A 57671-nucleotide genomic window follows, 5' to 3' on the forward strand; every position below is an offset into this window, starting at 1 on the left:
ATCTCGAACTATGCCGCCAACGCCGGCAAATCGGGCGGCGAATTTTTCACGCCGCAAAATGTGTCTAAGTTGATTGCGCAACTGGCCATGCATAAGCAAACCAGCGTCAACAAGATTTATGACCCAGCCTGTGGCTCGGGATCGCTGCTACTTCAAGCCAAAAAGCATTTAGATTGTTGCCGCCGACCGAAAATTGACCCACTTTGAGGGCTGATGCCGACTGAAAATTGACCCAGGTGTTCTACTACTCCCGCCTATTTTTTGGGCAGGAGATAATAAGGTGATCACCATGGAAATGTTAGGTAAAGTTCGACGGATGTACCTGCGCGACAAGCTGTCGCTGCACGAGATCGCGAAGCGCACGGGCCTGTCCCGCAACACGCTGCGCAAATGGCTACGCAAGCCGGAAGACGCGCCACCGCCGCGCTATCGGCGAGAATCGGCACCCACCAAGCTGAGCGAGTTCCACGCCACACTGGAGCAGGCGCTCAAAGCTGACACCCACCGCAACAAGCAGAACCGGCGTACCGGGAAAGCGCTGTTCGCCCAACTCAGGGCCGAAGGCTACGTCGGCAGTTACAGCCGGGTTACCGACTTCATCCGGGAATGGCGTGGCCGCGAAGGCAAGGCGGCAGAGGCTTTCGTCCCGCTCAGCTTCGAGCTGGGCGAAGCGTTTCAGTTCGACTGGAGCGAGGAAGGCATGGTGGTCGGCGGCATCTACCGGCGTCTGCAGGTGTCGCACATGAAGCTGTGCGCCAGCCGCGCCTTCTGGCTGGTGGCCTACCCCAGTCAGGGACACGAGATGCTCTTCGACGCCCACACCCGCTCGTTCACAGCGCTGGGCGGCGTGGCCCGGCGCGGCATCTACGACAACATGAAGACGGCGGTCGACAAGGTCCAGAAAGGCAAGGGCCGCGTGGTCAACACGCGCTTCACCGTCATGTGCGCGCACTACCTGTTTGAGCCCGATTTCTGCAACGTGGCCTCAGGCTGGGAAAAGGGCGTAGTGGAGAAGAACGTGCAGGATAGCCGGCGCCGGATCTGGATCGAAGCCCAAGACCGCCAGTTCGCTTCCCTCGCTGAATTGAACGCTTGGCTCGGAGAGCGCTGCCGGACGCTGTGGGGAGAATTGCAGCACCCGGAGTACGAGGCGCTGAGCGTGGCCGACATGCTGGAACAGGAGCAGGCCCACCTGATGCCCATGCCCACGCCGTTCGACGGCTACGTGGAAAAGGCGGCGCGGGTGTCGTCCACCTGCCTGGTCACCGTGCACCGCAACCGTTATTCAGTGCCGTGCGAGCTGGCCGGGCAGATGGTGAGCACAAGGCTGTACCCGACCCGCGTGTGCGTGGTGGCCGGCGATGCGCTGGTCGCCACCCATGAACGCATCGTCGATCGCAAGCAGGTGTGCTACGACTGGCAGCACTACATCCCGCTAGTGCAGCGCAAGCCCGGTGCGTTGCGCAACGGCGCCCCCTTTGCCGACATGCCCGCGCCGCTGCAGCGGCTGCGGCAAGGCTTGCTGCGCCACGCCGGCGGCGACCGGCTCATGGCGCAGGTGCTGGCGGCCGTGCCCGGCGCCGGCCTGCCGGCAGTGCTGGTGGCGGTGGAGCTGGTGATCGAGTCCGGCGTGCTCAGTGTCGAGCACGTCGAGAATGTGCTGGCCCGCCTGAGTGCCGCCCCGCCGCCGGCACATGCCGAGACCAGCCTGGTATTGAAGGAGGCGCCGGTAGCCAACACCAGCCGCTATGACAGCCTGCGCGAGACGGCTGGCAGCAGCGCGGAGGTGAACCATGCGTGACCTGATCAAGGAATTGAAGGGCCTGCGCCTGCACGGCATGGCCGACGCTTGGACCGATCTGGTGGCGCAAGGAGAGCACGCCGTGTCGTCGTCCAAATGGCTGATTGAGCACCTGCTGCGCGCCGAGCACACGGACCGCGCCATGCGTTCGGTGAACCATCAGATGAACGCCGCCAAATTCCCCGTGCACCGCGACTTGGCCGGCTTCGACTTCGCGGCATCCAGGGTCGATGAGGCCCTGGTGCGGCAACTGGCCACGCTGGCCTTCACCGATACGGCGCAGAACGCAGTGTTCATCGGTGGCCCCGGCACCGGCAAGACGCATTTGGCGACGGCCATCGCGGTGGCGGGCATTGCCTCAATGGGCAAGCGGGTGCGCTTCTACTCGACGGTCGATCTGGTCAATGCGTTGGAGCGCGAGAAGCGGGAAGGCAAGGCCGGTCGGCTGACACAGTCGTTGATGCGGATCGACCTGGTCATCCTCGACGAACTGGGGTATCTGCCGTTCAGCCAGGCCGGCGGCGCGCTGCTGTTCCACCTGCTCTCGAAGCTGTACGAACATACCAGCGTGGCCATCACGACGAATCTGAGCTTTGCTGAATGGTCCGCCGTGTTCGGCGACGCTAAGATGACCACGGCGCTGCTAGACCGGCTGACGCACCACTGCCACATCGTGGAGACTGGCAACGACTCCTACCGCTTCCAGCACAGCAGTATGGCGGCCAAGGGGCGGATCAAGGCGCGGGAGCAAAAACAGAAGGCCGGGAAGGCGGACTTTCCGGTGTAGCTTTGAAGACAGGATGTATAACGATATAAATCGTTTACTCCGTTAATTAACTATTGAACTGACTAAGGGGGGATTCACGGCGGGCTGCGCCCACCGCGAATCCCCCCTGTCTTTGGTACACTTATCCACAGACGCCGGCTCCCAAAGCAGCGTCCCGCCCTGGGTCAAAATTCAATCGGCAGGGTGGGTCAAAATTCAGTCGGCGCCAACACCTTTGCCTACAGCAAGCGCGGCGAGCTGCTCAGCGAAACCGGCCATATGGGCAAACTTTCGCATAGCTACGACGAACTCGGCAACCGTCTTAGTACGACACTGCCTGACGGACGGGTCATCCAGTCACTTTACTACGGCTCTGGACATGTCCACCAGATCAATCTGGATGGTGAGCTCATTTGCGATCTTGAGCGCGACGACTTACACCGCGAAGTCGGACGCAGCCAGGGCGCGCTGAGTACCATATTCAATTACGACGGCATGGGAAGGCGTACCCGCGCCCAGTCCATGCGCGATGGCCTTGCTTTGCTGGCTAAGGAATGGGCTTATGATCTGGCGGGCGAGATGGTTCGGAAAGATCATTCGCTCAATGGACGGACCTCCCACACGTACGATCCATTGGGAAGGATCTGCTACGCGGACCAGAACGCGCAGCGCGAGATGTTCCATTGGGACGCTGCGGCCAACTTGGTTGACTCCGTTCAGCCAGGCGGCTATGTTCGGCACAACCGTATCCTCGTTTTCCAGGACCGGCGTTTTGAATACGACGTGCACGGCCGACTTGAATCCAAGCGTACAGGCGCGCACACCGAGCAACGATTCAGTTATGACGGCGAGCACCGGCTCACTGAGGTCGAGACGCGTCGCAATGGCGTAACGCAGCAGGTTCGCTTCGACTATGATGCGCTGGGACGCCGCATTCGCAAGCACGATGAGTTCGGTACCACGCTATTCCTGTGGAGTGGCATGCGCCTGTTGCAGGAGCTGCGGGGAACGCAAGCGGCTACCTACCTCTATGAAGCGAACAGTTACGTACCTGTCGCCCGGATCGACAGTGCGGCTGGCGGCAAAGTGTTGGCTGAAGGCGGCGCGACTCACGCAAACAGGAAGGCGTCAACGTATTATTTCCATTGCGATGTTTCAGGTTTGCCGGAGGAACTGACCGCAGCGTCTGGAGAGCTTGCGTGGCGCGCGCAGTACACAGTGTGGGGCAACACGGTTGCCGAAAGCTGGACTGCCGGGACCACAGATGCGCAAGCGCTGCACGAGCAACCGCTGCCGCAGAACCTACGCCTCCAGGGGCAATACCTGGACAGGGAGTGCGGGCTCCATTACAACACCTTCCGGTATTACGATCCGGATATCGGACATTTCACCACGCCCGATCCGATCGGACTTGCCGGTGGGCTTAACCTGTATCAATATGCACCGAATCCGATTTCGTGGATTGATCCATGGGGATGGAACAGCCACGGCGTTTATGACGTCCATGGCGAAGCTAAACTGCCGTCAGACATGTATCGCATGTCCGATGGTCGGCATTTCCAAGAGGCGAACAGGCAGCTTTACTATCAGATGAAAAATGATCCTCAATTTAAGGCTGCCATTGAGGCAAAATATCCCGGAACTTTTGATAAGGTTTCACCAGGCAGGCGAGGGGCCTTCCCGAGAACCGCTCCGCCTGATTTAACGTGGCATCACCATGAAAAAGTTGGCGGATTATTACAACTCGTCGATCAAGCTGACCACAACGCGAGACATAAAGACTATCACCCAACAGGTAGAGGAGGTCGAAATACGTGGGGTGGTGGCAGTAAGTGTCGATGACTTCGCATTTTTGAAAAGGATAAGGTTATGGAGTACTTCAAATCTATTTCGGATTTGGTTGCAGGCTTAAAGAAGCTGCAACAGGAAGCATGGATTCATACGGATATGCAGGTTTGGCTGTCAAGTCCGGAAAAGGCCGATTTTTACTATTTGCCATGGGATTACATGCAAAGTCTGGAGGACGATGAAGTCTATGAGGACGATGATGGTGTTGAGCTACCACTTGCTTTGAAAGATAAGAACTTGAAGGAGTGGATGCTAGTTAATGTACTTGCTCATATTGCGAAGTCTATTGATTGGAACACGGAAGGCGCAAAAGAATTCATTGCCCAAGTCGACTATTACCGTGAGTTTGACACCTTTAAGCGGTGAGGAAAGGATGACCTCGGGAGCCTTTCGCAGTGATGCCATTCTGAAGCCAAGATGCGCTTGTGCTCCGCTTTCGGCACGACCGCATGGGCCACAAGCGTTGGGATCAATTTGGCCATGACGTGGTGCTGGCGCCGACGGTTCGTAACGAGTGAGCGTACGATATCGCCAGTGAACTTGCCGAGGAACGCCACTCGCACCGGGGCCCCAGCACATTTGCGTATGATGCGCTTGGCCGCCTTACATGTGTCCCACATAATGCCCCAGTGTGAACTGTTTCGATGGGACTCTACTGCCAATACGTGAGCCAGGGGACGAGTACTGTCTTTAAGTTTGGATAGAAATGATTGTGAGTGATGTTTCGACATTGGTCGAGGAGCAGGAAAACAAGCAGCAGTCGCTGTGGGCAAAGATAGAAGGAAGCCGATGGTATGCTATTCCTCCGGCACTGGCTGAATCGTTTCTCAAGGCCGGCGCGCAAGTGTGCCAGGCGGAAGAATTGCCACACTGATGGCGATCACACTGAAGGCAGAATTCACCCTTCTCTTGGATCATGATGGCTATTGGCTTGTCGAGAAGTCGATAGCTCCAGAGGTCATGGCTGCACTAGAGAAGTTCCGAAATGGCGTGGTAAAAACGCATTCGAAGATCGCTTCGTGCCGGCTCGCATTGGAGAAAGCGGTTGCAATGGGGGCTAACGAGTTGCACATTTATGGCTTAGGGACGGCCGCCGCAGCCAAAGAGATTCGTGCTCGTGGGATTAAACCGTTCATCTATCATTGGGATGCGTCAGCAGACCTGACCAGGCATAGGCCCTAGCAGGCTGCTGAAATACCGCCTCGGCACCGCGCCCGAGGCGGCCCGTCCAATGTTATCCTGACGCCCCCATTCCCGACCTGGAAATCAATGCGCGGCGCCGATACCTTTACCGAAAGCCTGTTCACGATGCGCAAGCTGGAGGACTTTATTCCGGCAGACCACCCGCTGCGTGTCATTCGCAAGATGGCCAATACAGCGCTGGAAAAGATGGACGACTTGTTCGCTAAGATGTACGAGGCCGACATGAAGGGCGGTCGTCCGAGTATCGCTCCCGAAAAGCTACTGCGCGCGATGTTGCTGCAAGTGCTGTACAGCATCCGTTCGGAGCGCCAGTTGATGGAGCAGGTCCAATACAATCTGCTGTTCCGTTGGTTTGTCGGCCTGTCGATGGACGATACCGTTTGGGTGCCGACTGTCTTCACCAAAAACCGCGAACGCCTGATCAAGCATGATGCCGTCATCGAATTCTTCAACGAAGTGCTGGTCATCGCAGAAAAAGAGGCGTGGCTTTCGTGTGAGCATTTCAGCGTGGACGGTACCCTGATTCAAGCCTGGGCCGGCCACAAAAGCTTTGTGCGCAAGGAGGACGATGGCCAAGGCAACGGCGACGGCGGCGATTTCAAAGGCGAGAAGCGCAGCAACGATACCCACCAGTCCAAAACCGATCCCGACTCCCGCCTATACCGCAAGGGCAACAACACCGGTAGTGAGCTGCGCTATATCGGCCATACCCTCAGCGACAACCGCCACGGCCTGATCGCCAATGCGATGGTCACAATGGCCGATGGTTATGCCGAACGGGAAGCAGCCAAGGCCATGATCGGCGATGCGCGTCAGGCGCTGGTTGATCCAAAGCGCGAGATCACGCTGGGCGCGGACAAGGGCTACGATGCCGCGGAATTCGTGCAAGCTTGCCAGGCCATGAACGTCACGCCCCATGTGGCGCAGAACAAGTCCGGCCGCAACTCGGCGGTGCCCGAGTCGATTGCACAGAGCGATGGCTACGCGATCTCGCAGCAAAAACGAAAACTCATCGAACAAGGCTTCGGTTGGGCCAAGTCCGTCGGCGGCATGCGCCAGGTGATGGTGCGTGGCTTGAAGAAAGTCGACCAGATGTTCGTGCTGACCATGGCCGCATACAACCTGGTGCGCATGCGCTCCTTGGGACAAGTCCGTCCCGCGGCGGCAGCATGATGGAAAATCGGTGGAAAACCTCGTGCAAACTGGGGAAACGATGGAATTTTCTTCCGAAAATCCCATCTTATGAAATTAATTAATCGACCAGCACCCGGAATCACGCGCCACGACCGATTCCAGCCGAGTGGTATTTCAGCAGCCTGCTAGGGCAAGCCGTTGGTGACGTGGTACTTGCGTACGGCTAGACTTGCATACAGTTTAAAACATCCCGGCTGTGAATGCCGCCAAACCAACGTTTGAAGGAGTGAAATGACGGATCTCGCACATGCGCTGAAAACCGAAATCTCCCGACTCGCCCGCAAAGAATTGAGGGCGCAGTTGGAACCGCTAAAGAAATCGGCAGCTCAATCCAAGGCCCAGGTGGCGGTTCTTCGCGAAGAGGTTGGCGCGCTCAAAAGGCAGATACGAGCCCTAGCAAAGCAAGCACTCCATCCGGCTGAAAAATCATCTGAAGTGCAGCAAAAATCGAGGCAACGCTTCACCGCCAGAGGGTTCGCTACGATGCGGAGTCGTTTGGGGCTCTCACACGCAGAATTGGGGCGGCTCATCGGGGCGTCCGACCAGTCTGTCCGTAAGTGGGAAGACGGAGAGGCCATCCCGCGCAGGAAATTTCAGCAGGCGATCTTTGCTTTGCGTGGTATCGGAAAGCGAGCGATTGCTGAGCGTCTTGGCGCAGGCGCCAACTGACAGTGGTCGGCCAAAAGGAGACGAGACGTGCGAGGACAATCCGCTTCCAATGATAATTTGGACTACGAACGAATCGGACGATTCATTTATTCATTCCATCGAATTTGCGGATCAGCGGGTAAATTGACTGACACTGAGCTGGCCACCGATGCGCCTCCTGAGCTTGCTAAGCGCGCAGCGAGTCTCGCTCAAAAGTTCCATCACATTATGGAGAACCCTGGATCTACTGCCGAAAGTGAGCTTGCATCAACGCTCCATGAAGCAGCTGAGGTACAGCGCGGAATTGATGAATGGCGCTCCAAGGGTTCCCGGCGGTAGTCGGCCAAAAACAGACACTACAGGGCGCGGTTCGTATGCAAACATTGACGGGAAAGATACCTAACGTTGTAGCAAGTTGCGCTGTTTTGGGCGGGCTTCCATTATTAGCTTTCATAGTTCTATTTCTTCAGTTGACGGCGGCACGAAACGCAGGGCACCCACTAACCGGGGATGCAATCGGCCTAGCGGTGATGTCAGCATTTTCATACGGACTTGCTTTACTGAGCTTTGGCATTGGCGCTGTGTATTTTGGATATAAGCGAGTACGGTATCATCTGTTGCCCAAACGCTGGCACCTAATAGCTTTAGCTTGTGGCGCTGTTGAAGTTGCCGCACCAGTTCTGTACTTTGTATTCTTTTGAGTCTGATGGCTAACGGCCAGGAGCGGACGAGCGGTCGGCCACTATTTCATTGCACGCCATTGCAGGTCCATTAAACGATTGAATCTAACCAGCGCCTGCGCCTAGCGGCGCAAAGACGCTGATCGCGTGAGCGCGGGGAGGTTAGTCACTTAGCTAGGGCTTCTAGGAGATTGCCATTCATTTACGTGCCGGGGAGAGCGTTAGCGTTGACTTTTCGTTGGCAATAGGCTGCCCAAGCGTCCATAAATCGCGGCGCTTCTCGTATAGGTCGCTGCGAAAGTAAGCGGCTTCGGTGGCGTCACGTACTGTATGTGCCCGTGCGGCCTCACGGACTTCGGCTGGAAAAGCGGTTTGCTCCGCCGCCCAGTCCCTGACGGTCGAGCGAAAGTCGTGCATGGTGTAGGCCAGGTCCAGCCGTCGCAACAGCATGTCGTCGGTCATGCCACTGTGTGGCTTGCCGACTTGGCTTGGAAAGAACAGGCTTTTCGTTTCCGCTGTACCCATGGCCAGTTCGCGCGAGACGGCCGGCGCACGACGTGCAAGTGGGAGGTGGGGCTCAACGCCTGTCGTCATGTGGGAGGCACGAGTGATCCGGCGCAGTAGTTGAAATGGAACTAGCTCTATATGCTACAACGCTAGCCGCGCCAGCGCGCTCATGGCAATGTCTCCCCTCAAGTGTCCATAATGTTTCTCAATCATCGCGACAGAAGTACCACTTATTTGTGCGACAGTTAGCAAATCAAGCCCGCCGTGTACAAGATCCGTGATAACGCTGTGGCGTATCGTATATGCAGTGGTGCTCTCTGGCAGGTCCGCCTTTCTTGCTGCCTCCTTGATCGGTTTTTTCCAAGAATCCCTCGACCATCTCACTCCGTCCTGCCTTGAAAAGAGAGGCTCGTTTTGTTTTTTGGTCCCGATGGCGGTCAGCAAGATTGGTTCGATTTCTGACGGTAACGTAATTATGCGGCTGTGTCCGCCTTTATCTTTTCCAATAATGAGAGAGCGGAGGCGCACGACATAGTCATCTACATTCAGAGCGGCCATCGCTCCAGGGCGCAATGGTAACATCGCCATGCATTTCAAAAACAACGCGATGTCCAGGCCAGCCGCCTGCACCAGTGCGCGCCTCTGCTCCCTATCGAGATACAGCCGCCGGCGTTGCGTCGCATTTCCTATTGCCTTCAAGGCGACTTTCCATGCGACGTCCGTTGCGACATATCCTTCTGCCAGTGAAAAGTTGAGCGCTGCGCGAATTGCCGCGAGATCACGGTTGACCGTGCTCTTTGCCCTTGGCCGGGTGCCGCCAGAATAGTCGGTGCGCGCCGGCTTCGCGCTCAGTTGTTGCCGGAACGCCTTGACTTGTTCGCGTGTCAGTTCAGTCAGTGGTACGGTTTCAATGTCACTGCCTGAGATCCACCTGCGGTAGCGGTCTTTGAGGTCTTCGGCCGCGTCGGCGCCACGGACCTCCAGTGTACGTTTAACATAATCCAAACAGGCGTCATTAACGGTATAGGGAGGTGAAATGTCCGTGGGTGGCGAGGCCCCATCGGGAGCCCCAATATCGATGATTGGCGGGGGAGGTGAGGACGCTGGATGCTCTTGAACTATTGCTGCCTGTGCGGCAAGGACCGCTTGGGCGAATCTGTCGCTTGGCCGAAACTCTTCGAGCCGTCCTAGCGACACTTCGCGTTTCTCGCCATTTTCGAGCACGCGAACTTGCCAAGTGCCGGCAGAGTCGGACGTCATTTTTCGGAAGCCAACGTGCAAGCCGCGGTTCAATCTATGCCAGTATGGTTCGCGTCGTGGCTTCAGTCGATCACGGCCAGAGACAGTGTCGATCCTCTCACCCATAATGCATACCTACAGTGCAAAGCCTTAAAATAGCACTATTCGAAAAGACGGCCAATCCGGTATTTCTTGCTGACGCAAAAGAATGTTTGGGAGGTGAGTACGGAGTGGGTACGGAGTACAGTCGGAAATTCTGGGATCTGTTGGGAGACGCCAGATGCGCGCTTCTCCTATGAGAGGGGTCTCAAGACAGCTCGTACTGACTCTCATCTGAGCGTTCACACTGCAGGGGTCGCAAGTTCGAAACTTGCACTTCCCACCAAAATGCACATGAAATCAAGCACTTACAGCGTCAATTCAAGAGTTTGTAATGTGCAGGGGTCGCAGGAAGGAAAACCTGTGCTGATCTCTTGAAATGACCAATCAAATCAACGGCTTGCGAACTTTTGTCGCTGGCCGTTTTTGTTTGGTACGGAAAAAGTACGGAAAAGTTCTCCGCACAGCAGGGCGTGAGGGGCATTCCGGCAAGGCGCTGGCCCCCTGGAATGGCATTGAATTGGAAGACCTCTGCACTCCAACTGCAAGGGGTTACCATCGTCGGCGTGTCCTGGACTTTTCTGCAGGGTTCTTCTTCAACTCAGGAAGTTGCACCTCAACGTATGCACCGGAATCTGTTCAGGATTCGTTCAGTCCGGTGCATTGATATTGCGGGGCAGGATGCCAAATGTAATCACAACAGCGAGCTTTTGTGATGACACCGGGCCATGCCACTCGGTCGCGCAGCGCCGATCGCAGCCTGGCCCTTCTGGTTGAACTCATGCTGGCTCAGTACTGCGCGTTGGATAACAGTGTGCGCTCGCCGGGTAGCTTGTGGACTACCAACGTGATGCCGAGTCGCCGATAGGCTTCTCGCATAATTCTCTCGGCATTGTCAGTAGCAGGGTCGTCTCCGACTAAATTGGAGATATTGATTTCACGCAAAGGATCACTTGTCACTGTCGGCAGCGCCACCGCAAGTGTCAATCCAAAAAGTGTGCGGCGTCGCATTAGCTAGCCTCCCTTAACGCTCCCGGTTAAGGCCGGGATATCATGATGCTACCGCATTGAACTGGACTCGGGTTCTGGCCGACCAATTTTCCCTTGTTCCAGGGAATGCGCAGGTGCGATGGCATTTGGAATATGTCCATGGTGTAAGGAGTTCTGCTATGCTCCGGTCGTCTATTGATTTGAGTGCACTGCTTCCGAGTGAAGCGTGAGAATTCGCGAATTTTTCGTGCGGGCAAGAATGTTATGCTGTGCTATTGGCTCCCGTGCGGCCACGAGCAGACAAAGAGCAACGTGAATGGATCGATATGAGACCAGGCGCCCATTACAGAATTGAGTACGAAAGCTTCGGGAATGCCCGTGTTCGATTGACGTTGCGGTTGGAAGAAGTCCATCAAGTGCTTAAGTTTGCGAAGGAAAACCTGAAACCAGGTTCGGAACTCTTTGTCGCCTGTCTTGGTGACGGAGTTGACTTTGGAAACTTTAATTGCGAAGTTGACCCGGAAGGGCAAGCTACAATTACGGCCCATGAGCATCGAGGGTTTATTTCCACCGGCTTAAGATTAGAACAGGCGCTGAACGTCCTGGCGTATTGGTTGCCGGCGCAGGCAAGAGCACGCGATATTCGCTGGACCGCGCAATGATGTCGTGGCGGCGCCCGTTCCCGGCCAAGAGCCCCCCCCCCGGAATAAGCCGTCGTATCTATGTAGGACTTGAAGCACGCCATGCCAGAATATATTCCAATGCTAGAGCGTGTGCTTCAAGGATCGCAGCTCGCGCATTGCGAAGCGTGGGCGTACGTACGGTTTCATCAGGATGGCGTTGTCGCTCTTTGGGCGCACTGATCCAAACCAACTTTGCCTGAAACCCACCAAGCACTGCTTCCGTGGACACTCTATAGGAATAGCCATCGATCGTGCTGGTATGGTCTGCCAGTGCAAGAGGGCATTGGTTTTTCATTGGATCTTCTTCATCGAAGGATGACTCTACATACTTTCATCTTAGCGGGCTCGCGATTGATTGCTGTAATTATTTAATCCAAGCCATAACTGCTGAAATGAATGTTCATTGACCTCGCAACAAGAGGGCTCGAAGTGACGATGCTTCGAGAGAAGGCATGATCTGAATGCGGAACAGTGTAAGCCGGCTTTGCGCGCGGACTTCCTGAGCGCAGAAGCGATGGCGATGCGGGTGCCAAATATATCCAGCCGGAGAGCTTGCTACCACCAGCGCGCATTTTGCCTGGTGTTTGCAACACCGCGCGTACGCCGTTCGTTTGCGACGGTTGCGCGGGCCAATTACTATCACCACTTCAATCGTACTCGGAGCAGTTCGCACTGGCGCGGGAGGCGCAGGGCGCCCCCCTGCGCTCACAAGCGTCGACCAACTGTCGCTGGCGTAGAGAATCGAATAGATTCGTCATATTATCGGCGTCGCGCCCCTTCCATGAGGGGGCGCTATCTCGGGGCATTGTGGAGTGGCGCCTGACGTGACCGTCTCCAGAGAGGAGCCGCTGGATAATGGGGGAAGGGACTTTTTCACTGATCAGATAGGCGATGGCATAGCGCCATCCACACTGTTCAGCCAGGTCAAGCGCACCATCAATGACGCTTGCTAGGTGAACGCTCATGCGGCGTTCCTGATTATCAAGTGACACGGTTGTCTCCATTTCCATTCTTTGGCTTGGCTACGAGTGGCCCGGCGATGGTTTAGGCGGTTTCCACACCTTACCACGTCGGAATTACCTGTTGGATACAGGGGCTCAATAAGAAGGGGAAATGTTGGTGCCGGGCGACAGCTACTGGGTACTTTATGTGGGACCTGTCAGGAATTTTGTGTGCCGGGGTCGCGGTTCGTAGTTAGTTAATCGCGTTGGTGAAGCGTTCACCAAACAGAATGGCAAACTGGTTGGCGGCCATCTTCCAGGTCCGTTGCGGCATCTTCCAATCTTTTTCGATATTGCGCAAGGCCAGGTACAGCAATTTGGTCGCTGCCTCGTCGCTCGGGAAGTGGCCACGGTTCTTCACGATCTTCCGCAACCGCATGTGCAGGCTCTCAATGGCATTCGTGGTGTAGATAATCGAACGTACTTCCGGTGGGTACGAGAAGAACGGAATCACCTGCTCCCATTGGCGCCGCCACATCGCCGGCACGGTCGGGAAGCGCTGCCCCCACGGGCCGTCTGCAAACGCATCTAGCGCCGCTGCTGCCGCGTCGGCGTTCGCTGCCTGGTAGATCGGCTTGAGCGCAGCTGCAAGCTCCTTGCGATCCTTCCAGGACGCCAGCGTCATCGAGTTGCGAATCAGGTGCACGATGCAGGTCTGGATTTGCGCCTGCGGATACACGGCCTCAATCGCTTCAGGGAAGCCGCGCAGGCCATCGACGACCGCAATCAGAATGTCTTCCAATCCACGGTTGCGCAGCTCGTTGAAGACCTTCAGCCAGAACTTGGCGCCTTCGGTTTGTTCGATCCATAGTCCCAGCACTTCCTTGCGGCCATCGGCGCGGATACCCAGCGCCAAATATACGGCCTTGTTCTTGACGGTGCCTTCATCGCGGATCTTCAGCCGCAGTGCATCGAAGTAGACGATCGGGTACATCGTCTCCAGCGGCCGCTGCTGCCATTGCGCCACTTCATCCATGACCTCGTCGGTGATGGTCGAAATCAGGTCTGGCGACACTTCGGTGCCGTACAGTTCCAACAAATGCGCCTGAATCTCGCGCACGGTCATGCCGCGAGCATACATGCCGATGACGTGGTCATCGAAGCCCGGCATGCGGCGCTGGTGCTTGCCGACGAGCTTTGGCTCAAAGCTGGAAAGACGGTCACGTGGGATCTCCAATTCCAGCTCGCCGCCCGGTGCCAAAACGGTTTTGCGGCTCTTGCCGTTACGGTGGTTCTTGGCGTCGCCTTCGGTGGCGAGGTGGTGGGTCAATTCGGCTGTCAGCATGCGCTCGGCCAGCATCTTTTTGAGCTGGCCGGCCAAGCCTGACTCCCCGAGAATCGATTCGGCATCCTTGTTCTCGACCTGGGCCAGCAACTGGTCAATCAGTTCAACAGGAAACGGGTACTGCTTCTTGGTTTTTGGTTTTTTAGTGGTCATTACGTCGGTCATGGACAATCCCTTTCGGTATTATTTCATGACCCCAGATTCACACTAAAATTCTGACAGGCTCTTTATGTGCGTTTGCTCGCCGAATTGCCCCATTCCGATCGACCCGCCTACCCACGCAACCTCGGACCAAAATGGACCTTGGATAACGGCCACTACTGGGAGCACCAGCGCTTACAAACGCTGGGTTGACTTGTGGTCCGCCAACGCTGCACGAAGCGGCTTTGCCATGACATCTGAATCCGCTCGCCAAATCTGGTAACAACCACAGTACATTTCTTGGCGAGCGCTGCCCATCCCACCAAATAAGGGTTCTCACCGGGATACGGGGCATCGCCATGTCCAAGCCAAGCCGGGAGTGTCATCACTTCGGCCGCTCAGTATGGGAGCGCACGGACAACGACGGAATGAAGGCGTACGCTGCGTGCAGACCGTCAGTCTCAGCCCCTCTCCCGTTCGAGTCATCCAGGATGGCAGCACCGGCCGCCTGACCATCGTCTCGTTCTTCACGCCGCGCAGCGGAACTCCCGTCTCGCGCCGTCGAGCCGTTCCGTATGCAGCAATGCACTCATTACCGGAGGATTCATCATGAAACATACCTTGATTTCGTTCGCGCTCATCGCGCCCCTTGCGTTGACCGCCTGCATACGCGAAACGCCACCGGCGGTGCAAGTAGCGGCCGGTCCAGCCGGCACGCCAGGGCCTACCGGAGCCACCGGCGCCACAGGGGCCGAGGCTCGTCCTGGTGCCACTGGCCGGACCGGCGAAAGCGGAGCACAGGGCTACGATGGCGCCAAGGGGGCCACCGGCGACAGCGGAGCACAGGGCTACGATGGTGCCAAGGGTGCCACCGGCGCAACCGGTGCGTCAGGCAGCACTGGTGCCCAGGGCGACACCGGGCCTAAGGGCAAAGAAGGCGACACAGTGATTGTGGTTCCATCGCGCTGATACTGACAGGTAGTCGCAACGAAATTGCCAAGCATGGGATTGACGCCGGCGACACGCCGAAAAGGCAAATGGAATGCCTGGCGCGGGAGCGAGTAAAGAGCCAAAATATCATAGCTCGCTTCAACGAGCGAGTAATCGGCCTGACAAACGATCTCATCACCTTTGCGCCAAGTCTGCAGGCCAACAAGGCGACGGCCGGCAGCATTCGTCCCCCAGTGATCGACAGGGTATTTCCCTTTGCACAGGCACAGGGGGCACTTGCGTACCTTGAAAAGGGCAGGGCAAAGGGGAAAGTGGTGGTGCAGATTGTAATGACCTGATTGCCATCGGAGCGGATCTTCTCCGAAAGCAAGCCGGCTAATGTCGGCTGCACAAGCGCGCGCCGCGGTGGCCTTGCTGCCCGTCGTTCTTATGACGCCCGGCGACTTCATTGCGGGCCGCCTTCTGCTGTTGCTTATTGATGTCGCCAGTCTTGTCGGGGGCTGCCTTATGGTGGACAGGTTCCGGGCTCTTCGTTATGTGGCTCATGATTTCCTCCGTTGGAATTGAAGATGCAGTCGTATGCAAAGACCAACGTATATCTCGCCAGTGAAATAGCCAGTGCCTAGCGATAGGGCTCCTCTTCATCAATCGCTGCAACAGGCTGTTAGTTCGCAGTCGAACGGAGAACGCGACAGGATGGAAGGCAAGTGGTACGCTCAAGAGACCGGAGGGGGCAATGAAAAGCTGTCTGATCGGGCTTTGGCTGACGATGTTACTTACGGGGGCACTTGCCGCCTGTGGGGCGCTACCCAACGTTTCCTTGCCTAACGCCAAAGTGGCCGCAGAACAGGCAGCCAAGGTAAGGGATCCAGAAGGCAATTTTCCTGGCCCCGGCTCTGAAGTCCTTCTCAAGAAGCGTTGGTCTACGTCGACGCTGAATGCCAAAGCACTTTCCATTCTGGAAGAAGCTGCCACGGGCGTTCCTTTGATTGCCGGCAACAGAGTTCAGTTGCTGTTCGACGGTCCCCGGACCATGGCAGAAATGGCCAAGTCCATAGCTGCCGCGACAAACAGCGTCAACTTCGAAACCTATGTCTTTGACCAGGATGAGCAGGGTGAACAATTTGCCGACTTATTGATACAGAAACAGCATGAAGGCGTCGTGGTCAACGTGATCTATGACAGTGTCGGCACGCTCAATGTACCGCAGGCGTTCTTTGAGCGCATGCGCTCCAGCGGCATTCGCCTGGTGGCGTTCAATCCAGTCAACCCTGCCAAACTGCGCGGCAACGGATGGATGTTGAATAACCGCGACCACCGGAAGCTACTGATCGTTGACGGCAAGGTTGCATTCACTGGCGGGGTGAATATCAGCGATACTTATGCGAATAGCTCGCCTTTTCGTGGACGCGCCGATAAACGTGCAAAAAACAAAGGCGATTCAGGCTGGCGCGATACCCATCTGAAGATCGAGGGACCTGCCGTCGCCGCCATGCAGTGGGCGTTTATTCAAGCCTGGCTGGAACAGGATGCCGACGACCTCAGGAGTGCGGAGTACTTTCCGGCACAGGCTGTCTTGGGTGATAAGGTGCTGCGCGTACTCGCCAGCAAGCCGCATGGCCATTTTGAGATTTACAAGGCGTTCCTGCTGGCGCTCCAGGAATCGAAGAAGACAATCAACATTACCTGTGCTTACTTTGTGCCGGATGACCAAACCCTGATGGCACTGATAGCCGGCGCGAAGCGCGGCGTGCAAGTGCAACTCGTGCTCCCCAGCATATCGGACGCGGGCATCGTCCAACTGGCTAGCAGAGCCTATTACACACGACTCTTAGAAGCTGGGGTCAGAATCCATGAGTTGAACCATTCTGTGCTGCATGCTAAGGCTGCAGTGATCGACGGGGTATGGTCGACGGTCGGCTCGACTAATATCGATAAACGCAGCTTCTTGCATAACTCCGAATTGAACGTGATCGTGATTGGCGACAGTTTCGGTGCGGAAATGGACAGCGCCTTCCAAGAAGACCTGCGTAATTCGACCGAAGTGACGCTCAGCGAATGGCTGCGACGCCCCCTGTTAGATCGGGCCCGGGAATGGTTGGCTGATCTGCTGAGCTACTGGCTGTAGGCATGTGGAACGCCAACCTTGCTGGGTTGGCGAGTCCTGATGCCGGCCCGACCGTTCGTACAAGGGGCTTCAACGGAATATTGCTACTCACGCTTTCCCGAATCGTGGTCGCCTCGTTTTTCTGCTTTCTTTTCCGCCTTGTTGGCCGCTTTGGTTTCGGCGCGATTATCCTTGTCAGGCGGACCGCCATGTTCCGCCCTGGGTTTAGCATCCCGTCCTCGATCCTCGCCCTCCGGCCGACCCGCATTGGGGACAGCATGCGGGGGGGCTTGTATTTGCGGTTGCTCTGGCGGACGTGCGGGAGCAGCCCGAGGTGCTTCGCTTCCTTTGGTGGGGGAGCGCTCTCGCACGGAGGGCCGCAGAGCGTTGATGCGGTCTTCATGCGATCGAGCGGTTGGCGCCTGAGACTGCTCAGGCGAGCTTGGTCTTTCCATAGGGCGTTTCGAGGTGTCGCCAATCATTGTTTGCCATTGCTGGCGTACTTGCGCATCCCGCGGCGCATAGCCGTAATGTTGCTGCACCAATTCCCTGCGCCGGGATTCATCAGGATAATTCGAACGCGTATACTGCCTCTGGTAGCTTGGTAGCGGCGCAGGGGCGGGGGCCGCTCGCCGGTCCCATCGCCTCCACTCTTCATGGCGGCGCGCCCAATCCGGACCCCACACAGCATCCCAGCGCGGTGGCTCGTTCGGTCCCCACGTCCGGAACGTCACTGGTGGAGATCCGTAATAGCGCAGCGGAATACGCAACAAGGCCAGAGGCACATTGTCGTACGAAGCCGATTCCCAAGGTCCGTCATACCAGGGGCTGGCGTACCATCCTTGCGGCACATAGACCCAATACAGACCATCGTAAAAGAAGTAGTTGGCTTGCAGCCGCGGCACGTAATACACAGGATAGTCGGGAATTCGCTGCAGGTCCGGGTATTGCGGCACATTAAAACCTATGCTGATGCTGTTCTGGGCCGTTGCCGGCGCGAATGTCAGCACCATCAGCGTCAACACTATCAATAATTTGCGCATGTTATTTGCTCCTTTGAACGGTGGCCCGTGGTGGCTCTGATCTGGTCAAAGTGCTGCGCTGTGAGTTAGTCAGGGAACATGCTGCGATCAGCGTCAGATGCGGTTGGGCGACATCTTCAGCCTAGTTGGCGTCAACCTGGTCGTCCACCAGGGAATGCAGCAGTTCCCAGAATCTCGGACCATTTTTTGATCTGAGTCATTTTTGCCCGCGGCCCGTTCTATGCTACAGGTCCGAACTGTATGCCGATCCCGACAGTTGCCGCCATTGAAAGCGCGCTCCAGAACGCCACACGGGCTACTCCTTTTACAACATTAGCGCCACCAAACTTCGCGGCCAGTCCACCCAAGATGGCCAGAAAGGTCAGTGAAGTGGCGACAGTAAGCGGAATGAGCATATTGTGCGGCGCCAGCAAGACCACCAATATCGGCAGCGCTGCACCGACAGCAAAGCTGGCCGCTGATGATGCTGCGGCCAGCAGCAGAAACACCACCATGCGCCGGCTACCGTAAAATGGTCGATTGGTGTATTCCTCATCGATCAGCGCCCGCAGTTGGCCATCCTCCTCGTCCACCAATGGCTGGCGCGCTACCGCTTCCAGCCGCCGGTAGACCGTGGAGCGCGGTACGGCTGCCAACTCGCACTGCACCGCCAACGGCACCTCGTCGCCTCGGTCAATCCATTGCGCCCGTTCGGCCGGGCTCATTCCCCGAGCTTTTTTTTGAGCCAATCCACCTGCATCTTCAGCCGACCAATCTCGCCATACAGCTTATCTTCTGGACTGCTTTCATCGACCGGCTTGGGGCCGCGCTTCACGTCGAACAGCGCCCCGGCGTTTTCCAGAATCTCCTTTTTCCACTGGCCGACCAGCACCGGATGCACGCCGTACTCCTGCGCGATCTCCGTCACCGTCTTCACCCCGCGTACCGCTTCCAAGCCGACCTTGGCCTTGAACTCCGCCGTGTGCACCCTGCGTTTTTTGCCTTCACTCATGCGCTATCATCCTTTCACGGACGACAGCTTAAACCACCGTCTCAAATTCGGGGTCCACTATACAAAGCGGTCATAACAGCGCGGTTCGTCCGACAGTTCGCGGTGGTCCTTTTCCATCAGCGCCAGCTTGCCGTTGAATCCGCGCCTGTTCATCACTTGTAGCATGCCATCGTTTTGATTCTTAACAAGCCCATAGCATGTGACGTCGGCGCGATATTTCTCTGCCGCGAGCATTGCCAGGTAGCCCCAGCCGGGGCCAACTTCAATCAATCTATCGCCCGGATTGATACGCAGCTTTTTGCAAATCGCATCAAAGTTGTTATGTTGTGCCTCGTCCAGCGTCGATGTGTCGTTTTCCCAGCATCCTTCGCTATATCCATAGGTATCGCCCAGGACGAGGCGAAAGAATTCCGTCGGTAGGCCGTAATGGAAAGTTGCGTTGCGTTTGGCCTGGGCAAAGTTCAGATTGTTCTGGCGCCGCTCCAAGGACTGGCGCTTGATCCAGGTTAGTGGGTGCTCGACTCGTCCGAATGGCTTTCGATAGCCGATATTGACGAGCCGGCGCAGTGCATGTTCGCCGATGATATCGATCTCGCCTTCAAAATATGCCTCCAGGAATTCGAACATTCCACCCAACACCATGCGCCATTCTGCAGCGCGATTGCGGAAAATGATTGTGATATCGGCGCTGCCAAGCTGCGTGCTCTGATACGCGCTCCCGTCTGAAAAGATCACTTGAAGATGGTATTTTTGCCCTTGAGCAACGCTCTTCACGGTGCGGCGAATGATTGCTTTGATGAAGCCGCGTTCTTGATATTCGCGCTCTGAGCCGATGGAAGGCCCCTCTTGCATGATGCCTCCACGAGATCTTGACATCGTTGGCGCTCTTTAACGTCAGCGTTGTATTGAGATGGCGGCGACGTGGCGCAGGTGGATTGCAACACCGTTGTGAGCAACGGTCTTCCAAGTCATATTAGCTTGCGTTATAAGGTCACGCAAATCCGGCTGCCATACTTTTAGCGCTCACATTCTGTCGCAGGCCTCCGCGCCCCATTGAAGAACGCCAGCATTTCCTTCGATGCGCATGGCCCGCTTGGATCGGTATGCGAGCCGGCCGGCTGGCCTCCCTGCCACGCGTGTCCTGCTCCATGGACGAGCCAATGCTCCGCAATGCAACCGCCATCTGCGTGCCGCCAGCTCGTTTTGGTATAAGCCCGGCCCGCCGTATGGCCATGTTCGGTGCGTTCCTGCAATGCCGAGCCGCGGGCCGTGTCCTGTGCCGCGATGAATTGGCGCAAGACGATGGTGCCGTTCTCAGGATGCACTACACCGTCGGCGTCGCCATGGAAAACGATGATCGGCACACTCTTGCGCAAGTTTGATTTGCGCTTTGGACGCTTCATGGCGTGGAGGCCCGTAATCATGTCCTTGCCGCTGCCAGCGGCCAGTCCGGAGTGGATGCCAACGGCGGCAAATAGGTCGGGGTAGGTGGCGCCGAGGATGGCAGCCATCGCGCCGCCGGCGGAAAGGCCCGCGACGAATACGCGGCTCTCGTCAACCGCGTGGTCGGCCATGATCTGGCGCGTCATGGCGGCCAGTATCGCCGGTTCTCCGGCGTCGCGCGACTGTTGTGCCGCGTCGAACCAGTTCCAGCATCCGGACGGATTGGCAGTGCGGTCCTGCTCGGGATAGAGCACGATGCATGCATCGTCATCGGCGAATAAATTCATCGAGGTTCCCAGCGCGAAGTCGTCGGCATTCTGGGTGCAGCCGTGCAACATCACGAGCAGGGGGCGGTTCGCGAGCGAGGCGCCAGGCGGCAAGTAAAGCTTGTAGCGGCGTCTGCCGGCTGCACACCTGAATACCCCACTCATGAACTGGCCGCGGCCTTGGTGTTCGATAGTGTCCTGTGCGTTGGGCGTTGATCCGGTGTCGACGGGCGGGCGCCCCATGCGCAGTGGACGCCCAGTGCAGGCAGCGCCCGACCACGTTGGAACGCTGTTCAGGTCGACGAAGCTTGATGGCTCATCTTGGGCGGCTTCCCTGTCGGCGGCAGGCGCTTCCATCAGCCCAGCTTGGCGCAAGGCACGCTGGATGATCTTGGTTGCGCCGGCGGCGTCGTTGGCGCTGGCCAGCTTGGTCGACGCCATCATCTGTTTGAGGAACTGATCGAGAGGTTTCATGTTTTCCCCTAGCGGGTCTGAATGCGGTCTGCCAGCACTTGGCGGACAGCTGGACTAGCGATAAATGCGCCAAGCACTTCGACGCTGGCGATGGCTGCGTCGGCCAGCTCAGGGGCTACCTCCTCTTCGATGACAGCCAGCCCCAGCACCTGGATGGCAAGCCTGTTCCCGCTTGTGACTATCTGTTCCAGTTCCTTACGGGAATATCGGTAGTGGCCGAGGACATAGCTTTTGCGCAGCATGGCCTGCTGGATGGCGTCCGCGTGTACTTGCAGCTGGTTGCGAATCGCCGTGCGTACGAAGTCGGTTCGGTTCGAATAGAACCCTTGGTTGACCAGGAGGTCGAGCTGCGCCAGGTCGACCAGGCCGACATTGACGGTCACCTTGTCACTGTCGGGAATGCGTTGTGGTGCTGTAACGATCTTCATGAAGCCTCCTCGCTGTATTCTATACTCCAATTGGAGGACATGTGGAGTATTTCGAGGGGCGCGCACGGTTGAAAATACCGGCTGGCGGGTCGCTGCTGCATGCGTCTCGAAGGGGGGCGGCGTCACCGGCGAAGGCATATTGCGGCCGGCGTGCAGGGGCATTCAAGCGCCCACGCCCCCGGAGTGCAGGGGCCTAGGCTTTTCCGCGCGCCGGGAACAGCGCCCCGGCGACACGGTAATGCAGGCAGCGCTATCGGCGGCGCCTGGTCCAGCTGACTGCGATTAGCCCAGGTATTGGGTCAGTCCCACCCCGGGCGGTCGCTGCCTGCGGTGTCCAGCCCTACGCCGCCATTCTGGCCCAGCTGACCTGCGAAATAGGCGCACTTCCCCCGGCAACAGCAGCGCCGACACGGCGCTGGCGGCATGGCCTGCCGTAGCGCGCCGGTCCGTCTGCATGGGCGGTGGCGCTATAGAGCGCTGCACCATCGACGTGGTGGAAGGTGGTGACAAAGAGCCGTTGCGGCGGCGCGCTGTCGATGCCGGCCAGGCTGTCGCTGAAGCACAGCCGGAATTGCAGATCGTGCAGGGGCCGCTCGCAGGTGTTGCGGAACTCGATTGTCATGCGCAGGACGTGGAGGCCGTTCTCCAGCCGGGCCGCGCAATGCCAGCGGATATGCAGGCCCAGAGCCTGCTGTAATCCGCTGGCGATCAGCAGACGGGAAGGTGGGCCGCAGTAATTACTGACCCCCGCGACCAGCCAGTGGCCCCGGGGACGTCGGCGCGCCAGCGATATGCGGGGTCGCTGCCCTCCTGCTTCTATGGCGCGCCGGCCGCAACCAGCAGCAGGGCGGTTACAGATGGCGGCACGCCGGCTTCCAGCGCGAGTGCAGGGGCGCTGCCGGTGTCGAAGCGCAGCCAAAAAGGGCCTGGCGATCCAGTGCAGGTGGACTTTTCCGCGGGCGGCGTCTTGGCTGACTCGACGATCTTTCCTATAACAATGGCCCGCGACTACCATGTCTATCGCCGTTCACCTGGCGGAGGCATTTATTGCGACAGGGTGCGGCGGGGGAGTGTGACGGTGAATACGCAGCCAACGTTTGGAACATCGCGCACACTGAGGCGGCCGCCATTGTCCTCCACGAATTGCTTCGAGATCGTCAAGCCTAAGCCCAAGCCACTGCCTTCCCGGTCGCCCTGTTCAAATGGCTGGAACATGCGTTGCGCAAGGTCCGCGCCAATGCCGCCACAATGGTCTGCCACTTCGATCAGGATGTTGTCGCCATCGGCGCGGCAAGCCAACGTTACTTCGGTGTGGGGATGGGTATATTTGAAGGCGTTCTGCAGCAGGTTGATGACCGCGGCAAGCAGCATCGGCCGGTTTCCGCGGATCGCGAGATCCCGGTTCACCGCTGCGACACGCAAGTGGCAATCCTTGGCGATTGCAGCCAAGGACGCAGTTGCATCGACCTCCGCGATGAAATCGGCCAGCGAGAAGGAGGTTTGCACGCCGTGCAGGTGCTCGTCTCGTACCAGTGCGATGGTGCCGTTGATCAGCACTTCCATGCCATCGACACTACGCGCGAGAATGCTGCCGGTTGCGCCACTCAGGGGGAGGTTGCCGGCATTACAGGCGGCGAAAGCAAGCTTGGCTGTGCCAAGAAGATTGCGCAGCTCATGGACGAAGAAGCCCATGCGCTGGTTTTCTTCGGCATCGTGGCGCTCCGCCTGGATTGTCTCGCGTTGCTGGCTAAATGCAGTGACGGCGTGCGCAATGGCGACGTCAAGACAGCTATTCAGTGTGCGGAACTCGTCGACGGAGAACGGGGTATCACGTTCCACTGCGAGGTCGGTAATGGCTTGGCACAGGTCGCCGTAATTGTGCACCACCTCGTCAACGCGGAACTCCAGGCCTAACATATCCTTACCATGCTGCATGGCCGAAGCCCCAATGGCTGCGTGTTTGCCGTCGGGCGCAAGCAGGCAGGGATCCGTGAGGCTGAGCGTGGCCTCGGCTTGTACCCTACGCAGTGTCGCGACCAACTGTTCCAGGAACAGCGGTACGCCGTGCAGGAGCTGCTCCGGGGTGGCGGAATGTTCGCGCAAAGCCACTTTGGCGCGGCAACGCGCGATCAGTTCGCTGCGATTGTTCTGGAGGAAATCGTGTAGCATGGCGCCCCTTCAAATTGATGACGTTGGCTCACGCGTCGGATGCGGCATACCTGCCTTCGTCCAATGACTGCACGCTGATCCCGGTGATATGGTTCAGCACAAAAAACCTTGCCGGTGCGGGCTGGTCTGCTTCTCCAGCGGGCCCACAGCTAAAGCAACTGGTCGCACCTGCATTCATTATATGCAGTGAGTGGCTGCGCGCTCGTGCCAATCGAACTCGTCGCCAACGGGCGCTATTTACTGGGCCTGATTCTTATCGCGATGGATGCTGGTCGGGACGCTGATGACCTAGGAAATACCCGGTCCGGATGGTCTCGTGGCGCCGAAACGGTGGACCAGGTCGAGCAATTGCTGCACCTCGAACGGCTTTGCCAAACAGTGCACTATTCTGGCGGCGACCAATGCGGCATTGTTGTGGCTGCTGTCCCATGCGGTCCAGGCGATGATCGGCAGTTCGGCGCAGCCGGGCAGCGCATGCATGGCTTTGGCCGTTTCATAGCCATTCAGGCCGGGCATTTGGATGTCCACGAGCACGACGTCAGCCTGCCACGCAGTGAGCAAGGCCAGTGCCGACTGGCCATCATAGGCGACCCTCGTCTCGATTGCATGGTGGTTGAGAAGCTGTGAAACCATGTCCACCGCATCCCTGTTATCGTCGACAAGCAGCACGCGTGGGTGGCTTTCTTCCATTTTCAAGTCCTAGAGAGTCATTCGACCCCTGCCAGACGGGCTGGAGTGAATGCCCAAGAGATCAGCATAGCGATGCTTGCCAGGGGCGGGCGCACGATAGCATGCCGGTGGCAGCGCCTGCTGTGATGCAGCAGGAGGCGACGGCATTGTTTGTTGACGATTCACGATACCAGGCGCGACTGCTAATGCTATAACGCAATGCGGTGATGGCCTGGGCACAATGGATCAAAATTTGACCTGGATCATGGTTGGGGGAGATCCCGCGGCGCACTATCTGCTCATTCGACGCGACAGGAGACGTCCATGCGCACGCTCGTACCTATGCTGCTGGCAAGCTTGCTGGCCACCCATGCTTATTCCGACGACAAACACCATCCTCTCGAGGCGGCGGCCAAGGCGGCGCCGGGCAATGCTCTCGAAGCCCGTTCAGCTTACTACGTCCGACCTCATGAAGCGACCTGGTGGAAGGGGCGAGGATATCTGTGACAGTTGAAATGCCATACCTACAGCGCAAAGCCGTAAAATAGTACTATTCGAAACGACGGCCAATCCGGTATTTCTTGCGGACGCAAAAGAATGTTTGGGAGGCGAGTACGGAGTCGGTACGGAGTACGGTCGGATTTTCTGGGATCGGCTGGGAGACGCGAGATGAGTGCTTCTCCTATGAGAGGGGTCTCAAGACAGCTCGCACAGACTCTCATTTGAGCGTTCACACTGCAGGGGTCGCAAGTTCGAAACTTGCACTTCCCACCAAAATACCCATAAAATCAAGCACTTACAGCATCAATTCAAGAGTTTGTAATGTGCAGGGGTCGCAGGAAGGAAAACCTGTTCTGACCTCTTGAAATGATCATCAAATCAACGGCTTGCGAACTTTGTCGCAGGCCGTTTTTGTTTGGTACGGAAAAAGTACGGAAAAGTCTTCCGCACAGCAGGGCGTGAGGGGCATTCCGGCAAGGCGCTGGCCCCTGGAATGGCATTGAATTGGAAGACCTCTGCACTTCTACTGCAGGGGCTACTCGTGTCGTTGGTGTATTGACGGGGAGTTTTAACAATTAAATCAAAGATCTGCGCCTTTGAGAGAAAATGCTGTTGAGCTCAGTATGCAAGAAGCATGAAAGCTCCTTGTGGCGGAAAGGCAGAATACGTTGGGTCGCGATCGGGGATCTAGGTGAGGCAGGCTGGTTAGCGTTGCAGGTATTCGAGCGGTTCACTGGACAGAGAGTCATAGGCTCAGCGCCAGCGCAACCCATCTAGTGGGCAGAATGGTTGCTGTTCATTGTGCGACGAATACCGGAACTACTTCCCTAGTCGAGATCCAAGTGAGTCAGATTTCAATGCAACTCAGCACCATTCCGCTGCCGAAAGCCTGATGCAGGATGCGTTGCACGACGGCAATGTTGCGCCGATTTCGCGATCAGGTGCTTATTTGCCGAGCAAACGAAGGGACTCTTCCCAATCGCTTTCCCAAGCGTAGAGAAAGTCGTGCGATTTGAATGCGCGCTTTAAAGGGCCGAGCGGGACACGGTAGACGTCGTGCAGGCCCAGGGCGAGCGTGACAGGATTCCACACCGCGTTGCGTTTCGATTTTCGGGCGCTTGCTTTGAGGCGAGCGCCATCGTCGCCGAAGATGCCCACCGCCGCATCCAGTTCGCGCGCCAGGTCCAGGCGCACGAAACCGGAAAACACCGCCAACACCTCGGCCTTGCCGATCCCGAACTGCGACTCGCTGGCTCCCGGGGCTGGCGCTTGCTGCTGCGCTGGGCGCGCCTCGTGTTTGAGTTTTCCGGCGAGCCGCTCCAGGTCCTTTTTGAGAAAGCGCAATTCATCGAGCGAGCGACGAAATCCCGGCGCAGGTAACCGCGCCGGCAGTTTGTAGGCATCTTTTGTGAACGTGATCAGGACATCTTCGCTACCGGCCACCAGGCGGGCAATATCGTCCTGGAAGAAAATCGGCGCTGCATAACCGCCATTGGCATCGCCGAACAGTTCGGGATATGTCGCATCGTAGTCAAGCCAGATGACAGGCGTTAGCCCGTTCTCGAGAAGTCGGGCCAGGGTCCAAGGAGACTCGGTCTGCTGCGTCAGCCAGGCGCAGGCTTCATTGGCGGTGGCCCGGAAAGGCAGTTCGATATCGCTCATTCGCGTTTCTAAAGGTTTTGCTGCAAGCCAGTCATTATATCTGCAGTATCCGCCGAGTCTTTGTGCACGTTTCGGAAAACTGGTATATGATGGTCATCATGCCAAAGAAAACCACCAAGCAGCAGTTGCCAAATCGCAAAGAGGAAACGCACGAGCGTATCGTGGAAGTCGCCGCGCGCGCGATTCGGCGCACCGGCTATAGCGGTACTGGCGTCGCTGACATCATGAAGGAGGCTGGCCTGACGCACGGCGGTTTCTACGCACACTTCAATTCGCGCGATGCGCTGCTCGCTGAAGCGGGGGATCGTGCTGGTGCCGAATCGGTGGCGCTGGCGGCACGCGTGGCGGCTACAGCTCCACCAGGGCAAGCATTGCAGGCAATGATGCAGGCATACCTGTCCCCGGAACACATCGCGGCCATTGAAACCGGTTGTCCGGTCTCGGCACTAGGCTCGGAAATGCCAAGGCAAGCGCCGGAGGTGCGGCGCGCGGCGACCATCCACATCAAGGAGATGATCGACTTGTTTGCGCGTCAATTGCCGGACTGGGGGCAGCCCCAGGCGCATGAGCAGGCAATGGCACTGGTATGCGGTTTGATTGGTACAACGATGGTGGCTCGCGCGGTCGACGACCCCAAGTTGTCGCAAGCACTTTGTGCAGCAGCTCTAAAGCAATTTTCACCGGCAGCAGGGTGATGTGGGCGCTAAGGCCGCGCCTTTTTTGCTTCAGAATATGATGGGCATCATATGCCTTGTTCGATTTGAGAGGATACCGACGTTATGAAAAAGATTGCATTGGTTACCGGCGCTTCGTCCGGCATTGGCGAGGCGACGGCAACGCGCCTGTCAGAGGCTGGCTTCACGGTGTACGGCACCAGCCGCCGCGGCGCCCAAGGGGAGAAACGGGCATACGAAATGCTGCCTCTCGATGTGACCAGCGACGATTCGGTGCAAACCGCTGTCGCGGCAGTGATTTCCATCGAAGGGCGTATCGATTTGCTCGTCAATAATGCGGGATTCGGCGTCGCTCCAGCGGGTGCCGAAGAAAGTTCGATCGAGCAGGCGCAAGCGATTTTCGACACGAACTTCTTTGGCGTGGTTCGCATGACGCGCGCCGTGCTGCCGCATATGCGGAGCAGGGGGCAGGGGCGCATCGTCCACATCGGTTCCGTGCTGGGCTTCCTTCCGATGCCATACGGCGCCTTGTATGCGGCCACCAAGCATGCCATCGAAGGTTACTCGGAATCGCTGGACCACGAATTGCGCAACTGGGGTATTCGCTCAATCGTCATCGAACCGGCGTACACCAAGACACCATTCGATGCCAACCTGCTGGAGCCTGATGCCAAGCTGGATGCTTACAGCGAAGTGCGGGACACCGTGACCCGCCGGGTGCAGGAAGCGATGGCTGGCGCTGAAGGGCCGGTTGTGGTTGCGGAAACTGTATTGAAAGCAGCGCTGGCAAGCAAACCAAAGCTGCGCTACACGGCTGGTGGCCTGGCAAAGCGCCTGCGCCTGTTGCGCTCGTTCGCGCCAGCGGGCCTGGTTGATGCCGGCTTGCGCAAGGATTTAAGCCTGGTCTAGGAGAGACTCCGATGAAAGCATTGATTTTAAGGCGCTACGGCGGCGCAAAGAACGTCGAATTCGCGGACCTTCCGCAGCCCACGATTAAACCGGATGAGATCCTGGTCCAGGTGTACGCGGCCGGACTTAATCCCATCGATAACATGATTCCCACCGGGAGCTTTAAACCCATCGTCAAACTTCAATTGCCTGCGACCATGGGCAGCGACCTCGCCGGCGTTGTCGTTGAAGTCGGGAGCCGGGTGACCCGGTTTAAAGTCGGTGACGCGGTATTTGCCAGCACCTTTGACCTCGGCGTCGGTGCGCTCGCCGAATACGCCGCAGTGCCGGAGCACGCGGCGGCGCTGAAACCAGAGAACCTGGACTTTGTGCAGGCAGCGTCAATTCCAATGGTGGGGCTAACTTCGTGGCAGGCGTTCGTAGAACGAACCAAACTTCAGTCAGGCCAAAAGGTCTTTATTCCGGCAGGTGCTGGTGGTATCGGCACCTTTGCCATCCAGTTGGCGAAACTACTGGGAGCCAAGGTCGCAACGACGACAAGCGCCGCCAACGTTGAATTTGTGCGCAAGCTCGGCGCGGATGAAGTGATCGACTATAAAAAGCAGCGATTCGAAGAGCAACTGCGCGACTACGACGTCGTGCTTGGCACATTGCGCGGCGGCGAACTGGAAAAGTCGCTGCAGGTCGTCAGGCCCGGCAGCCAGATTGTTTCGTTGATCGGGCCGCCCGATGCGGCATTCGCTCAGCAACGCGGAATGAACGTCCTGATGAAGCTCGTGTTCGGCCTGCTGAGCGGGAAAATCATTCGAAAGGCGAAGCAGCGTGAGGCCAGCTATTCTTTTCTTTTCGTGCATCCGGATGGACAGCAATTGGCAAAAATCGGCGCGCACCTTGCTGCATCGCGCCTGCACCCGGTGGTTGATCGGGTATTTCCCTTTGCCCAGGCAAAGGACGGGCTCGCGTACCTTGAGCAAGGCAGGGCGAAAGGCAAGGTAGTTGTGCAACTGGTGAAGCCGCTCTTAAAGGGGTAGCCTTCTTGCTGTTTGCGCAGGTGCCAATAGACGGAATATCGTTGATGATGCAGGTCCAACAACGGATGAAGGACAATCCAGTTTACCGGCCCAGTATCCCTTATCCTGACGGCGGACGGATTGCCGCAGAGTGACGCGGGCCAATCGGCGAGATTGCTGGACGTGCTGACAAAATCCAGCATCACGGCACCAGAGAGCCCAGCACAAGATTGGCGCATAGATGAACGCACGCGCACTGACTGAGCTGATTGTCCTGAAAATCGGCTTTGGGCACTGACATAGTCGAGTTTCGGGTGCTCATCCGCCGAGCGCCTTGAACGCCGCGACGGCGGCACGGGCGGATTCGGTTTGAGCTTGTGCTTGCGCGTCGGCGGCATGCAGCAGATTTTCATCGGCTAGCAGCACTTCGACCAAGCTCACGATTCCTTGCTGGTATGCCGCAAACGAGGCCGCGCGCGCCCGTCCAAGCGAATTCACGCCGTCATTGAGGATGCTGACTTGCTGTTCGCGGTTGACCAGGGCGGACATTGCATTCTCCACGTCTTCCATAGCATGCAGGGCTGATAGACGGTAGGCTGCCAGAGCTTCGGACTCCCTGCCTTTGGCCACTTCAATTTGCGCGTTGATGCGTGCAAAATCGAACAGTCGCCAGCGCAAGCCCAGCACCCCCGCAGCTTGGTTTGCACTGCTGGAGAAAAGGTTACCGGCCGAAATGGCCGTTGTGCTGCCAAGCAGCCCGCTCAGCGACAGCTTTGGATAGTATTCAGCCGTTGCCGCGCCAATGCGGGCATTCGATGCCGCAAGGCGGCGTTCGGCAACGATCAGGTCGGGCCGGCGCCGGAGCAGATCACGCGGCGATCCGACGGACGCGACCTTGGGAATGGACGGAAGCACCGCTGGTGCCTCCGCCAGATCCTTTCGGTACGTTCCTGGAGCACTGCCAAGCATCACGTCCAATGCATTCATGGCCGCATCCAATCCTGCCTGCAGCACAGGCACCGTTGCCCGTACCTGCGCCAGGGCGCCTTCGGTTTGCCGCACTTGTAGCTCGGCTGCCAGGCCCTGGTCGTAAAGCTGCTTGATCTTGGCCAACAGTTCTTGCTGGGTCTGTATTTGCCTGCCTGCGACGTCGAGGCGAATTTGCAGGCCACGGATGGTCATGTAAAGGTCGGCAGTCTGAGCCGCCACAGCCAATCGCACGGCCGCTGCGCCAGCTTCGGAAGCCTGATATTCGGCAAGTGCTGCCTCTCGGTCGCGCTGCAAGCCGCCAAACAAATCCAATTCCCATGACGCTGCGAGATTGACTTCATAGGCGTTGCCATTTCGGTCATAGCCTGGCGTCGAACTCAAAACTTGCCCCAAAGGTGTTTCCAGCGACTGGTGGGCACGCGCGCCCTGGGCGCCGATGCTGGCCGACGGCAGCAGTGCCGCATTGGTTGAAGTCAGTCCGGCCCTGACTTGGGTGATGCGGGCCGCGGCCTGGGCGATGTCAAGGTTCCGCTGCAGTGCGAGCGTAATCAGGCGATTCAGTTGCGGGTCGTCAAAGCCTTCCCACCAAGCGACGGGTGGCGCTGTATCACGGGTGCCTCGCGGTTCGATGGCTTCCTGGCGGAGAAACTGGCCGGGGAGGGGAGTCTCGGGACGAACATAGTCGGGGCCGACCGCGCAACCGGCTGTCAGGCTGGCTATTACTGAAATGAGAAGGCTGGTTTTTACCATGGCTGTCTTTCGAGAGAGGTGGATTTTACTGTGACTGTATCACGAAATGGTCACTAGTTGTGCGAACTGGAGCCAGGCGGTAAGCTGTCGGTCATGAATACAGCAACCGTTACCCCCAGCCCAACCCGCGGACCGGTCGACCATGAGGTGCGCGACCAGATCGTCGCCGCGGCGAGTGAGCATTTCCGTTTGTATGGCTATGAAAAGACCACCGTTTCCGACTTGGCTAAGTCGATCGGCTTTTCCAAGGCGTATATCTACAAATTCTTTGATTCCAAGCAGGCGATTGGCGAGCAGATTTGTGCGAACTGCCTGGCTGAAATCGAGTCGGATGTCAGGGCAGCTATCGACGCGGTCGAGAAGCCGCCCGAGAAACTACGCCGTATGTTCAAGGCGATTGTCGAATCGAGCCTCCGTTTGTTCTTCGAAAATCGCAAACTTTACGATATCGCAGCAGCGGCGGCCACGGGAAACTGGGAAGCCACCAACATGTATGAGCGGCGTATCCAGGCCATCTTGCAGGACATCTTGCGGCAAGGCCGCGAGACGGAAGATTTCGAGCGAAAGACGCCACTCGACGAGGCCGTGAACTCGATTTACCTGGTGATGCGCCCGTACCTGAACCCGGTCCTGTTGCAGTACGGCCTCGACTCCGCGCACGAGGCTCCGCTTCAATTGTCGAGCCTGGTGCTCCGGAGTTTGTCGCCTTAAACGAGCACGTCCGGCAAAAAAACACGGCGGTGACCATTGACTTAAATGGTCACTGGTCGCAAAATGGAATCCTGTCTGTTTGCTTTTCGGGATTCCTATGCGCCGCCGCAACCTCGCTTTTTCGTCTGTTATTGCCGTCCTGCCCCTTGCGTTAGCCGCTTGCGGCGAGAAACTGCCGTCCGATCCCCGTACTGCGGCTCCATTGGTGCGGGCGGTCGAGGTCGAGGGCGATGCCGCAGACGCACGCTCATTCACTGGTACGGTCGCTGCCCGCGTGCAAAGCGACCTGGGTTTTCGTGTCGCCGGCAAGGTGTTGGAGCGGCTGGTGGATACAGGTCAAGCCGTCAAGCGTGGCCAGGCGCTGATGCGTATCGATCCCGCCGACCTGAAGCTCGCGGTGAACGCCCAGCAGGAAGTCGTTGCTGCCGCACGGGCGCGTGCTCAGCAAACAGCCGACGATGAAGCGCGCTACCGCGGCTTGCGCGGTACCGGCGCCATCTCGGCATCGGCCTACGACCAGTCCAAGGCTGCAGCAGATGCGGCCAAGGCGCAGCTCAGCGCGGCTGAATCGCAGGCGGAAGTGGCACGCAACGCGAGCCGTTATGCGGAACTGGTGGCAGATGCGGATGGTGTGGTTGTCGAAACGCTGGCAGAGCCGGGCCAGGTCGTCAATGCAGGGCAGATCGTAGTGCGCGTAGCGCACGCCGGCCGGCGCGAAGCCGTCATCCAGTTGCCGGAAACACTGCGCCCGACCGTAGGCACCACCGCGCAAGCCAGGCTGTTTGGCAAGGAAGAACTGTCGGTGCCGGCCCGGTTGCGCCAGCTTTCCGATGCCGCTGACCGGCTGACGCGCACGTATGAGGCCCGTTTTGTGCTCGAAGGCGAGCTTTCGAATGCGCCACTTGGCGCCACTGTCACCATCCAGGTTCCGCTAGCGAACGCGCAGGCGTCGGGCGGCCTGCGCGTGCCGATTGGCGCGCTGTTTGATGCAGGAAAGGGGCCGGGTGTCTGGGTGCTCGCAGGGGAGCCGGCCAAGGTCTCTTGGCGGCCGGTCGCCGTGCGGGGCATGGATGACGATAGCGCGCGGATTGCCGGCAGTCTTAAACAGGGCGATCGCATCGTCGCCCTCGGTGCACACCTGCTGCATGAAGGCGACCAGGTACGTGTAGCTGGCCAGGCTGTTGCTGCAACCGTTGCGGGGCGACCATGAGTGAAGGGCGCTTCAACCTGTCGGCGCTGGCGGTACGCGAGCGCTCCGTCACCCTGTTCCTGATTTGCCTGATCTCCCTGGCCGGCATTATTGCTTTCTTCAAGTTGGGACGCGCGGAAGATCCTGCGTTCACTGTCAAGGTGATGACCATCGTCACTGCCTGGCCCGGCGCCACAGCGCAGGAAATGCAAGACCAGGTCGCAGAAAAGATCGAGAAGCGCTTGCAGGAATTGCGCTGGTACGACCGAAGCGAAACCTATACCCGTCCAGGACTGGCCTTTACTACCTTGACCCTGCTCGACAGCACGCCGCCTTCTGAGGTGCAGGGCGATTTCTATCAGGCGCGCAAAAAAGTCAGCGATGAGATAAGCAGCCTGCCGCCCGGCGTCATCGGTCCACTGGTCAACGACGAATACGCGGACGTTACTTTTGCGCTGTTCGCCCTCAAAGCGAAGGGCGAACCGCAACGCACGCTGGTGCGCGACGCGGAGACGCTACGCCAGCGCCTGCTGCGCGTTCCCGGCGTGAAAAAAGTCAACATCATAGGCGAGCAGGCGGAGCGCATTTACCTTGAGTTCTCGCATGAGCGACTGGCAACGCTTGGCGTCAGTCCGCAGGATGTATTCGCGGCGCTGCAAAGCCAGAATGCACTGACCCCGGCCGGTTCGGTGGAAACCAGGGGCCCCCAAGTGCTGGTGCGCCTGGATGGTGCCTTCGACCAGTTGCAGAAGATTCGCGAAACGCCTGTTGTGGCACAGGGCCGCACCTTGAAGTTATCCGACATCGCCACGGTCAAGCGCGGTTACGAAGACCCGGCAACATTTATGATCCGCAACGGCGGCGAGCCGGCGCTGCTGCTCGGCATTGTCATGCGTGAAGGCTGGAATGGCCTTGACCTTGGCAAGGCGCTCGACAAGGAAGTGAGTGCGATCAATGCTGAACTGCCGCTCGGCATGGGGGTGAGCAAGATCACCGACCAAGCCGTGAATATCGGTTCGGCCGTCGATGAATTCATGATCAAGTTCTTCGCCGCGCTGCTGGTGGTGATGGTGGTGTGCTTCGTCAGCATGGGGTGGCGGGTCGGGATCGTGGTTGCCGCGGCCGTGCCGTTGACACTGGCGACGGTGTTCCTGGTGATGGCAGCAACCGGCAAGAATTTCGATCGAATTACGCTGGGCTCGCTCATTCTCGGCCTGGGCTTGCTGGTGGACGACGCCATCATCGCCATCGAGATGATGGTGGTGAAGATGGAGGAGGGCTTTAGCCGTGTCGCCGCCTCGGCCTACGCCTGGAGCCATACTGCGGCGCCAATGCTGGCCGGCACGCTGGTGACCGCGGTAGGCTTCATGCCAAATGGATTTGCCCGTTCTACCGCGGGCGAATACACCAGCAATATGTTCTGGATTGTCGGCATCGCTCTGATTGCCTCATGGGTGGTGGCTGTGGTGTTTACACCTTACCTTGGCGTCAAGCTGCTGCCCGATTTTGAGAAAGTCGCAGGCGGTCACGGAGCACTTTACGACACCCCTCGTTACAACCGCTTCCGCCAGCTCCTGAGCCGCGTGATCGCGCGCAAGTGGCTGGTAGCGGGTGCGGTGGTAGGTTTGTTCGTTGTGGCCGTACTCGGGATGGCCGTGGTGAAGAAGCAGTTCTTCCCGATCTCGGATCGCCCCGAAGTCCTGGTCGAAGTGCAGATGCCTTATGGCACGTCGATTACCGCAACCAGTGCCGCCGCTGCAAAGGTGGAAGCCTGGCTTGCCAAGCAGGATGAGGCAAAAATCGTTACGGCCTACATCGGCCAGGGTGCGCCGCGCTTCTACCTGGCGATGGGCCCGGAATTGCCTGATCCCTCGTTTGCCAAGATCGTGGTGCGCACCGATAGCCAGGTGCAGCGGGAGGAATTGAAACAGCGGCTGCGCCAGGCAATTGCCGACGGCCTGGCTCCCGAAGCACGGGTTCGCGTCACCCAGCTTGTGTTCGGACCGTACTCTCCATTCCCGGTTGCCTATCGCGTCTCTGGCGCTGACCCGGAAAAGCTGCGCCATATCGCTGCCGAGGTGCAGCAGGTGATGGGCGCGAGTGCAATGATGCGGACGGCGAATACCGATTGGGGAACTCGCACGCCATCCCTGCATTTCACCCTGCAGCAGGACCGGCTGCAAGCCATGGGACTGACTTCAAGCGCGGTGGCGCAGCAATTGCAGTTCTTCTTGAGCGGCGTGCCGATTACCGCAGTGCGCGAGGATATCCGCACGGTGCAAGTGGTAGCCCGCTCGGCTGGCGAGACTCGCCTCGACCCCGCCAGGATTGCTGATTTCACGCTGACTGGCGCGAATGGTCAGCGCATTCCATTATCCCAGATCGGGAAGGTCGAAGTGCGCGCGGAGGAACCGGTGATGCGCAGGCGTGACCGTCTGCCTACGATCACGGTGCGCGGCGATATCGCCGAGGGCCTGCAGCCGCCGGACGTATCTGCAGCTATCAGCCGCCAGTTACAGCCGCTGATTGACAAGCTGCCGAGTGGTTACCGCATCGAGCAAGCTGGGTCCATTGAGGAATCGGGCAAGGCGACTACCGCCATGCTGCCTCTGTTCCCGATCATGCTGGCGATTACGCTGCTGATCATCATCTTCCAGGTGCGCTCGATTTCCGCGATGGTGATGGTGTTCCTGACGAGTCCCCTGGGGGTGATCGGGGTGGTGCCGATGCTGATCCTTTTCGGGCAGCCGTTTGGCATCAACGCACTGGTGGGCTTAATTGCGCTGTCAGGCATCCTGATGCGCAACACGCTGATCCTGATCGGGCAGATTCATGACAACACGCGAGCTGGACTGGATCCATTCCAGGCCGTTGTGGAGGCAACGGTGCAGCGTGCCAGGCCGGTGATCTTGACGGCGCTGGCGGCGATCTTGGCTTTCATCCCGCTGACCCATTCGGTGTTTTGGGGCACGCTCGCTTACACGCTGATCGGCGGAACCTTTGCGGGAACCATTCTTACGCTGCTCTTCCTGCCGGCGATGTATGCGATCTGGTTCAAAATCCAACCTGGCGGCGATAGCAGGGCGGAAGACGAAATTGATAAGCAGGGCAATGTAGCTCTAATCTCGGGACGGCTCGGCCATCATTAATTGAAAACGAAATGGAAATGTCAGAAGCCATAATTGTTGTTACTGGAGTGTCGTCGGGTATTGGGCGCGCCACAGCAGAGAAATTTTCCAAGCGCGGTTGCCGCGTGTTTGGAGCTGTACGGGCGATCGCCGGCACGAGCCCGTTGGCTGGCGTCGAGCTGGTGGAGATGGATGTTCGCAGCGACACGTCCGTTAAGGAGGCGTTTCAGCAGATCGTCGCACGCGCCGGGCGCATCGATGTCCTCGTCAATAACGCTGGGGCGACCATCGTCGGCGCGGTAGAATAGACTTCGACCACGGAAGCGAGCGTGCTGTTCGATACGAACCTTTTCGGTATCCTTCGCACGGCGCAAGCAGTTCTACCGCAGATGTCCGCACGCTCAATGAGGCCGGTGCTCGCCCGTCTCGACTTGGCTGATAATGCGATGCAGCGCCACGCGCCGGGTGGACGTCCGTTTACGATCCGTTGATCGGCAAGTTCATGTCGGGTGATCCGCTGACTTCTGACCCTCTGGGGGCGGATGCATTTTGACTGGGCGCCTTGTCGGTCGGTAATCAGTGGTGGGCCGCGAGGGGAATCCTGTGGGCAAAGCCTTAAAATAGCACTATTCGAAATGACGGCCAATCAGGTACTTCGGGCTGGCGCAAAAGAATGTTTGGGAGGCGAGTACGGAGTCGGTACGGAGTACGGTCGGAATTTCTGGGATCGGTTGGGAGACACGAGATGCGCGCTTCTCCTATGAGAGGGGTCTCAAGACAGCTCGCACAGACTCTCATTTGGGCGTTCACACTGCAGGGGTCGCAAGTTCGAAACTTGCACTTCCCACCAGAATTTAGAATTAAAAAACAAGGGCTTACGGTAAAACGTGGGCCCTTGTTGTTTTCGCGACCGGAAAAGGTCCGGAAAAGCGATTTAGAGCGGGTGGGTCCGCTCGTGTTAGCTCGGCATAGCGATATTTAAGGCCACGCAGATATGCTGAATGCAGCGGCCATTTTCTTGAGCAGCATTGTTCGACACGCTATGCACAGCGCGTAAATGGTCTTCTGTTAGGATGTTGTTTCTTTGTAACGAAATACTCCCCATGTCTGATACACCAACTGAATCGACTGAGTTCAAACAAAAACTTCGAGAACGAATGAAGGAAGAGCGAAGCGATGTAATTCGCTTTTCAATTAAGGCAGTCTTTGGCATTGGCGCCTTGGTCGCGGTATTGCGCTTAGGAAGTCCGAGCGGTTGGCGCGAATGGGTGGCCCTCGTAACCGAAGTACTCGCGGTATTGCTGGTGATCGTGACGATTTTGCATTACCGATTAAAGCGCAAGGGAGTCATCCGCGATCTTCGCAGAGAGTTCGACGAACGCAATACTGATTAATTCACATATTTCTGCGCTTGTTGCGCTCAAGAGCGATTGTCATCTGCCTTGCGATATCGCTGGCGCTGGCCTGGTTGGTCGTCTAAGGCACGCTCACATTGATGCGGTGGGTGCCGCCAGCTAGCGGTTGATCCTGATTTATTCAGACCGGACTAAGTATGCTATATTGCTGATTTAATATTTTCAACAAGCCTGCCCTTTGCTCCGCACTTGATTAATTCATGTTCACATTCAATGGTCTGGGAACCAATCTTTACGGCAAACGTGATAAAGATTCCGATGGCTGGTACACGGCAACAAAATTCTTCTGCATACTGTACTTTCCGATCATCCCACTGGGTTGCTATCGTGTCAGAAGAGTAGGAGACATATCCCTCAGCGCCCTATTGGCCGGCCAAGTTCCATATTACGAAATGTATCCTATTGACGAAAACATCGCACAAGCAAGAAATATCTACTTGGTAACATACGGAACGGCCTTGGCAGTTTTTATCCTGGCTAATGTGTTTCTCGATTAGTGCCGATTTTTCCACCCCGCCTTATTTTGAGATTGGATGATTGGGCTGCGGAGTACAGCCCATGCCCTTATACACAAATCTGACATAAGCGGCCAGCTCATGAAGAAGCAGTTTACATTCAAGGACTTGCAGCGGGCCTTGTAAACCGCCGCCATTTCGCGTTTACTCTCGTCTTTTGGGTGACGCATTGGCGACCGCAGCAACAGGTGGGCAGCCACGGAATCTGCACAGTTGAACCTCGGCGATGCGCGCCTCAACAATCGAGCGAGGACGTTGATGGAGCGATTTGCAGCTGATCCGACGGCGAGTATTTCCGATGCCTGCCATGGCTGGGCGGAAACGACGGCCGCCTACCGGTTCCTGAGTAATGAGGCAGTTGATTGGCAGGATATCCTTGCGCCACATTGGGAACAAGCGCGACAGCGCATGCAAGCTCAAGCGGTTGTACTTTGCCTGCAGGACACCACCGAGCTCAACTTCAACGGACAGGAAATTGAAGGCTTGGGGCCGCTCTGTTACGAGGCGCAGCGCGGCATGTATTTGCATCCGACGTATGCGGTAACTCCGGAGCGGGAAGCGCTTGGAGTGCTCGATGCGTGGATGTGGGCGCGGAGCAAAAAAGATGCGGCAGGCAAACGTGGCGATCTGAAAGAAAGTCTGCGCTGGATTGAGGGCTATGAACGGGTGGCCGAGATGGCGACGGACTTTCCGGAAACGTGCCTGGTTTATCTGGCTGATCGTGAAGCGGACCTGATGCCGTTGATGCGACGGGCACAGCAACTAGGTGAGCCTGCGGACTGGCTGATCCGAGCAGCCCATAATTGCTGCCTGTCCGATGGCGGCAAACTGTGGGATCACACCGTGGCTGCTGAACCAAACCAATCGGCCAAATCGAACTTACCATGGCTTCCTGGCACGGCGTCAAAGCACGCCCGGTACGTCAGCAGCTGTGGCGGCAATGCGTGACATTGAATAGTGATGGCGGGACGCCCTTGATGGTGACGTGCGTCTTTGCCCACGAGGTTGATGCACCCGCCGGGGAGCAAGCCGGTCGAACGGCGTTTGCTTACCAACCGATGCGCCGAGACATGCCCCGAGGTGGTGCAACTGATCGACTGGTACCGGGCCCGCTGGGAAATCGAAATGCTGTTCGACATCCTGAAGAATGCATGTCGCATCGAGTCGCTTGGAGCACATCGGTAAACTTGAGCGTGCTATCGCGATGTATCTGGTGGTGGCATGGCGCATTGCGCACCTGATGCGGCTAGGCCGTACTTGTCCTGAGCTCGATGCCAGTCACTTCTTCGACTGGGCCGAGATCCGTGCAGCCTATATGCGTTCCAAGGCTGGGCCGCCTGCTGCCCCCACACTCAACGAAGTGCTGCACTTGATCGCGGGCTTTGGTGGTTTCCTGGCACGCAAAAGCGACGGTGAACCGGGAGTGCAAACACTTTGGAAGGGGCTTCGGAAAATACGAATCGCGGCGGAGGCACTGCGTGCCGCAGATGCCTCATATCGCTAGTTTAGACTTGTGTATAAGGGCACGCCTTCAGCCGTCAGCGCGAAGGTGTATTACGTTCTAAGCTGTACGTGAAAGTAAGTAAGGAACGCACTACATTCAGTGTGACAATTCAATAGTATTAAGGGTCATCCGAGAATTAGAATAATCATAGGAAGTCCAGGATTTGAAACTAGCTCGCCCGAGGCTTCTAATGCCATGAACCTATTCTGAAGGAGATTCCATGCCTGCGGCTTTTGGATGGCTTACCGATCTAACGAAAATTCTCAATGAGAATCATCAAGGGCAGTGGGCGTATACTGGCAGCTTTGCAATTTATGTCCATGCGCACGTATTACTCCAACAAGAAGCACGGCAGCCAAATGATATTGACATTCTGTGTTACGAACCACAAGACGTTTTAGCAACTATTAAGGCCAATTTATACGTTGAGTCGGTGCTGAAGAAAACCAAATTTATCGAACTGAAAAACGTTAAGATCACCCGACAGGCAAGCAACGTGCCAACACCTGCTAATATCGATATATTGCAATACGGTACCTACGGTTCGCTTAGGCAAGTAATAGTATATCGGCAAGGTGCACAGCAGTATCCGGTCGAGGCAATTCAGTCACTGTTAATGACAAAGTTAGACTTGGAGGATTTAGATAAGAAGTCGAACTTTGAGGTAGACGTCGCAATGCTGCAAAAGATGGCATCTCTTGATGTGCACACGACTAGCCTCTCACCGAACAAACCCAGAACAAAGGGAAAGGTTATCGATCGAAACGGCCTAAAACCTCTCAAACTGAATTTCTAGTGAATTCCACCGAACTCTCTCAATAAATGAAGATCTGGGCGAATCTTATAAAGTAGTCGCGATCTGACATTGGCTCGGTTTGACGCCGATACTGTCAGTTCAGATTCCGCCGTTCGGTACGTCGATTTTATCGACGCCACGCCTCCTTTCCGTCAATAGGAGTCTGTAATGGGGGCGTTCAGCGTTGTAGCACTGCAGCCATTCGTCGAGGTCAGCCTGCAGCTGGGCGATCGTGAGGTAGATCTTGGGTCGGAATACGATCTGGTAAAACTCATTCAGGATCGCCGTGTGGAAGCGCTCACAGATCCCATTGCGGATGCCGTGTATTGGTCTTCGTGTGCTTGATGTCATTCAAGGCCAGATAAAGCTGATAGGCATGTACTTCCGGCCCGCCACTGTATTCCGTGCCCCGGTCCGTAAGCACGCGGATGATGCCCATGCCGTGCTCTTCGAAGAACGGGAGCACACGATCGTTTAGCAGATCGGCCGCAGTGATCGGCGTCTTGGTCGCATTGAGCTTGGCCGTGGGCCCATTTCGAGTAGGTATCCACGAAGGTCTGCTGATAGATTCCGTCAACGCCCTTGTGATTGTTCCCACGCAAACTTTCGCTCCAATGCCGCGACCTGGGATTCGGTTGGCACTTCGCCGGTGGCCGCTACATGGCGCTCCAGGTTGAGCAAGCGCAGCTTGAAGGATGCCAGGCTGTCGCGCAGCCAGATCGAACGGACGCCGGACGGCGATACGAAGACGCCTCGCTTACGTAACTCGTTCGACACCCGGACGTGACCATATGCCGGCTGCTCGAGGGCAAAGTCCTTCACTGCTACTTCGATGGCTTCGTCGACGCGATTGCGCAGATTCGGTTTTCTGCGATTGACGTCGAGCAGGGCATCTACACCACCAGATTCAACGGCAGCTTGGTCATGGGCTCCCGGCATCCTTTGCTCAAGCCAATGGCGGAAACTGATGCCTGCAGTCGGTTGGCCCATCCTGGACGTTACCAGCGGCATCGACCGTGATCACCGCGAGCGGTGCGTAATGGTGCACGATGCCGTCTGGCGGTAGGGCCAGCGGCACGGCCTGGCCTGTGGCATCTTGCTCGGTCGGCCATTCCACGTCGCCGGTGGCGGTGCGGGCTGGAATAAGCCAGTAGTCGCCGGTGCGGTACTCGGTGGGGGCGGTACCGGCGTCGGCGGGCTGGAATTGAATTTCCACGCCGTCCTCAAGGTGCAGCCAGGCTGCTGTATGCTCTACGATCCGAGCGGCGCCGTCGTCCACGATGTCCAAGCCATTCTCGCCGTGATCGCCTTCTTGGTGATCCCAACGCCGCAGCAAAGGGTGGCCTGCGCCTTCAGCCTCGAACACAGGCGCAGGGCCGCTCAGCGTGACGGTCATCGCGATGCGGTCGACCGCTTCGACCTGTAGCAGCGGGTTGGCCAGATTATGCAAGGCCGAATCGTCGGTCCCCACCTCCACCCAATCGCCGGCACGCAGTCCGACTCGGTCGTCGCGACCAATTGTCTCCAGCGTCAGAATGGCGCTGCCGCCGCCGGAGACGATCGGGAAGGCGGCGCTGCCGTTGTCGCGGGACCATTTGAAAGTGGGGGGGGTGGGAGAACCGATCACGCCGCCCGTGTGGATTTCCACCCTATAGAGCTGATTCTCCGCGCCCCGGTAACGGGCGTCGGGACGGACGATGCAGGGATCGGTGGCTGCCATTGCGCGCCGGGCGCGCGCCTTCAACCGTGCGGGACTGGCGGGGTTCAAGCGCGCCGCCAGTTCGTCTGCCGTGCAACAAGTGGGCGAGGAACCGTCCGCGCGGCGGCATGGTGGGGCTATCTTCACCTGCCACACCACCTTGGTGCGTGCTGCGGTGTCCGGTCCGCCCAGCGCCACTTCCCGCATGCTGTCGTCTTCGATGTAGCTGATGTGGCGCTCCCAGACGTCCAGGTAGACCTGGTGCACGCCCTCCGGCAACTGAGAGGCTGCCGGCACGGTGTAGTCACCCTGGCTGCGGTAGCTGACCACGCGGCGCAGTTTTGGCATGCTCGGCGCGGTGGGTCCGGAGAAGGCTCCCTGCAGCGTCAGCAGACGGTGCGTTGGATCGACGCTCGAAATGCGCGCAATCGTGGGCGGGAAAGGAGGGGAGGTGGGCACTACGCCTCCATCGAACACTTCGACGAACTGGTCGACCCGGAAGGTGAGGCCATCGAGCGTTAGCGCGGGCACCTGCACCGTCAATTGACCGCCGTTGCTGGCGCGTTCGGTGAGCGTCAGCGAAGCGCTGCCAAGCTCGCACAAAATGCCATCCACATAGTAGCGCCCCGCTCCAATACGGAAGTCGCCGGTCTGCTCGCTGCCGAGCAGGATCGGTGCGATCGCAAAGCCGCAAGTGGCGTCCGGCCCGCCGTGCGGCCCGATCAGGTCTGCGCCCAGCCGCCGCAAGTAATACAGCACGATGGCGTGCTGTTCGTTCCAATCGGCGTCCAGTTGAACGCGGCCTTGCTGCATCAGCACGGCGCTGTAGCGGTTCAAGGGGTCGAAGGTATTGCGCGTCAGATCGGCTTTCATTGTTGGCTTCTCCTAACTGGCGAATATGACGCCGACATCCATGCCGGCCGGCGTGTGCTCATCGAGGCGGATGCGCAAATTGGCCAGGCGCTGCGCCTGAAACAGGTCGTGATAAACGCCCATTTCCGCTTCGTCGGCGGCGCCGGCGGTGATCTCCGGCGCGCAATCGTCGGCCAATTGGCAGTAGGCGGGTGTTCCATAGCGCACACTGTTGAACTGCGGGATCACCCGCTTGCGTTCGCGCGCCAAGAGCGCGTCGCGCTCCTGCGGCGGCATGCCCCCGTTGGCGTAGCGTTCCTCGACCGCTTGCAATACCAGGTCCGGCTGGCAGCGGTAGCGGCGCGGCGTGCGCGAGCCTGCGGGCAGATAGCTAAAGCGCACGCAGCCCTTTTGACGGCGGCAGGCGATCACGGTGCCGTCGAAGATAGTGTTTTCGGCCAGTACGATCGCATGCACCTGCACGCGGCCAAATACGGTGCTGCGCGCGATGCTGAGATCAACGTGCGCACACAGGTGCTGCGGTGCGCCGATGGCAATCCGTTCGCCGCTGGCGGCATCGATGATGCTGTCGCTGATGCGAATCGTCGCCGGGTCGAGGCGCACTTCATCGCGGCTGGCTTGAATGATGCCGAGGATGCTATGTTCGATGGTCAGGCACTCGGGCGCGTTGATCAGTTCCAGGCTCGGTTCGGCCGGGCGCCGTGGTTCGCAGTCGCAATGCAAGCCCCAGCCGGCCACCAAGGTTGAATGGCGGATGGTCACCGCGGCCATTTCCCCGCCGATCTGCACCGATCGTCCCGTGACCAGCAGGCCATCGAGCGCGCAGCGCGAACCGGCTGCGCCGGTGATGACAAGGCTATCCGGCAGGGACGTTTGCCAGTCGAGAATGCGGATCACCGGGCGGGCGCCACTGGCCGCGCGCAGTTGCAAGGTTTGGTTCGCCGCCAGCTCGATATGGATCGGTTCAACATACACCCCGCTATCGGTCAGTTCAATCACGCCATGGGCCGGCGCTTCGCTCTGCCACAGCGTCAGCGCTTCGCCGATGCGGGCATAGGGCTGTCCTTCGCCCACGCGGTACAGCCGGCTCACTGGGGCCTGCGACAGGACGCGGGGGTACTCGCCACCGCCAATTGGCGCCGGGAATCCATAGTGATAGCTGACCCACACGGGTTGGCGCCGCCCCGGTCCGGGCGGGAATGCGATGCGGCCTAACACGGGGTCGACCGCCACCTGGCCTGGCTGCGGGCGGTAATTCCAGTCGGTGAGATCGGCTGCCACCAGTTGTTGCGGGGGAATCGGCTGACGCGGCATGCCCACCCAGATCTGGAAGCACTTCTCTTCACCGTAAAAGTCGAAGCTGCCATTGAGCAGGCTTTGTTCAATCGGCCGGCGTCGCAGCGCTTGCGGCACGCCTGGCAATTGCGGGGTGAAAAGCTGCGTGTCGTTACCCAGTGCACTGAAGTGGTAAAGGTTCGGTCCGCCCTCATCGTAGCATCGGGCAGGCGCCATCGTGATCGAATATGAACGCAGGCGCCAAACGAAAACCCCGACACACGGAATGTTGTGCTGGCCGCGCCGCCGCGGCGAAGAGATGCGCCGCACGTCCACCCCATGCGCCAGCCGGTTGAACGGGCCGCCCAATAGTTCGAGCGCATCGCCGTCGCGCAGATCGACGCTGCGTGCCCTGCGCAATTGCAGGTGATTAATGGCTTGGGTAAAGGCTAGAAGCCGGAAGAATTCGCTCGCTTGCCCAGGCCAGCCGGCCACGTCGCGCGCCAGCGTTTCAAGCACCGCCAGGGTGCCCTTGCCGCGCCGTGATCGCACCGTATGCGCCACGTCGCGGCGCGGAATCAAAACGCTGTCGAGCGCCGGGTTGCCGCTGACTCCCCCTGTGTGCAGGGCGCGGTAGCCAATCAGGTCGCCGATGTAAGGGACCACCCAGTCCTCGCAGGTTTCAATGAACCAGTTGTCGTACAGCTGACCGATGTCGGCTTCCAGCAAATCGACCTGCTCGCTGATTACCTGTAGCAGCGCGCGCAGCGGGTAGCCCTGGTCCGCATCGCGCTGACGGTAGAGCGCAGGCAGCAGTTGGTATAGGCGGTCCGGTTGCGGCCTGTGAGCGGTGTTCATCGGCTGACCTCCGTTAGGATAAGTGTGTCCGGGATATCCGGCGTGAGGATCACCAGTTCGGCCGGCCGCACGCCGTTCGCGCCGTCGCTGCGGGCCAGCTCGGCCACGACACGGGGCTGCGACGTGAGCGTGTCGGCTAAGCCAGCCAGTTCATCGATGCCGATCGATTCCGATACGGAGTCGAATACGCGCAGGTCGACATACGCTATGCCTTCCACAGCCTGCATGACGGCCAGCGCCTCGCTGCGGATCGCGTCCTGACCCAACTCGCGCTGTTCGAAGCCAAAGGCATGCAACAGGGCTGCACGCAGGACCGGCTCCACGGCGTCCCACAAATAGTCGGCATGTACTTGAATCCTGGCATGCATCACCAACAGCTTGAGCCGGCGCAGCGCAACTTGCACCGGCAGGTGCGGGTCTCCATAGTGGCCGAGTGCAGACAGCAGGTTGCGGTACAGATCCGAGCCGGGATCGACGGGGATATCGTCCGCGCCGGCGATCGTCACGTGCGTCAGCTGGCGTCGTCCATCGCTGATGCGGGCGGCGCTGCTTTTACCGATGCCGGCGAAGTAGCGTGTGAAGTCGGCGTAGTCCTGCGTCGAAACGAGCCGGTCCAGGGCCATCGCGGCCAGCGGGGCGTTGCGGCGCAACTGGTCGCGGTTGTCAGCATCGGCACCGCCGCTGGCCGGCAGCGGATTGATCACGGCCTGAGCACCGAGCGGGTGTGTGGCGAGCTGGCTGATCTGCCTTGCCTTCACGTTGCCGCTTTTGCCCATTCCATAGCGGTAAAGTGCTTTGACGTTGGCGCTGCCGGTGGGAAGGCGCGCGCCGTGAACGCCGTCGCCGAACACGATGCTGGTGCTGTCCGAGCCGTCCTGCCCCGTCACCGTCTGCAGCATATAGCCGTGTGCTGTGCCGGAGAGCTCGTCCAAGGTCATGGCTTGGTGCCACAGCACGTCGTTGACCCGTACTTCCAGCGTGCCGCCGATGCCGGATGGCGTCGGCGCGGAAACGAAGGTCAGGGGGCCTTGGCGCAATGTGAAGCGCTGCAAGGCTTGTGCGGCGTCGCCATCGCCCAGCACTTCGCCGGTCGTCTGGCCCTGGCTGGCCCTGGCCACGTTGCCATGGATGGTGACGGTACTGGAGTCGTAGGTGTAAGCGAGCCGGTTGGCCAACGTGAGGATTGTATTGGGCGGGGCGGAGGAAACGCGCCACGCCCACAGGCCGTCTTTTGTTGTGCGTGTTGGTGGAATTCTGCCATTTGGCAGGGCCTCGCCAGTCAGCGGGTCCAGTAACAGACCATTGAATGCGGCGTAGTCGCCGTCGCGCTCCGCCTGGCTGGGCACATACGCTGTGGCGTACAGGCCGGGCGCCAGTTGCAGCTGGTCGCAGTACAGCTGGTTCGCCATGGCTGGCAAGGGCAGCGATTTCAAGCTGGAGGGTGCCGCGAGCCGCCCCACTACCAAGCGATCGCCGGCGCGGTTGGCTTCGCTAACATAATGGAGCTGCGCGAACGGCATGCCGGGCGCCGTGTACAGGGCGCAGGCGGCGCCGCGTGTACCTTGGGCGACGGCGGCGATCATCGCCAGCTCGCTGGCGCTCACCCCACTGGTGCCGGAGATGTCCGTGCGCAGTCCGGAAATGATGATCGAACGTCCCGTTTCAAGGCCGTCGTACAATCCCGCCAGAACGATGGTATCGCCTTCAATGTCGGCATCGAGCGGTTCCTCGGCCAGTTCCAGTTCCTCGGCGTTGGCGTACACGATGGTGTTGCGGATTGCGTCGAAATCTTCGCCTGCGCCTTCGTTGGCGTGGCTCAGATCGAGCCACGCGAGCGCATTATGGCTGGCCGGATCAAGCAATTCCACGCGCGTGCTCTTGCCGCTCATGCCGTAGTCGGAGCGCGCCATGGCGGCGGTGGCCACGCCTGCCCAAGCCACCAGCAAGCCGGGCGAGCGCACGATTCTGGTCGCGCTGCTGTCGACCGCGCGTGTGTCGACCACCACCCAGCTTTGCGGCACGACTTTCTCATAAGCGTTGTCGAGCGAGACTATATGCTCCCGCTCGTGGAACACATTGCCGCCACCCTCAGCGGGTTCCACCACTTGCCATTCGCCGTAACTGGTGACCACCCCGTCGCTGGCGCCGGTGATCCGCGGCGGCGCGCTGTTGCCATACAGGGGCGCGCGCACGCGTAGCGCATGCACGCTCACTTTTTGCATTACATCGCTGGCGCTGCCCCAGGCTTGGTAAAGCGGCTCGGCGGCAACCGGATGGAAGCGGGCCAGCAGTCGCGGCGCCATATCGGATTGGCGGGCGAAGGCTCGCGCCACACTTCGTCCCAGGCGGCGCGAATTGGCCGGCTGAAGCGAGGCCGGGCGCGACAACGGCTCAAGCAGGGGAGCCAGCCGTCGTAGCGGCGAGATGGCGCGCTGCGCTGGTACGGTGGTGGTAACCGGGCCTTGCGGATCGGGCACGCTCGCGTCCAGCAGCGGTAGCTGGCCCGCCAGAGTGTCCAGCGTATCGAGCAGGTCGCTCAGCCACGGCTCGAGCCGCGTGAAGTGGCGCCGCTGCGTCAGATCATGCCGTTCGCTGACCTGGGCGATGGCGCTGCGCACCAGCGGCAGCACGGCTTCCACGGTGCCGTTCGATTGCGCAGCATCGTCGATCAGCGCCTGCAGCAGGTCCGCGACCTGCTGCGCCAGCAGGTTGGCGGCGAAGATGCTGGCCGCCTCGGCGATATAAGGCTGGACCGCCATACGGACATTGTCCAGCGCCTGGCGGCCGAAGCTGGCCCTGAACGGCGTTTCCTGCAGCGTCACTTTGGTGCGTCCGTGGCTGGCATCGCCCGCCACCGATTCGACGAAACGCACCACCTGCTGCCCTCGGCCGCGTCCCAGTACGATCAGCAACGGGTCGCCAATTTTCAGGTTGCTGGATGTGCCCCGCAAATATAGGGTACCGATAACATTGGCCTCGGTCCCGGTGGGCAGTTGGCCGGCCAATGAGGTCCCCGTGAACGGCAGCGAAATCACTTGCGGGCGCGTGAGACGCGGCTTTAGCGCGTTCCAGCTGTCGCGCGCCTCCAGTTTTTCGTCCGTCTCGAAGAACTGCGGCAACTGACCGGCGCCAGGCACGCTCTGGGCCCGCGTACCTTGCGGCAGCTCGCCCCGGAAACCGTCGGCCACCGTGAAAGCCAGGTGCACGCTGGCGGCAACTCCAGGGCGCAAGCGGTAGCCGACCAGGCGTGCCAGATCCGCCACCGACTGGCGCTCGGTCGCCGTGCGCAGGTAAGCTTCGTTGGCGATGCGCTCCTGGTAGAACGTCAGCACGTCCGCCACGGTGGCCCAGCCGTCGAGCAGCGCGATGGCGGGATCGGCGCGATCGCGCGTCGTCAGCCTCTTCAGTGGCTCAGAAGGGCCATTCTCGCCAGCCGGCAACGTCAGGCGCATGCCGGTCAAGCGCGCCAGCATGCTCCCCAGGAAGGTGGTGTGGATGCCGAGACGGTAAGACAGGGCATCGAGTCCTGGACGGTTTGCTCGTGCCGGAGGGCGCGCCGTGCCGGTAGCGCCGCAGCAGCCGCACAGCGGATCGCTGCCGCCACAGCCGGCGCAAGTGCAAGCGGCGTGGTTGGTGATGGTCATCGTCCACCTCGCAGATCGAGTACCAGGCGGCCGTTCTCCGGCATCCCCGGATGGTTGTCAAGCCGGGCAATTTCAAGAGGACCTAAATGCAGAACGCCATCGCGCAACTCATCGTTCGGGCCTTCAAAATAACGCTCCAGCCTTACCACGGCGACTTCCCGCACACCCGGTACGGCCTGCGCGGCGGCCGTCAGCGTGCTGACATGGATGTCATCGCCGAAACTCAGCCGGTCCGGGTGGAAAAAGCCGGCACGGCTGTCCAGCGCTTCCAGCAGGGCGGCTTTGACCTGGCCGCGCAAATAGTGTGGGGCGACACAGACGCGCAGCTCGATATCGAGCGGCACGTAGCGGGCGGGCCGCACTACGAGATCGTGGCCGATACGGCGGTAGGGGAGCAAAGCGGCCGCGATGGCGTCGAGCAGCGCGGGGCTGGCATCCCCTCCGCCTAGGGGATCGACCGCGACCAGCACTTCGTGCCAGCTGCCGGTCCAGCGCAAGGTCGCGGCCGCCCGCTGGACGGCGGGGTGCCGCGCCGCCAGCGCGGCATAGTCTTGTGCGGTGACGGCGCGCGCCAGGCGGCTGCGAAACGCATCGGGTGCCAACAGCTTAACCTGTTCCAGCGGTTCGGGCTCGGTGCCGCCGCTGGCAGCCATCGGGTTGCGCGGCGCCAGTGCGGCGCCGTCGATCGTTATGCCGCGCGGCACCAGGTAAGTGATGGTCTCGGCGCCCACATTGCCCGCGCTGCCATTGCCGACCCGGTAACGGGCGGCGAACAAGATGCCCGGGCCCGGTCCGCTGGACGTGCTGAATCGCAGGTGAGGCAGCCCTTCATTATCGATTTCCACCGCCAGGGCGCGCGCGCCGTCCGCGCTGTCAAGCAGGTCGGAAACCGGGCGCCAAACGTCGATCAATGCCGTCAGGTCCGCCACCAGGGCCTGCAGCAGCGGCGCGGGAAGCGGCGCACTGCCGCTCCAATTGGCCAGCGCAGCGCGTGTCGCGTGCGCCAGGCGCGCCAGTAAGGCATCCTTGGCGGCGCTGACGGGACTACGCAGCGCGGCTGCCAGCAAGGTGGGGTCTTGCAGATCGGCGAAGGCGAACAGCGCTTCGCTGCCGCCGGGCGCGGCGGGAATCGCATCCAGGACGACGCTGGGCAACGCCTCGCGTGGATCCTGGCGCAGCAGATCCGACGCCGGGGAGTCGTCACACACAGCTTGGGCGAAAGTCAGCGGCCCTTGGGACAGACGCGGACGGAATGGCGCGGCCAGCACCGCTTCCTCGGCCGCGTCGCAATCGGTCGGGCAGCTCGCGGCGGTGCGGCCGAGCGGAACGGTGCCAAGCGGCTCGCCAATACGCGTACCATGATCGACCAGGATCACATTGCCGCGTGCGACGCTCACCTCTGGCAGCATCGCGCAATCGGGCGCCGGCGCTTGGATGGAAAGGCACAGTGGGAAGGCCAGCGCGTCAGCCGGCCCCCAGCTGATATTGAGCACGGGCCGGTTGTACAGGGCGTCGACGGCGGGCGCGACATCGGTCAAACGCACCGCTTGGCGGTGGTTTGGGTCGGCATCGGCCGGGTTGCCGGTGCGCGGTCCGATCACTTCCTCGAAGATCAGCACGTCGCCGGCTGCCAATTTCAACATCCTTGGGCGCTCGTCAGGGGCGGCCAGCGTACTGACGCCATCCTCGCCGGCAGCGCCATCATCGGCCCAGGCGTCCAGCAGTGTCGCACTGGTTGCGCCGCGTGCGAGGCAGCATTCGCTATCGCCCCAGGTGTAGATCGTGATGCGGTTGTGGGCCGGACGGAACGTCGCAGCTGTCTTGTCATTCAGCGGCAGCGCCTCGAAGATCTCGTAGTCCTTGGCCGGGATATTGAGCAGGTCGCGCTCGGCCAACACTCGGCGTTCGCGCGGTGCGCCGGGGTAAGCGGTGATAAAGCGCATCGCGGTCAGATCGAGCGTGCGCTCAGTGTCCGTTTCCAACACCAGCCACGCCCGCGCGTTGCAGCCTTCGTGCATGCGGTAATCGACCAGCCTGGCGTGGCGCCGCACCGAAATGCGCTGGCGCGCGGTGCCCAGGTAGGCTTCGGTCGCCACCGCGTCCTGGTAGTAGCTCAGGTAATCGCCGGCATAGGCGAGCAGCTCCACCAGCGCGATGCCGAGGTCGGGCGCATGATCTTCGCGCCAGTCGGGCATGATCAATGCCAGACGGTCCAGTATCAGTTGGCGGAAGCTGGCGTAATCCTTGGCCAAGTAATTGATGTCCGGTTCCGGGCGCGGCGGCGGTGGACAATCGAGCCGGGGCAGGCAATCGAGGTCGCTGGGGCAGGAAGCCTTGAAGCTGAAAGCGATCCTGTCGTAACGCGTATCGAAGCCCTGCAGCGGCGTGTCGGTAGGGCGGCCATGCTCGTCCGCCTCTACCACCCGCAGCACGTAGGTGGAAAAGTCGCCCGGCTTATCGACCCGCACCTCCATCACGTCGTCCAGCGCGGGATCAGGCTGGCGGATGATCTCGATACCGGTGACGGCAATGTCGCGCACGCGCTGGCCGCCGCTGATGCGCAGGTTCCCCGCTTGGAACACGGGCGGCGCCTTGCCAAGAAAGTACACGAGAAGCGTGCGCTGCGCCTCGTCGGCCACTTCCAGGTAGTCGAGCCCATTCATATCGGCCATGCGCACGTCTTCCCGGCGCAGGTCTTCCTTGCAGTGCAGTGCTTCACTGGTCGGTTTCATGGCGCGACGCTCCGCTTGGCGCTAGGGAAAAATTCGCGGTGGCGGGTAGGGCGGTCCGCCGCACCAGGTAGCGCACTGCAATTTCAAGACGGCTGTCTATCGCAGCCACTTCCAGGCCCTGCAGCTCGATCACATCCCCCAGATAGCGCTGCAGCGCCGCCTGTAGGCTGAATTGCAAGGCCGCCGCCAGTTCCGGACTGTTTGGCGCGAATACCAGCTGCATTAGTCCGCTTCCGAAATCGGGACGGTTCACCCGCTCGCCCGGATGGGTGAACAAGAGCTGCTCGATCATGTCGCGGATATGTCCGTTTTCGTCCACTATGGCGGTTCTGCCGCGCCCGTCAAAGTGGAATGGAAAGTCCAGATTCATCGGTGCCTCCTAGATTCCGGTGACGCGCGGCTGCGCCATGAGGGCAAGCAAAGGCGTGCTGGTCGGCGCGCAGACCGCCTGGCTATCGAGCAGCAGCAATGGCTGGCCCTGGGAAACGATGCGCAGCGCCGAGGTCACGTACTGCGCCGACACGCAAGGTCCGTTGCCTGCGGGCGGCGCGAAGGCGCAACCGGAGACGACGTAGGGTGACGTGATCGCCACAGTGGGCTGGCCGTTGACCAGCACGCGCGCGTTGGGCATCGTTGGCTGCGCCTGTCCGCCGTGCGCGCACATGACCGTCGCGCCTACGTGAAGCAGAAAGCCGGGCATCACGTCACCACCAGAGCCACTTTGTTGATCATGACGCTAGGTCCGATCAACTCGATGGTGGCGCCCTTGCCGTTGTTGATATAAATGCCGGTGTCGTTGACGACGATCGTGGCCCCGCTGGGACTGCGCAGGATCACACCACCGGTGCCGGGTGGTGCGGGGGCGGGAATCGGCGCCATGACTGGCACCGGCACAGCATCGCTCAAGATCACCGAATGCTGCAGCGTGGTTTGCATGACGATGTTTTGGCCGGGCGGCACTGCAGGCGGCACGGCTGCGGCGGTCGGCACCTCGGGGAAGTTGCCCCACCAGCCACCGATCCATACGGGGCGGTCCGGGTCGCCCGCCTCGAACTGCAGCCAGACTCCAGATCCGATCTGGGGCACCATGAAGACGCCGCTCTGCTTGCCGGCGATAGGTGCGCAGGGCATGGCCCAGGTGGACGGCGTCACCCCGCTGACGTCGGGCACCAGCACCAGAATGCGGCCCAGTTGCAGCGGATCGATGTTGCTCACCACCGTGCCGCGATAAATGCCGAAGAATTTCGGACTTTCGTTCATACGTCCACCCGATCGACCGAGCTTCCCAGCCCCCCGCGGGCCAAGGTGAAGCTCTGTTTGTATTCGCCACGCTTGATCGTATGCGTGACACTCTTGACGTAGTATTTGCCGTCGTAGAATCGGCCCGCGCCACGCACAGCTGCCAATTGACGCGCTTTGAACACCCGGCCGTAGCGCAGCACGTCGAGTTGGCCGTTGCCGGTAATGACGTCGGCGCTCTTGAACAGTGCCGCCAGGCCGGCCATGGCGGCTCCCGCCGGATCGGCGTTGGCGATCGGCCGCAGCTGTTCACTGCGCATTACAGGAGGCGCGCGCGCGCCCAGCGGCGCCTTTAGCAAGTCCAGATTCGGTACGGGAATTGGGATCGGGAGCTTGCTGTTTGGTTCGATGATGGTGACGAAGTATTGTGTGGCCAGCGTGCCGTCGTAAGAGAAATTGAGCGAATCGATATTCGAGCTTGAATCGAAATTGATCGACAGCGCGGGCTGCGGGCCGCCGAACATTTTGCTCAGGTCCGGACCATAGTAGGCCATGCTTTTGCCAGGAGTGGGGCCCGGGTCAAGGTAGAAAACGGCGCCTTCTTCGCGCGCCAGAGACGAGACATAGCGGTAATCCGTGCCTTGCTGCTTGATGAAGCGGTCGAGCGGGTTTTCGATGGCGGGAATGCTGGCGGGCAGGGCGAGCGGCACCACGCCGAGCACTGCGTACTTGGCCAGAATCGCTTCGACGATCAGAAATTTCGGCAGTGCGGGGTAGGGGATGCCCGTCAGATCGATGAAGTCCATTAGGGCCGTCAAATCCAGGCCCGTCAGTGTCAAGGCGGTCTTACCGGCGGCATTGGCCAGCGTAACGTCCTGTTTCGTGATGATCCCGTCCATCAGCACTTCGCTGCTGCCGTTGACGGTGACGGCGATAATGACGCGCGTACGGGGATCGAAGGAGCCACCTTCCAGCATACGCTGCATCTCCGAGTTTTTGCCCAACAAGAATTTGAGCTGAAACCCGCCCTGGGCGCCGACGGTGGACGTGACCTGCACGTCCGTGAGCGCGTCGATGACAGCGCGCGGCACCGGACTGGCACTGAATGAACCCATCATGAGGGTGAGGTAGAAGCCACGATTCATGGCATGCCCACTCCGGCCACATCGAGCGGCAGCGTTATGCGCAAAGTCCGGCCGGCTTCTTCTGTCAAGGCCTGCGGACGCATCGCATGGTTTGCGTCGCACAGACGCCAGAACAATTCAGGATCGCCGAAATGCTGGGCGGCGATATTGTCAAGCCTCTCCTGCTGGAGCACGCGGTGCTCGACCAGCAGCTGGAAGCGCTGCGCATCGGGCAGGAAGCGCCGCTTCAGGTAGGCCACGCTGCGTCCCTGTGCGAGCACCAGCGTGGCGGTCTCGATGCCGTAATAGCGGCTGCTGGCGGCGAAGTGGTTGTTTTTAAGGGCGCTTTGCGCCAGCATGGCCAGCACCGGATCCATCACGGCGGTAGTGTTCCCGTTCATAGTGCCCCCTTGATGCCCAGGCTGTTGAGGGTGCCGCCCGGCTGCTTGGCGGCCAAGCGCTCTTTCTGCTGCTGATAAACCATGTACAGGCTGCCGCCTTTGTCGGCGAATGGCAGGTCGTCAACCGACAGCACGCGCAAGCCCAGGCTGACTTTGGCCCGGATTGGATTCAGCAGCGGGTCGAATGCTTCTTCGGTGACGGAAAAGTCGGTGATGCGCACTGGAAGGACGCGATTGCTGCTCCACGTGAACAGCGCGAGCGGCGCCATGACCGGCATGATCTCCAGTGTCCCCTGTTGCGCCAGCTTGTAATTGCTCTGCAGCGTGGCGCTGGCCGGGTAGAGCAGGGCTTCCAGCGCTGCGAGCTGGGGGAAGATGCCCAGCGTCGCCGCATTCGGATTCTGGTCCGGGAACTCCAGCTGGTCGGTGGCGTCGATCTCGGCTTCGAGCGTGATGGTTTCCACCGGCGGCCCGGTCAACCGCATCGCTTCCGAACGCTCGCCGCCTTCTTCCGCGCCTTTGGCTTTTAGCGTGCGCTTGAGCGTGTCCGGAGTATATTGCAGTATCAGGACGCCGTTCGGCATGACGGTGAATTTATCCGGATCGAGCAGGACGATGCCGCCTTTTAGCGTGCGCGGGGAAAGCGGGAATGAGCTCATCGCGGTGGTCCTTGGCAGATTATTCCGGGCGGTATAATTTATTGGGTTGCGATTCGGCGGGCCTGGTGACCGTATTGAATTGGCTGAAGTCGAGTGGATCGCGCAGGCCGGGTAACAGCGGCTCATTTTCCGGATTGGTCACGTCCGCAATCTTCAGGTCGTAGCGGCGGCCACCTCGTGCCTGCTGCCGTCCAGGATCGACGACGACCCACTTGCCGTCTTCCTTGATCACCCATGGGAATTCCTTGCGCATGAAGTCCTGTACCGGACGTCCATGATCGACGTCGTCGGCCAACTTGAGCGCCGGCCGCGCCAAGTCGTTGTAGCTTTCGAGCAGAACGGAGAGCATGGTGCGTTCCGTCTTGCGAACCGTGCCGTGGCCCTGGAACAGATCCTCGCCCTCCGGGGTCTTGTCGAGAAGCACAGCGTTTTCGTTGCGCCAGGCCGATTGCTGGGCTACGTTCAGACCGTCGAAAGCGAGATGGTTCCAGAACACCACCTGGTCGCCAATGGCAAAATCCTGACGGGTGCGCGGCCGTACGTCGGGGCGGTAGCCGTATGACTTCGGTGTGCCTTGGATCAGATCCAGTGGCGGAGGCGGGAAGCCGTGCCAGGTCAGGTACATCGCGATGCTGCCATTGCGTACCAGGGCGTTGAACTTCTTTTCGCCCAATGTCTCGGCAAAGGCGCGATACTGGATCACGCTGACCAGGTAGTCGCAATGGATCAGCGTTCTGCTGCAGATGCTGTCCTGCGGCGCGAACAGGGAGGTGATCGCCTTGAAGCCGTTCCTCCTTCCTTCGTCGGTCAAGCTGAAGAAGTAGATCGATTGCGGATCGAACTGCACGCCGCTCCAGTAGTCGCGCGCCTCGCGGTTGACGCGCGCGTTGGCCAGGTTTTCCTTGGCGCCCCCCGTGGGCGGCTGGTAGTCGCTGCAACCGCTATCCTCATCCATGTTTTCGGGATAATCGAAGCCGCTGCCGCCCGCCTGCGATTCCTGCATCAGTTCGCTGGTACGCAAGCGCTTGAACACTTCGTTGCGGAACTCGGTGGCGTCGGCGAAATCCATGCCGGCGATGGCCAGAACGTCGAGCACGACTTTACGCGCCAGCGGTCTTTGCTCGCCGTCGAAATGCTCGGCGGCGTACCAGTCAAGAAACTGGCCGAAATGCGGTTCCGTGTGCAATCCCGGGCGCCGTACGAAATGCATCACTACCCGGTCCCCATACTCGCCTTTGCCGATGTCGGCGAGCAGCGTCGGGAAATCCAAGCTGCCGGGGGCCAGGATCGCCGCCAGTTCATCGTCCACGCTGTTCTCGATCAGCGTAACGATGCCGTTGCGGTCGTCGTCGCTGACGCGGCCATCCTGCATTTCGCGGATCAGAAGCGACTTTTGCGGTGCGAAGAGTGCGAACGGGGATTTGCCCGTGATCCAGCGCCGCACCAGCGCGCGCGCCTTGTTGTCGCTCTCTGTAGTGCCCTCGATCTTGCCGCCAGCCAGTACTTGAAGGTATGCGCGCAGTTCGTCATCGGTGAAATCGTTCTTGTCGAACGCACCGGCGCCGGCGGCGATGGCGACGCCAATGCCGGCCCCTATCGCTCCCAGACCCAACCCGAGCCCCACAGCCTCTCCGGTTTCAAGCGGGTGCAAGGTGGCGCTGGGGGGCTGGCGCACCTGGACCGGGCCGCCGCCCGACATCACCTTGCTTGCCACGCTTTCGGCCTCGACTTCGGCCGCGTCGCCAGGGACGCCAATAGCCGCCGCCCGCGCAACACCGCCGCCACCTGCCGCGTTCTGCGCGACGTGGGTCAGTTCGTGGGCCAGTAAGCTCGCACCGGCCGGCGTTTCCGGCGCGTAGCGCCCGGCGCCGAAGACGATATGGTTGCCGACCGTGTAAGCGAGCGCATTGACGGCGACCGCCGATTCCGCCGCTTGGCTGCCGGTATGTATGCGTACCCCGCTGAAGTCGTGGGCAAAGCGCGATTCCATGAAGGACCGCGCCGCGCCATCCAAACTATGGCCGCCGGTCCGCAGCACTTCGTCGACGACAGGTGGAATTTCTTCCGGACGCGCCTGGTCGGCAGCCTTGCGGCGTAACGGCGACTTGCGCCGCGCGCATGCGTCGCACGTGACTCCGCCGACGGTATGCTGACCGCACGCGCACTGGCGGCGCAATACGCTGCCGGTTGCCGGCGTTACCGCGGCTGGCGACGCGAGGGGCGCGGCAACGGCGGATGCGGCGTTTGCCATGGTAAGTGAACGCGCGGTCACGGCGATGGCTCCAGCTCTACGTCGCTGACGTTCGCGATGCAGGGTGAAAGTATGCTCTGGCCGCGCGCTGGCATGACGGCGTGCAATGTGCCTGCCACGCGAACCCTGCGATCGGCGCAGCGGCGCAATTCCTCCGCAGGCCGTATCGAGCGGTCCGTATCGAGCGGCTCGAGCCATACCTTGCTTCCGCCGGCCAGTTCAAGCAAGGCATGGTCTTGAGGGCGGCCGGTACCGTCGTCGCCTTTGATCGGCACTGGCCGCGCGCGATAGACGCCACGCGCGATCACGAGGTGCCCGTCCAGGCGCCCGATGTCGTCGGAGTGTTCCAATGCTGGCGGTTCTGTCATTTACCGGCCCTCCGGTTGCACCACCATGGTGGTGTACTTATTGCCGTGCGTTTGCGTGCTTCCATGGTACTCATGGAAGGACTGCTCTTTGGATTCCGGCCCATACATGAAGAAAATCCATTGGTCCGGTTTCCAGCGGGCCGCGCTTTCCAATGTGATGTAGTCGTT

General features: G+C 59.6%; 48 protein-coding genes and 5 pseudogenes (2 of these 53 only partly in view). 25 read left to right on the forward strand and 28 right to left on the reverse strand.

Annotated elements, in window-relative coordinates; all coding sequences use genetic code 11:
* The 9 genes from ACWBU6_RS14795 to ACWBU6_RS14835 all read left to right on the forward strand — a co-directional run.
* Window positions 1-207, forward strand: partial view of an N-6 DNA methylase gene (locus ACWBU6_RS14795; RefSeq protein WP_452644061.1) — the 3' portion only. It extends 240 nt beyond the left edge of the window; the window shows 207 of its 447 coding nt (coding positions 241-447); its start codon lies beyond the left edge, outside the window; its stop codon occupies window positions 205-207.
* Window positions 208-289: 82 nt separating this feature from the next.
* Entirely contained in the window at window positions 290-1801 is a 1512-nt protein-coding gene (gene istA / locus ACWBU6_RS14800; protein ID WP_452644063.1) for an IS21 family transposase, read from the forward strand.
* On the forward strand, window positions 1794-2588 hold the full coding sequence (gene istB / locus ACWBU6_RS14805) for an IS21-like element helper ATPase IstB (RefSeq protein WP_452644064.1): 795 nt from the start codon (window positions 1794-1796) through the stop codon (window positions 2586-2588). The genes istA and istB overlap by 8 nt, the downstream gene beginning before the upstream one ends.
* 183 nt (window positions 2589-2771) lie before the next feature.
* Window positions 2772-4409, forward strand: a complete 1638-nt coding sequence (locus ACWBU6_RS14810; RefSeq protein WP_452644066.1) for an RHS repeat-associated core domain-containing protein — start codon at window positions 2772-2774, stop codon at window positions 4407-4409.
* Between the two features lie 27 nt (window positions 4410-4436).
* Window positions 4437-4781: a hypothetical protein gene (locus ACWBU6_RS14815; RefSeq protein ID WP_452644068.1), complete on the forward strand. Its 345-nt coding sequence runs from the start codon at window positions 4437-4439 to the stop codon at window positions 4779-4781.
* Between the two features lie 340 nt (window positions 4782-5121).
* Window positions 5122-5289, forward strand: a complete 168-nt coding sequence (locus ACWBU6_RS14820) for a hypothetical protein (RefSeq protein ID WP_452644070.1) — start codon at window positions 5122-5124, stop codon at window positions 5287-5289.
* A complete protein-coding gene (locus ACWBU6_RS14825) occupies window positions 5289-5597 on the forward strand; it encodes a hypothetical protein (protein WP_452644072.1) in 309 nt (102 codons plus the stop codon). The genes ACWBU6_RS14820 and ACWBU6_RS14825 overlap by 1 nt, the downstream gene beginning before the upstream one ends.
* An 87-nt stretch (window positions 5598-5684) precedes the next feature.
* Complete coding sequence (locus ACWBU6_RS14830) at window positions 5685-6791, forward strand: IS5 family transposase (RefSeq protein ID WP_452644074.1); 1107 nt, start codon at window positions 5685-5687, stop codon at window positions 6789-6791.
* A 252-nt stretch (window positions 6792-7043) separates the two neighbouring features.
* Window positions 7044-7481 carry a hypothetical protein gene (locus ACWBU6_RS14835; protein WP_452644076.1) on the forward strand — a complete coding sequence of 146 codons (438 nt, stop codon included), beginning with the start codon at window positions 7044-7046 and terminating at the stop codon, window positions 7479-7481.
* Window positions 7482-8338: 857 nt separating this feature from the next.
* On the opposite strand, the gene ACWBU6_RS14840 is transcribed toward ACWBU6_RS14835, so the two are convergent.
* Window positions 8339-8665 carry a hypothetical protein gene (locus ACWBU6_RS14840; RefSeq protein WP_452644078.1) on the reverse strand — a complete coding sequence of 109 codons (327 nt, stop codon included), beginning with the start codon at window positions 8663-8665 and terminating at the stop codon, window positions 8339-8341.
* 123 nt (window positions 8666-8788) lie between these two features.
* Entirely contained in the window at window positions 8789-9907 is a 1119-nt protein-coding gene (locus ACWBU6_RS14845) for a tyrosine-type recombinase/integrase (RefSeq protein ID WP_452644080.1), read from the reverse strand.
* A gap of 457 nt (window positions 9908-10364) precedes the next feature.
* Between ACWBU6_RS14845 and ACWBU6_RS14850 the strand changes: the two genes are divergently transcribed.
* Window positions 10365-10652: a hypothetical protein gene (locus ACWBU6_RS14850; RefSeq protein ID WP_452644082.1), complete on the forward strand. Its 288-nt coding sequence runs from the start codon at window positions 10365-10367 to the stop codon at window positions 10650-10652.
* A 649-nt stretch (window positions 10653-11301) separates the two neighbouring features.
* A complete protein-coding gene (locus ACWBU6_RS14855; protein ID WP_452644084.1) occupies window positions 11302-11637 on the forward strand; it encodes a hypothetical protein in 336 nt (111 codons plus the stop codon).
* 1215 nt (window positions 11638-12852) lie between these two features.
* Here the strand turns inward: ACWBU6_RS14855 and ACWBU6_RS14860 are convergent.
* Window positions 12853-14109, reverse strand: coding sequence for an IS256 family transposase (locus tag ACWBU6_RS14860; RefSeq protein ID WP_452644086.1), 1257 nt, complete (start codon window positions 14107-14109; stop codon window positions 12853-12855).
* A 585-nt stretch (window positions 14110-14694) separates the two neighbouring features.
* Between ACWBU6_RS14860 and ACWBU6_RS14865 the strand changes: the two genes are divergently transcribed.
* Both ACWBU6_RS14865 and ACWBU6_RS14870 read left to right on the forward strand, forming a co-directional pair.
* The gene (locus ACWBU6_RS14865; protein ID WP_452644088.1) at window positions 14695-15054 is read left to right on the forward strand and encodes a collagen-like protein; all 360 of its coding nucleotides are present in this window, start codon (window positions 14695-14697) and stop codon (window positions 15052-15054) included.
* A 194-nt stretch (window positions 15055-15248) separates the two neighbouring features.
* Window positions 15249-15374, forward strand: a pseudogene (locus ACWBU6_RS14870) (zinc-binding dehydrogenase); the annotation flags it as partial.
* Window positions 15375-15411: 37 nt separating this feature from the next.
* On the opposite strand, the gene ACWBU6_RS14875 reads toward ACWBU6_RS14870, so the two are convergent.
* On the reverse strand, window positions 15412-15582 hold the full coding sequence (locus tag ACWBU6_RS14875) for a hypothetical protein (protein ID WP_452644090.1): 171 nt from the start codon (window positions 15580-15582) through the stop codon (window positions 15412-15414).
* 190 nt (window positions 15583-15772) lie between these two features.
* Between ACWBU6_RS14875 and cls the strand changes: the two genes are divergently transcribed.
* Window positions 15773-17164: a cardiolipin synthase gene (gene cls, locus ACWBU6_RS14880; protein WP_452644092.1), complete on the forward strand. Its 1392-nt coding sequence runs from the start codon at window positions 15773-15775 to the stop codon at window positions 17162-17164.
* An 83-nt stretch (window positions 17165-17247) separates the two neighbouring features.
* Here the strand turns inward: cls and ACWBU6_RS14885 are convergent, their stop codons facing one another.
* From ACWBU6_RS14885 to ACWBU6_RS14920, 8 genes and pseudogenes are all read right to left on the reverse strand, one after another.
* Window positions 17248-18186, reverse strand: coding sequence for a hypothetical protein (locus tag ACWBU6_RS14885; protein WP_452644094.1), 939 nt, complete (start codon window positions 18184-18186; stop codon window positions 17248-17250).
* A gap of 218 nt (window positions 18187-18404) precedes the next feature.
* Window positions 18405-19177, reverse strand: a pseudogene (locus tag ACWBU6_RS14890) (VIT1/CCC1 transporter family protein).
* Between the two features lie 57 nt (window positions 19178-19234).
* Window positions 19235-20029: a class I SAM-dependent methyltransferase gene (locus ACWBU6_RS14895; RefSeq protein ID WP_452644096.1), complete on the reverse strand. Its 795-nt coding sequence runs from the start codon at window positions 20027-20029 to the stop codon at window positions 19235-19237.
* A gap of 164 nt (window positions 20030-20193) precedes the next feature.
* Complete coding sequence (locus ACWBU6_RS14900; protein WP_452644098.1) at window positions 20194-21360, reverse strand: extracellular catalytic domain type 1 short-chain-length polyhydroxyalkanoate depolymerase; 1167 nt, start codon at window positions 21358-21360, stop codon at window positions 20194-20196.
* Window positions 21361-21368: 8 nt separating this feature from the next.
* On the reverse strand, window positions 21369-21788 hold the full coding sequence (locus tag ACWBU6_RS14905; RefSeq protein ID WP_452644100.1) for a CopG family transcriptional regulator: 420 nt from the start codon (window positions 21786-21788) through the stop codon (window positions 21369-21371).
* A 340-nt stretch (window positions 21789-22128) separates the two neighbouring features.
* Window positions 22129-22410, reverse strand: coding sequence for a hypothetical protein (locus ACWBU6_RS14910; protein ID WP_452644102.1), 282 nt, complete (start codon window positions 22408-22410; stop codon window positions 22129-22131).
* A gap of 422 nt (window positions 22411-22832) precedes the next feature.
* Window positions 22833-23957, reverse strand: a complete 1125-nt coding sequence (locus ACWBU6_RS14915; RefSeq protein WP_452644104.1) for a sensor histidine kinase — start codon at window positions 23955-23957, stop codon at window positions 22833-22835.
* A gap of 288 nt (window positions 23958-24245) precedes the next feature.
* On the reverse strand, window positions 24246-24647 hold the full coding sequence (locus tag ACWBU6_RS14920) for a response regulator (RefSeq protein ID WP_452644106.1): 402 nt from the start codon (window positions 24645-24647) through the stop codon (window positions 24246-24248).
* 303 nt (window positions 24648-24950) lie between these two features.
* Between ACWBU6_RS14920 and ACWBU6_RS14925 the strand changes: the two genes are divergently transcribed.
* Complete coding sequence (locus ACWBU6_RS14925) at window positions 24951-25133, forward strand: hypothetical protein (RefSeq protein WP_452644108.1); 183 nt, start codon at window positions 24951-24953, stop codon at window positions 25131-25133.
* A gap of 939 nt (window positions 25134-26072) precedes the next feature.
* Here the strand turns inward: ACWBU6_RS14925 and ACWBU6_RS14930 are convergent.
* Window positions 26073-26789: a hypothetical protein gene (locus ACWBU6_RS14930; RefSeq protein ID WP_452644110.1), complete on the reverse strand. Its 717-nt coding sequence runs from the start codon at window positions 26787-26789 to the stop codon at window positions 26073-26075.
* Between the two features lie 86 nt (window positions 26790-26875).
* Between ACWBU6_RS14930 and ACWBU6_RS14935 the strand changes: the two genes are divergently transcribed.
* From ACWBU6_RS14935 to ACWBU6_RS14945, 3 genes are all read left to right on the forward strand, one after another.
* Window positions 26876-27484 carry a TetR/AcrR family transcriptional regulator gene (locus ACWBU6_RS14935; RefSeq protein ID WP_452649568.1) on the forward strand — a complete coding sequence of 203 codons (609 nt, stop codon included), beginning with the start codon at window positions 26876-26878 and terminating at the stop codon, window positions 27482-27484.
* 84 nt (window positions 27485-27568) lie between these two features.
* Window positions 27569-28372, forward strand: a complete 804-nt coding sequence (locus ACWBU6_RS14940) for an oxidoreductase (protein ID WP_452644112.1) — start codon at window positions 27569-27571, stop codon at window positions 28370-28372.
* A gap of 11 nt (window positions 28373-28383) precedes the next feature.
* On the forward strand, window positions 28384-29403 hold the full coding sequence (locus ACWBU6_RS14945; RefSeq protein ID WP_452644114.1) for an NADP-dependent oxidoreductase: 1020 nt from the start codon (window positions 28384-28386) through the stop codon (window positions 29401-29403).
* 297 nt (window positions 29404-29700) lie between these two features.
* Here the strand turns inward: ACWBU6_RS14945 and ACWBU6_RS14950 are convergent, their stop codons facing one another.
* Entirely contained in the window at window positions 29701-31122 is a 1422-nt protein-coding gene (locus ACWBU6_RS14950; RefSeq protein WP_452644115.1) for an efflux transporter outer membrane subunit, read from the reverse strand.
* 93 nt (window positions 31123-31215) lie between these two features.
* Here ACWBU6_RS14950 and ACWBU6_RS14955 point away from each other — a divergent pair, with 93 nt between their 5' ends.
* From ACWBU6_RS14955 to ACWBU6_RS14985, 7 genes and pseudogenes are all read left to right on the forward strand, one after another.
* Window positions 31216-31833, forward strand: a complete 618-nt coding sequence (locus ACWBU6_RS14955; RefSeq protein ID WP_452644116.1) for a TetR/AcrR family transcriptional regulator — start codon at window positions 31216-31218, stop codon at window positions 31831-31833.
* 97 nt (window positions 31834-31930) lie between these two features.
* Window positions 31931-33043: an efflux RND transporter periplasmic adaptor subunit gene (locus ACWBU6_RS14960; RefSeq protein ID WP_452649569.1), complete on the forward strand. Its 1113-nt coding sequence runs from the start codon at window positions 31931-31933 to the stop codon at window positions 33041-33043.
* Window positions 33040-36171, forward strand: a complete 3132-nt coding sequence (locus ACWBU6_RS14965; RefSeq protein ID WP_452644118.1) for an efflux RND transporter permease subunit — start codon at window positions 33040-33042, stop codon at window positions 36169-36171. Before ACWBU6_RS14960 ends, ACWBU6_RS14965 begins: the two co-directional genes overlap by 4 nt.
* Window positions 36172-36188: 17 nt before the next feature.
* Window positions 36189-36551: pseudogene (locus ACWBU6_RS14970) on the forward strand (SDR family NAD(P)-dependent oxidoreductase); the annotation flags it as partial.
* 702 nt (window positions 36552-37253) lie between these two features.
* Window positions 37254-37544, forward strand: coding sequence for a hypothetical protein (locus ACWBU6_RS14975; RefSeq protein ID WP_452644120.1), 291 nt, complete (start codon window positions 37254-37256; stop codon window positions 37542-37544).
* A 704-nt stretch (window positions 37545-38248) separates the two neighbouring features.
* A pseudogene (locus tag ACWBU6_RS14980) lies at window positions 38249-39584 on the forward strand (IS4 family transposase).
* Between the two features lie 220 nt (window positions 39585-39804).
* Window positions 39805-40380: a hypothetical protein gene (locus tag ACWBU6_RS14985; protein WP_452644122.1), complete on the forward strand. Its 576-nt coding sequence runs from the start codon at window positions 39805-39807 to the stop codon at window positions 40378-40380.
* A 168-nt stretch (window positions 40381-40548) separates the two neighbouring features.
* Here the strand turns inward: ACWBU6_RS14985 and ACWBU6_RS14990 are convergent.
* From ACWBU6_RS14990 to ACWBU6_RS15055, 14 genes and pseudogenes are all read right to left on the reverse strand, one after another.
* Window positions 40549-41301 (reverse strand): annotated as a pseudogene (locus tag ACWBU6_RS14990) (integrase core domain-containing protein); the annotation flags it as partial.
* A 25-nt stretch (window positions 41302-41326) separates the two neighbouring features.
* A complete protein-coding gene (locus ACWBU6_RS14995; RefSeq protein WP_452644124.1) occupies window positions 41327-42952 on the reverse strand; it encodes a DUF6519 domain-containing protein in 1626 nt (541 codons plus the stop codon).
* 12 nt (window positions 42953-42964) lie between these two features.
* Window positions 42965-45085 carry a hypothetical protein gene (locus ACWBU6_RS15000; protein ID WP_452644126.1) on the reverse strand — a complete coding sequence of 707 codons (2121 nt, stop codon included), beginning with the start codon at window positions 45083-45085 and terminating at the stop codon, window positions 42965-42967.
* Window positions 45082-48729 carry a putative baseplate assembly protein gene (locus ACWBU6_RS15005; RefSeq protein WP_452644128.1) on the reverse strand — a complete coding sequence of 1216 codons (3648 nt, stop codon included), beginning with the start codon at window positions 48727-48729 and terminating at the stop codon, window positions 45082-45084. Before ACWBU6_RS15005 ends, ACWBU6_RS15000 begins: the two co-directional genes overlap by 4 nt.
* Window positions 48726-51461: a putative baseplate assembly protein gene (locus tag ACWBU6_RS15010; protein ID WP_452644130.1), complete on the reverse strand. Its 2736-nt coding sequence runs from the start codon at window positions 51459-51461 to the stop codon at window positions 48726-48728. Before ACWBU6_RS15010 ends, ACWBU6_RS15005 begins: the two co-directional genes overlap by 4 nt.
* Window positions 51445-51831: a GPW/gp25 family protein gene (locus ACWBU6_RS15015; protein WP_452644132.1), complete on the reverse strand. Its 387-nt coding sequence runs from the start codon at window positions 51829-51831 to the stop codon at window positions 51445-51447. The genes ACWBU6_RS15010 and ACWBU6_RS15015 overlap by 17 nt, the downstream gene beginning before the upstream one ends.
* A 9-nt stretch (window positions 51832-51840) precedes the next feature.
* Window positions 51841-52161, reverse strand: coding sequence for a hypothetical protein (locus ACWBU6_RS15020; RefSeq protein ID WP_452644134.1), 321 nt, complete (start codon window positions 52159-52161; stop codon window positions 51841-51843).
* A complete protein-coding gene (locus ACWBU6_RS15025; RefSeq protein ID WP_452644136.1) occupies window positions 52161-52721 on the reverse strand; it encodes a phage baseplate assembly protein V in 561 nt (186 codons plus the stop codon). Before ACWBU6_RS15025 ends, ACWBU6_RS15020 begins: the two co-directional genes overlap by 1 nt.
* Window positions 52718-53845 carry a hypothetical protein gene (locus ACWBU6_RS15030; RefSeq protein WP_452644138.1) on the reverse strand — a complete coding sequence of 376 codons (1128 nt, stop codon included), beginning with the start codon at window positions 53843-53845 and terminating at the stop codon, window positions 52718-52720. The genes ACWBU6_RS15025 and ACWBU6_RS15030 overlap by 4 nt, the downstream gene beginning before the upstream one ends.
* Window positions 53842-54225, reverse strand: a complete 384-nt coding sequence (locus ACWBU6_RS15035; protein ID WP_452644139.1) for a LysM domain-containing protein — start codon at window positions 54223-54225, stop codon at window positions 53842-53844. The genes ACWBU6_RS15030 and ACWBU6_RS15035 overlap by 4 nt, the downstream gene beginning before the upstream one ends.
* Window positions 54222-54884 (reverse strand): hypothetical protein, encoded by a 663-nt coding sequence (locus ACWBU6_RS15040; protein ID WP_452644141.1) that lies wholly within the window; start codon window positions 54882-54884, stop codon window positions 54222-54224. The genes ACWBU6_RS15035 and ACWBU6_RS15040 overlap by 4 nt, the downstream gene beginning before the upstream one ends.
* A gap of 19 nt (window positions 54885-54903) precedes the next feature.
* A complete protein-coding gene (locus tag ACWBU6_RS15045; RefSeq protein WP_452644143.1) occupies window positions 54904-57156 on the reverse strand; it encodes an eCIS core domain-containing protein in 2253 nt (750 codons plus the stop codon).
* A complete protein-coding gene (locus ACWBU6_RS15050; protein WP_452644145.1) occupies window positions 57153-57503 on the reverse strand; it encodes a hypothetical protein in 351 nt (116 codons plus the stop codon). Before ACWBU6_RS15050 ends, ACWBU6_RS15045 begins: the two co-directional genes overlap by 4 nt.
* Window positions 57504-57671: the 3' end of a DUF4157 domain-containing protein gene (locus ACWBU6_RS15055; RefSeq protein ID WP_452644147.1), read on the reverse strand. It continues 1443 nt past the right edge of the window; 168 of the gene's 1611 nt are visible here — the last part of the coding sequence; its start codon lies beyond the right edge, outside the window; its stop codon occupies window positions 57504-57506. It abuts the gene before it with no gap.

The sequence above is a fragment of the Pseudoduganella sp. HUAS MS19 genome, assembly GCF_053615455.1.

Coding starts and splice junctions, on each gene's coding strand:
- ACWBU6_RS15020 (WP_452644134.1), bottom strand. CDS start 52,161: ATGCCCGGCTTTCTGCTTCACGTAGGCGCGACGGTCATGTGCGCGCAC.
- ACWBU6_RS14835 (WP_452644076.1), top strand. CDS start 7,044: ATGACGGATCTCGCACATGCGCTGAAAACCGAAATCTCCCGACTCGCC.
- ACWBU6_RS14940 (WP_452644112.1), top strand. CDS start 27,569: ATGAAAAAGATTGCATTGGTTACCGGCGCTTCGTCCGGCATTGGCGAG.
- ACWBU6_RS14865 (WP_452644088.1), top strand. CDS start 14,695: ATGAAACATACCTTGATTTCGTTCGCGCTCATCGCGCCCCTTGCGTTG.
- ACWBU6_RS15005 (WP_452644128.1), bottom strand. CDS start 48,729: ATGACCATCACCAACCACGCCGCTTGCACTTGCGCCGGCTGTGGCGGC.
- ACWBU6_RS14915 (WP_452644104.1), bottom strand. CDS start 23,957: ATGCTACACGATTTCCTCCAGAACAATCGCAGCGAACTGATCGCGCGT.
- ACWBU6_RS14825 (WP_452644072.1), top strand. CDS start 5,289: ATGGCGATCACACTGAAGGCAGAATTCACCCTTCTCTTGGATCATGAT.
- ACWBU6_RS14935 (WP_452649568.1), top strand. CDS start 26,876: ATGATGGTCATCATGCCAAAGAAAACCACCAAGCAGCAGTTGCCAAAT.
- ACWBU6_RS14905 (WP_452644100.1), bottom strand. CDS start 21,788: ATGAAGATCGTTACAGCACCACAACGCATTCCCGACAGTGACAAGGTG.
- ACWBU6_RS14850 (WP_452644082.1), top strand. CDS start 10,365: ATGACCAATCAAATCAACGGCTTGCGAACTTTTGTCGCTGGCCGTTTT.
- istB (WP_452644064.1), top strand. CDS start 1,794: ATGCGTGACCTGATCAAGGAATTGAAGGGCCTGCGCCTGCACGGCATG.
- ACWBU6_RS14840 (WP_452644078.1), bottom strand. CDS start 8,665: ATGGGTACAGCGGAAACGAAAAGCCTGTTCTTTCCAAGCCAAGTCGGC.
- ACWBU6_RS14925 (WP_452644108.1), top strand. CDS start 24,951: ATGCGCACGCTCGTACCTATGCTGCTGGCAAGCTTGCTGGCCACCCAT.
- cls (WP_452644092.1), top strand. CDS start 15,773: ATGAAAAGCTGTCTGATCGGGCTTTGGCTGACGATGTTACTTACGGGG.
- ACWBU6_RS15050 (WP_452644145.1), bottom strand. CDS start 57,503: ATGACAGAACCGCCAGCATTGGAACACTCCGACGACATCGGGCGCCTG.
- ACWBU6_RS15030 (WP_452644138.1), bottom strand. CDS start 53,845: ATGAATCGTGGCTTCTACCTCACCCTCATGATGGGTTCATTCAGTGCC.
- ACWBU6_RS14950 (WP_452644115.1), bottom strand. CDS start 31,122: ATGGTAAAAACCAGCCTTCTCATTTCAGTAATAGCCAGCCTGACAGCC.
- ACWBU6_RS14985 (WP_452644122.1), top strand. CDS start 39,805: ATGCCTGCGGCTTTTGGATGGCTTACCGATCTAACGAAAATTCTCAAT.
- ACWBU6_RS14930 (WP_452644110.1), bottom strand. CDS start 26,789: ATGAGCGATATCGAACTGCCTTTCCGGGCCACCGCCAATGAAGCCTGC.
- ACWBU6_RS14815 (WP_452644068.1), top strand. CDS start 4,437: ATGGAGTACTTCAAATCTATTTCGGATTTGGTTGCAGGCTTAAAGAAG.
- ACWBU6_RS15010 (WP_452644130.1), bottom strand. CDS start 51,461: ATGAAACCGACCAGTGAAGCACTGCACTGCAAGGAAGACCTGCGCCGG.
- ACWBU6_RS14820 (WP_452644070.1), top strand. CDS start 5,122: ATGATTGTGAGTGATGTTTCGACATTGGTCGAGGAGCAGGAAAACAAG.
- ACWBU6_RS15025 (WP_452644136.1), bottom strand. CDS start 52,721: ATGAACGAAAGTCCGAAATTCTTCGGCATTTATCGCGGCACGGTGGTG.
- ACWBU6_RS14895 (WP_452644096.1), bottom strand. CDS start 20,029: ATGCAAGAGGGGCCTTCCATCGGCTCAGAGCGCGAATATCAAGAACGC.
- ACWBU6_RS15035 (WP_452644139.1), bottom strand. CDS start 54,225: ATGAACGGGAACACTACCGCCGTGATGGATCCGGTGCTGGCCATGCTG.
- ACWBU6_RS14960 (WP_452649569.1), top strand. CDS start 31,931: ATGCGCCGCCGCAACCTCGCTTTTTCGTCTGTTATTGCCGTCCTGCCC.
- istA (WP_452644063.1), top strand. CDS start 290: ATGGAAATGTTAGGTAAAGTTCGACGGATGTACCTGCGCGACAAGCTG.
- ACWBU6_RS14855 (WP_452644084.1), top strand. CDS start 11,302: ATGAGACCAGGCGCCCATTACAGAATTGAGTACGAAAGCTTCGGGAAT.
- ACWBU6_RS14955 (WP_452644116.1), top strand. CDS start 31,216: ATGAATACAGCAACCGTTACCCCCAGCCCAACCCGCGGACCGGTCGAC.
- ACWBU6_RS14995 (WP_452644124.1), bottom strand. CDS start 42,952: ATGAAAGCCGATCTGACGCGCAATACCTTCGACCCCTTGAACCGCTAC.
- ACWBU6_RS14845 (WP_452644080.1), bottom strand. CDS start 9,907: ATGACGTCCGACTCTGCCGGCACTTGGCAAGTTCGCGTGCTCGAAAAT.
- ACWBU6_RS14945 (WP_452644114.1), top strand. CDS start 28,384: ATGAAAGCATTGATTTTAAGGCGCTACGGCGGCGCAAAGAACGTCGAA.
- ACWBU6_RS14965 (WP_452644118.1), top strand. CDS start 33,040: ATGAGTGAAGGGCGCTTCAACCTGTCGGCGCTGGCGGTACGCGAGCGC.
- ACWBU6_RS14885 (WP_452644094.1), bottom strand. CDS start 18,186: ATGCGCAAATTATTGATAGTGTTGACGCTGATGGTGCTGACATTCGCG.
- ACWBU6_RS14830 (WP_452644074.1), top strand. CDS start 5,685: ATGCGCGGCGCCGATACCTTTACCGAAAGCCTGTTCACGATGCGCAAG.
- ACWBU6_RS14900 (WP_452644098.1), bottom strand. CDS start 21,360: ATGAAACCTCTCGATCAGTTCCTCAAACAGATGATGGCGTCGACCAAG.
- ACWBU6_RS15040 (WP_452644141.1), bottom strand. CDS start 54,884: ATGAGCTCATTCCCGCTTTCCCCGCGCACGCTAAAAGGCGGCATCGTC.
- ACWBU6_RS14875 (WP_452644090.1), bottom strand. CDS start 15,582: ATGAGCCACATAACGAAGAGCCCGGAACCTGTCCACCATAAGGCAGCC.
- ACWBU6_RS14920 (WP_452644106.1), bottom strand. CDS start 24,647: ATGGAAGAAAGCCACCCACGCGTGCTGCTTGTCGACGATAACAGGGAT.
- ACWBU6_RS14860 (WP_452644086.1), bottom strand. CDS start 14,109: ATGACCGACGTAATGACCACTAAAAAACCAAAAACCAAGAAGCAGTAC.
- ACWBU6_RS14910 (WP_452644102.1), bottom strand. CDS start 22,410: ATGACAATCGAGTTCCGCAACACCTGCGAGCGGCCCCTGCACGATCTG.
- ACWBU6_RS15015 (WP_452644132.1), bottom strand. CDS start 51,831: ATGAATCTGGACTTTCCATTCCACTTTGACGGGCGCGGCAGAACCGCC.
- ACWBU6_RS14975 (WP_452644120.1), top strand. CDS start 37,254: ATGTCTGATACACCAACTGAATCGACTGAGTTCAAACAAAAACTTCGA.
- ACWBU6_RS15000 (WP_452644126.1), bottom strand. CDS start 45,085: ATGAACACCGCTCACAGGCCGCAACCGGACCGCCTATACCAACTGCTG.